Genomic DNA, 53,577 nt, shown 5'->3' with positions numbered 1-53,577 from the left:
GCAAGGCGGTCGCCCAGGACCTGAACGGCCGGGTGTTCGAGCACGAGTCCAAATACCTCAACGCCCGCGTCGGCATGAACTCGCGGCTGGATTCCATCCAGGCGGCGATCCTGATCGAGAAGCTGGCGATCTTCCCCGAAGAAATCACGATGCGGCAGGCCGTGGCCGACCGCTACGCGGACGGCCTGAAGGGCTCGGTCCTGTCGACGCCGGCCGTCATCGACGGCGGCCAGTCGGTCTGGGCGCAGTACGTCATCGAGCACGAGAACCGCGACGGCCTCGCCGCCCACCTCAAGACCCAGGGTGTTCCGACGGCGGTCTACTATCCCGTGCCGATGCACGTGCAGGAGCCCTACGCCCACTTCCCGCAAGGCGCCGGCGGCCTGGCGGTCACCGAGGCCCTGGCCGAAAAGGTCCTGGCCCTGCCGATGCACCCCTACATGGACGAGGCGGTGCAGCAGCAGATCATCGACGCCGTGAAGGGCTTCAACGGCTAGCCCAGCATCCGCTCCAGCGTCGCCAGTTCGTCCGCCTCGCGCGCTGGCTTGTCCCAGCGGATGCGGCTGATGCGCGGGAAACGCATGGCGACGCCGCTCTTGTGGCGGGTCGAGCGCTGCAGCCCCTCGAACGCGACTTCGAGCACCAGGCCGAAGTCGGCGTTGGCCGTTACCGACCGGACCGGCCCGAACCGGTCGATGGTGTTGTCCCGCACGAACTTGTCGAGTTGTTTCAGCTCCTCGTCGGTAAAGCCGAAATAGGCCTTGCCGACCGGGGTCAGCGCCCGGTCGCCGGCGGCATCCTCGCGCCAGACCCCGAAGGTGAAGTCGGAATAGAAGCTCGACCGCTTGCCGTGTCCGCGCTGGGCGTACATCAGCACCGCGTCGATCAGGTGCGGATCGCGCTTCCACTTGAACCACGGCCCCTTCGGGCGACCGGCTTCATAGGCGCTGTCCCGCCGCTTGAGCATCAGGCCCTCGGCGATGCGCGGATCCCCCGCCGGCGGATCGGCGCGCAGGGCGGCCAGCTCATCCCAGCTTTCGAACGGTTGCAGCGGCGACAGGTCGATCCGCGGGCTGTTGGCCGCTGAAATGAAGGATTCCAGCCGGATTCGCCTTTCCGCGAACGGAAGGCTGCGCAGGTCTTCCTCGCCGTCGAGCAGCAGGTCGTAGGCCCGGATGGCGGCCGGATGGGCGGCCAGCAGCTTCGCATCCACCGTCTTGCGGTTCAGCCGCTGCTGCAGATCGCCGAACGGCGCGACCTCGCCCTCGCGCATGACCAGCAGCTCGCCGTCGAGCGCCCCCTCGAACGTCAGAGCGGCCAGCACATCCGGGAAGGCATGGCTGATGTCGTCACCGGTGCGGGTGTAGAGCCGCGCCTCGCCGCGCTCGCGCACGGCCTGAATGCGGATGCCGTCCCACTTCCATTCGGCGACATAGTCGGCGGCGTTCAGTCGCGCGAAGTCGACGGCCTCGTCGATCGGCTGGGCCAGCATAACCGGCCGGAAGCGGCCGGGGGTGTCGGCGCTGGGCCGCTCCGATCGACCTTCCAGCCAGGCGAACAGGTCCGCGTAGGGCGGCGTCAGGCCGTGCCAGACCTCCTCGATGTCGGCGACCGTCACCCCGCCCAGATCGGCGCAGGCCTGCCGCGCCAGACGGGCCGATACCCCGACACGCAGGCCGCCCGTCAGAAGCTTGAGCAGCGCCCAGCGGCCGTCGGGCTCCAGCGCGTCCAGCCATCGCTCGATCAGCGGCTGGACCTCCGCCCGCGTCGCGGTGCGCAAGGCCTCGACCACCTCCGACAGTTCCGGCTCGCGGTTCGCGCCCGGCTCGGCCGGCCAGACGAGCGCGACGGTTTCGGCGAGGTCGCCGACATAGTCGTAGGACCAGCCGAACAGCACCGGATCCATCCGCGCCTCGACCGCCTTGCGGATCGCGCCCGGCTTGGCCGCCGAGAAGACCAGCGTCCCGGTCAGCGCCGCCAGCGCCCAGCCCCGATCCGGATCGGGCGTCTCCGCCAGGAAGTCGCGCACCAGCCGCAGCTTCGCATTGCGCGACGCGGTGAAGGCGAGACGGTCAAGAAGGCGGGCGAAGGCGCGCATAGGACGTCAACATAGACGGCCCGCTTCGGTTGCCGAGAGGCTCAGCGCTCCGCCAGCTCGCCGAGGATGGTGATCTTCTGCCAGATCTTGCGGCCGAGGTCGGTGCAGAGGGTTTCCACGTCGCTGGCGGCGGCGATCACAACGTGGTCGTGGCTCTCTCCGGCGTAGAGGGCCGACAGCTTGCCGGTCAGGGCCAGCATCTCGGCGCAGTATTCCAGATAACGGGTCAGCTCGAACCGCGTCATCCGCCGCTCTGGCGAGGAGGGCGTCGTGCCACCTCCGCCCAGCAGGATGGTCGGGTCCTTGGTCAGCTGGTGCATGTCGACGACGTGCGCGAACGACCGCAGCTCATGCAGGGCGGTCTGGGTCCGCGCGCGCTTCCAGCGCTCCTCCAGCGTCAGCAGGAACCACAGTCCCGCGGCGACCAGGAGGATCAGGTTGACCGTCGACTCCAGGGTCTCGGTCAGGGCCAGATCATTGGTCCGCCCCGCGATGCCCGCCCAGTCGACGTCCTTGAACAGCAGGACCAGCAGCGCCAGGCCGCCTGTCGTGAGCAGCAGCACCAGAGCGCGCAGGCCGACATAGGGCCGTGAGAGACCCCGTGCCCGGCGGGCGGTGTCCTTAGCGGTCGCCAGCAACTGGGTCGCCGCGCCGGTCAGGCCGGAGTCCGGAAACCGCTCCCGGACCCGGTCGACGAGCCGGTTGACCGTGACGACGATCTCATCGGCATTGAGGGTGCGATAGTCGTTTCGCGGTTTTCGGCTCATCCGCCATCTCCTCGCGGCCGACCCGATTGAGGACGCGAACCGTGGCGCTGTCCAGTCCCGGTGTTGCCGACGACGCGCCGCCGGGCTCAGGCCTCGTCTTCTTCCTCGTAGCCGACGAGGGCGAGGGCCCGCGCGGCCTGGCCACGCAACGCGCACCAGCGCAGGAGGGCTTCCTCCCGGCCGTGGGTGATCCAGACCTCGCCGGGTGAAAGCTCCTCGAGGGTCGTCGTCAGCTCGTCCCAGTCGGCATGGTCGGAAATCACCAGCGGCAGTTCGACGCCGCGCTGCCGCGCCCGGGCCCGCACCCGCATCCAGCCGGAACAGAAGGCGCTGACCGGGTCGGCGAAGCGCCGGCTCCAGCGGTCGGCGAGCGCGGAGGGCGGGCATACGATGATCTCGCCCGCCAGACCGCTGGTCGTGTCGGTGGCCGAGGCGAGCGGGCCAAGGTCCACGCCATGACGGGCGTAGAGAGCATTCAGTCCCTCCATCGCGCCGTGGACATGGATGGTGCGGTCGTGGCCGGCTTCACGCATCAGCGCGATGATCCTCTGCGCCTTGCCGAGCGCGTAGGCGCCGACCAGATGGGCCCGGTCCGGGAACTGCGCGAGCGACTTCAGCAGTCGCGCGACCTCGTCCGCGGCGTCCGGGTGGCGAAACACGGGCAGGCCGAACGTCGCCTCGGTGACGAACACGTCGCAGGGGACCGGCTCGAACGCGGGGCAGGTCGGGTCGCGCCGCCGTTTGTAGTCGCCCGACACGACGATGGTCATGCCCTTCCAGCGCACCACCACCTGTGCCGAGCCCAGCACATGGCCCGCCGGAACCAGGGTGATCTCCACGCCGTCGCGCGCGATGGTTTCGCCGTAGGCCAGCGGCCGCGAGGCGGCGGCGAACGCGTCGCCATAGCGCACGGACATGATGTCCAGCGTCTGCCGCGTGGCCGCCACGTGGTCGTGACCGGCCCGGGCATGGTCGGCGTGGCCATGGGTGATGACCGCCCGCGGCACGGGCCGGACAGGGTCGATGTAGAAGTCGCCCGGCGGGCAATAGAGGCCGGCGGGCGTGGGGTGCAGCAGGGCTTCGGGCTTCAGCATCTGGATATGGGAACGCGCGACGTCTAAACCCGACGCATGAGTGATCATCTCGACGTCATGCGCAACTTCGTCCAGGCCATGAACCAGGGCAGCCCGCACGCCATCGCCCTGAAGATGGAGACCATCTCGCTCGACGCCGACGGCGCGACCTTGCGGGTGCCCTATGACGAGAAGCTGATCGGCGACCCGGATACGGGCGTAATCGCCGGCGGCGTGGTCACGGCCCTGCTCGACCACGCCTGCGGCCAGGCGGTTCATACGGGGCTGACCGAGTTCAAGACCATCGCCACCCTCGACCTGCGCATCGACTACATGCGCCCGGCCGAGCCGGGGAAGGACATCTTCGCCAAGGCCCACTGCTTCAAGGTCACCCGCTCGGTCGCCTTCGTCCGGGCCGTGGCCTACGACGTCGACCCGTCCGATCCGGTGGCGGCGGCCCAGGCGGCCTTCATGCTGGACTCCAGCGGCGGCCGGGGCTTCGGGGCCAATCTCAAGGACGGGAAGTCGAAATGAGCGATCCCGCCGAAACCGTCGACGCCATGCTGGCGCGGATTCCCTACGCCCGGTTCCTGGGTCTGAGGATCGAACTGGCCGGCGACGAGATGACCGCCATCCTGCCCTTCGGCCAGCATCTGATCGGCAATCCGACCCTGCCGGCGATCCATGGCGGGGTGCTGGGCGCCTTCATGGAAATGACCGCCCTCGCCCAACTGCTGGTCAAGGAAGGCCAGGCGCGCCAGCCGCGGGTGATCGACGTGTCGATCGAATACCTGCGCTCGGGCCGGCCGCTGACGACCTATGCCCGCGCCGAGATCAAGAAGGTCGGCCGGCGCATCGCCAACGTCCACGTCGAGGCCTGGCAGGACCAGCGCGCCGCGCCGATCGCCGCCCTGCGCGGACACTTCCTCGTGACGCCGACCGAGAAGACCTAGGGCGTAGGGAATAGGGCGTAGGGAGTAGTCGAGCGGTGTCGCGGCGAAGGCAGCGCTTCACTAGCCCCTAGCCCCTAATCCATGGCCCCTCTTGCTACTCCCTACTCCCTACTCCCTGCCTGCTGCCCCGCTCCCGATATTACATCCAAGTAACCACCTTACAATCCGGTCATAAGCTTAAATCGAAGTCATGACCCATACTTAACGGGTGTTGCGACGAACACTTGCCTATACCCCTGATCACCGGACGCGGACTTCCCGCGGCCACAATGATCCAAGGGGATTTAAACATGTCGACCCAGTCCGTTCACAAGTTCAGCATGCTCGCCAGCCTGGCCCTCGCCGTTCTGCCGCTGATCATCATTCTCGCCGCCGCCACCTCGGGCGTCGTCAACGTCGCTAGCCTGTGATCCGCGCCGCGCAACCCCGCCGGGCCTGACGTCCTCCCCCGAGGTCGGCCCGGCGGAGTCCCGCGGACCCACACTGCGAAACCAGAGTTGAATGCCAAAGGCCTTCCGGATCGGGAGGCCCTTTTGCTATGCGTGGCCATGCATTCGCCCGCCGCCGTGATCTTCGACTGTGACGGAGTCCTGGTGGACTCCGAGATCCTCGCCATCGAGGTCGAGATCGTCCTGCTGGCGGACTGCGGCCTGATCTATCCGCCCGACGAGTATCGCCACCGGTTCCTCGGCCTGAACGACGCGGCCTTCCGCGAGGCGCTCGAGCAGGACTGCCTGGCGCGGACAGGCCGTCCGCTTCCCGAAGACTTCCTGCACCGCGCGCACGGCCAGCGCTGGGACGCCTGCCAGACACGACTTGTCGAGGTTACGGGCTGCGGCGTCGCCGTGGCGGCGCTGGGCCTGCCCAGGGCCGTGGCCAGCTCATCCGGCGCCGCCTTCCTGCGTGAGAAGCTGCGGCTGACCGGACTGCTCGACGCGTTCGACCCCCACGTCTATTCGGCGGACCTGGTGGCTCGCGCCAAGCCGCACCCTGATATCTTCTTGCATGCCGCCGCCGCGTTGGGCGTCGCGCCGGATCGCTGCCTGGCCATCGAGGACAGCGTCAACGGCGTCCGTTCCGCCCGAGCGGCCGGCATCTCTGTCTGGGGCTTCGCCGGTGGCGGCCACATGGATGCGACCGCGTCCGCGCGCCTGGTTGAAGCGGGGGCGGAGCGGGTGGTGGCGGACTGGGATGAAGCGGCGAGCCTGTTTTCAGCCTTCAGCGAATTTCGCTGAGCCCCCGAATCTGCCGGCCGTCGCCGTCGAAGTTCTCCGGCGCCAGCCACGCCTCGAACCTTGCGCCGATCGGCGGCCATTCGCTGTCGAGGATCGAATAGATCCGCGTGTCCCAGTTGTGGCCCTTCAGCCAGTAGGTCTGGCGCATCGTGCCTTCGTAGGTGAAGCCGTAGCGTTCCGCCGCGCGCATCGAGGCGGGATTGTCCGGTCCGCAGCGCCACTCCAGCCGGCGATAACCGCCCGTCTCCAGGACATACTGCGCCAGCCGGTAGACCGCCTCGGTGCCGCCGACCGTGCGGCTCAGGCCGGGACCGTAGACCAGCCCGATCTCGGCCGTGCCCATGTCCGGCTTGACCTGCAGCAGGAAGAACAGCCCCGCCGCGACCCGCCCGCCGCCCGCCTTGTCGATGATCGCATAGGCGCGCTGGTCGCCGCGACCGATCCGGTCCGACAGCCAGTTGAGGAAGTCATTCTGCGTCGCAAAAGGTCCTGACGGGATCCCGCCCCACAGCTCATCGCGCGCGCCGATGGCGTCCCACAGGTCCTGCCCGTGCGACAGCAGGTCGGCCAGTTCCAGATCGACCGTGCGACCGGTGATCGTCTCGTCGTCGAGGGGCGGGCGGGGCAGGTCAGGCGCAGTTTGCATGGCGACCAGCCTAGTGCGAGGCGAAGGCGGTTCGCAATCGCCGCGGTGCGCTCTTCCAAAGCCCGGGCGACCTTCTAGGATCGCGGTCGGCGCAACCGGAGAAGCCACATGTTCCGTTCCCTGGCCGCACGCGTGCTTGTGGCCCTGATTCTGGGTCTGGCGGCGGGCGCCGCCTGCAACGCCCTGGGCAACGCCTCCCTGACCGCCGCGGCGGGCGGGGTCGAGGCTATCGGCGGGCTATGGCTCAATCTGCTGCGGATGACCATCGTGCCGCTCGTGTTCTGCCTGCTGGTCACCGGCATCGCCTCGGTGGCCGATGCGGCCGCCACTGGCAAGCTCGCCGCCCGCGCCATCGGGATGTTCTCGATCCTGCTGGTGGTCGCCGCCGTCTACAGCACCCTGGCGACCCAGGGTTTGCTGGCGCTCTGGCCGGTCAATCCCGCCGGCGCCGCGGCCCTGCGCGCGGGCGCCGGCGGCGCGGACCTCGCCAGCGTTGTCGCGCCGGGTCTCGCCGACTGGCTGAAGTCAATCGCCCCGTCCAACCCGATCAAGGCCGCCGCCGAGGACGCCATCCTGCCGCTGGTTGTGTTCGGCGTGTTCTTCGGCTTCGCCGCCACGCGGCTCGAGGCGACCCGCAAGGCCTCGCTGCTGTCGGTCTTCGGCGCGGTGGCCGACACCATGATCATCATCGTCCGCTGGGTGCTGTGGGCGGCGCCTGTCGGCGTCTTCGCCCTGTCGCTGGGCGTGGGCCTGCGAGCCGGGCTGGGCGCGGCGGGCGCGCTTCTGCAGTACGTCGCGGTGGTCTCGCTGGTGACCGCCGGGATCGCCGTCGTCCCCTACATCCTGGTCGCCCTGCGCCGGACCGTGCCGCTGGCGGACTTCGCCCGGGCGGCCATGCCGGTCCAGGTGCTGGCCTTCAGCACCCAGTCATCGCTGGCCTGCCTGCCGGCGATGCTCGAGCGGGCGCAGGATGACCTGCGCATCCCGCCGCGGGTCAGCGGCCTGGTGCTGCCGCTCGCCGTGGCGGTGTTCCGCCTGACGAGCCCGGTGGCCAATCTGGCGGTCTGCTACTTCATCGCCCACATCTACGGCATCCAGCCCGGTCTGCCGCAGATGCTGGCCGCCGTCGCCGTGGCCTTCGCCATCAGCGTCGGGTCGGTGGGCCTGCCCGGCCAGATCTCGTTCTTCGCCAGTGTCGCGCCGATCTGCATCGCGCTCGGTCTGCCGATCGATCTGCTGCCGATCCTGCTGGCGGTCGAGGTCGTGCCGGACATCTTCCGCACCATCGGCAACGTCACCGGCGACCTTGGAGTCACCGCCGCGCTGCACCGTCCGGGAGACGAGGTCGAAATCGCCGATCCCGCCTCGGCGCCGGCCTAGGCGCGGCGACTAGACCAGCTGGCCGTAGAGCAGCACGCCGCCGGCCACGAGCAGCACGCCGAAGGTCAGCATGGCGCCCAGCGCCCGGCCGATCAGGACGTTGGTCCACAGGCCGAAGGCGTGCAGCAGCCGCGCGGCGGCCAGGGTCGCGGCCAGGCCGCAGACCATCGCCTGCGAACCGCCGTTCATCTCGACCAGGCCGATGGCGATGATCGCCAGCGGCACATACTCGATGTAGTTGGCCTGGGCGCGGATCTTCCGGTTGAAGGCCTCATCGCCGCCGTCGCCGGCGCTCAGTTTGGTGGCGCGCCGCCGCAGGGCGACCGGCAGGCTCAGCATGACCAGAAAGATGGCGGCGAAGCCGGCCAGCGCGGACGTAATCGGCAGATCCATGTCGTGGTCCCTCCCCAGGTTCTTGCGACATGGCGAGACTGAACCGTTGCCGAAGAAAATGCACGTTCCTTGACCGCGCGCCCATTGTCCCTACAAACCGGCCCCATGTTTGAAGGCCTTTCCCATACCGCCCGCGACGCCAAGGCTTGGCCGTTCGAGCAGGCGCGCAACCTGCTGGCGCGCGTGCTGCGCGTGCGGCTCGATGACGCCGAGCGCGACCTCGCCTCCGTCCTGATCAATTCCGGCAAGGCCGACGAGGCGTTCAAGACCTTCGAAGCCCTGCAGCGCCCGGTGGTGCTGGAGACCGGCTACGGCCCGTCCGGCCTGCCGCACATGGGCACCTTCGGCGAGGTGGCCCGCACAACCATGGTGCGGATGGCCTTCCGCGCCCTGACCGACGACGCCCTGCCGACGCGCCTGATCAGCTTCAGCGACGACATGGACGGCCTGCGCAAGATCCCGCCGAACGTGCCGAACGGCGAGGTCATGGTGCCGGACCTGGACAAGCCGCTGACCGTGGTCCGCGACCCGTACGGCGAGTACGAGAGCTTCGGCCACCACAACAACGCCCGCCTGCGCGCCTTCCTCGACGGCTTCGGCTTCGAGTACGAGTTCGTCTCCTCGACCGACTGCTATCGCGGCGGTCGGTTCGACGCGACGCTGTTGACGGCCCTGGCCCGGTTCGACGCGATCCAGAAGATCATGCTGCCGTCGCTCGGCGAGGAGCGCCGCGCGACCTATTCGCCGTTCCTGCCGATCAGCCCGAAGACCGGCAAGGTGCTGCAGGCGCCGACTCTGGAGCGCCACGTCGACCGCGGCACGATCGTGTTCCGCGACGAGGACGGCGAACTGACCGAGGTTCCGGTCACCGGCGGCGGCGTGAAGATGCAGTGGCGGCCCGACTGGGCCATGCGCTGGGTCGCGCTGGGCGTCGACTATGAGATGAGCGGCAAGGACCTCGTCGACAGCGTCCGGCTGTCCAATCAGGTCTGCAAGGTGCTCGGCGGCGTTCCGCCCGAGGGGTTCAACTACGAACTCTTCATGGACGAGCACAACCACAAGATCTCCAAGACCAAGGGCAACGGCCTGACCATGGAGGAGTGGCTGCGCTACGGCGCGCCCGAGAGCCTCGCCTACTACATGTTCCAGTCGCCCAAGTCGGCGAAGAAGCTCTATTTCGACGTCATCCCCAAGGCGACGGACGAGTACCTTCAGCAGCTGGACGCGTTCAACCGCAAGCGGGAGGAGGGCGCCAACGCGGTCGACCTCAACAACCCCGCCTGGCACGTGCACATGGGCAAGCCGCCCGAAAGCGGCTCGCCGGTCAGCTTCTCGCTGATGCTGAATCTCGTCTCGGCCGGCAACGCCTCCGACCGCGAGGTCCTGTGGGGCTTCCTGACCCGCTACATCCCGGGCGCGACGCCGGAAACGCAGCCGCTGCTCGACCGCCTCGTCGGCTATGCGATGAACTACTACGAGGACTTCGTCGCTCCGACGAAATCCTTCCGTGCGGCCACCGATCAGGAGCGGGCGGCGATGCAGGACCTGCTGGCCCGGTTCCGCGCCCTGCCGTCCGGCTGCCAGGACGCCGAGCAGATCCAGTTCGAGGTCTACGAGGCCGGCAAGGCGCACGGCTTCGATCCGCTGCGCCTGTGGTTCCAGGGGCTCTACGAGGTGCTGCTGGGCCAGACCCAGGGCCCTCGGTTCGGCTCGTTCGCGGCCATCTTCGGCCTCGACAAGACCATCCAACTGATCGAGGACGGCCTCGCCGGAAAGCTTCTGGCCGCCTGAACAGAACCTGACAGGCCCGCCCCGATCCCGTTCAGACGCGGCGGGGCAATCTCCTCCTCACAGACGGGCGACGCCCGCTGAGTTTCGAGGAGACCTGTTATGACCAAGACCCTGAACGCCAAGATCACCACGGCTGCCCTGGCCCTGTCCGTCGCCGCCGCCATGGGCGCCGCGCCGGTGGCCGCCCACGCCGCGTCGAACGGCGTGACTGACTGCGCCGCCAGCGGCCAGAAGCAGGAAAAAGGCGCCATCATCGGCGCGCTGGTCGGCGGCCTGATCGGTTCGAAAGTTTCCAGCAACGAGCGCGGGCTCGGCACGGCGGTCGGCGCGGTCGCCGGCGCGGCCGCCGGCTCCTACATCGGTTGCAGCGCCCAGACGAAGGAAGCCTACGCGGCTGGAACCTACCAGTCGGGCGGCCGCACCCTGGCCGGCTATGTCCAGCCCGCCCGCTTCGAGCGCGCCGGCGGCCAGTTCGCGGCGACCACGCGGGTGAACCTGCGCGCCGCCCCGACCACGGGCGCCCGTTCGGTCGGCATGCTGCAGCCGGGTGAACGCTTCCAGGCCATGGCCACGACCCACGGCGGTCGCTGGGTTCTGGTCGGCCGCAACGGGGTCGGCATCGGCTATGTCGCCCGCGCCTACGTCATGCCCACGGGCTACCAGCGCACGGCCTACGGCTACTAGAGCCCGCGGACGTCCGACAATCGGGGCCGGTTCCTTCGGGAGCCGGCCCTTCGGCGTTACTGGCTGGCCCAGAGGATGCGGGCGATCCAGGCGACGTCCTTCCGTTCGAGGGTCCGGCCGGGATAGTCCGGATTGAGCGATTTCAGCTCGATCGCGCGCGCCGAGATGCGGGCGACTTCCTTGGCCAGGACCTCGCCCGCGACCGTCTTGACCACCACCCGGTCGCCGCGCCGCGGCTCGGAGCCGGCGGGGTCGACGACGATGCGGTCGCCCTCGCGATAAACCGGCGCCATGGAGTCGCCGCTGATCTCCAGCGCATAGACCCCTTCGCGGGCGAGGCCGGGAAAGTCGATCTCGTCCCAGCCCTGGCCAACGGGGAAACCGGCGTCATCGAAAAAGCCGTCGTCGCCGGCCTGGGCGAAGCCGATCAGCGGCACGCCGCGCACGGTCGCGGGACTGCTTCCCTCGGCCAGGGCCGCGAACTCGGCGAAGGAGACGCCCGTCGCCTCGAGCACCTTCGACAGGCTCTCGGTCGACGGCCACCGCGGACGTGCTTCCGCGTCGCTGGACACCCGCTTGGACCGGTTGAAGCTGGTCGGGTCCAGCCCGGCCAGCTTCGCCAGCGCCGAGGCGGTCATGTCGAACCGCGAGGCCAGAAGGTCGATCGCATGCCAGATCTGGGAATGGGATGGGCGCATGGGTAAGGAAAATAATCCTTCGAATAGGAAAGTAAATCTATTTTCGCGGCCACTTCGGCGGAGCCCAGGCGCCGATGGCGAAGGCGCCGATCACGGCGAAGCGCAGGCTCGCCAGCAGGACCAGATGCTGGTCCGCATCCAGATCCGGGCGGACCCAGGGCGCGATATCTCCGGTCACGACCAGCAACTGCAGGCCGCTGGCATAGACCGGCCAGGGTCTGGGCGACCGCCAGACCAGCCCGATCAGCGCGAACAGCACGGTCGCATCGATCACCAGCATCCAGACGCCGGGCGCTGCTTCGCCCGAGATCCAGCCCGCCGCCAGCCAGACCAGCCAGGCCGAGCAAAAGAGGGCCGCGCCACGGCGCTCGACAGACCCTCCGCGCAGCGCCGCGCCGACGGTCGCGACGCCGAGCAGTGCGAGAAAGGCCCAGTGGCTCATGACCCGCGAACAATGCGAGAGTAGAGAGATAAATACAATCAATAGTAATCGTCACGCAAACGCGACTGTTGACGTTGACGTAAAGGGCATATACGCCTTGGCAAAACAAAAATGGTGGCACGGGAGGAAAACATGCCAACCGAACTGCGTCGTCCTGAGCGTACTTTCACCATCCGTCAGCTCTGCACCGAGTTCAAAGCCACGCCTCGCGCGCTGCGCTTCTACGAGGACAAGGGCCTGCTGACGCCCGCCCGCGACGGGATGAACCGGGTCTATTCCTACAAGGACCGCGCCCGGCTGATCCTGATCCTGCGCGGCAAGCGCGTGGGCCTGTCCCTGCAGGAAATCCGCGAGATCCTCGAGCTCTACGGCGAGCATGACGAGGCCATGCAGCAGAACGCCCACTCCCTGAAGAAATTCAAGGAGAAGATCGTCGACCTCGAGCAACAGCGGGAAGACATCGAAGGCGCGATCAACGAACTGCGGGCCGCCTGCGACCGGATCGAAAAGCACCTGGCGGAAAAGCGCCCGGACCTGCTGCCCAAGGCCGCGGACTACGACCAGATGCTGCGCGCCCGTCTCGACGGCCACGGCGAAATGCTCGGCGCCAAATAGCCTGACGGCCTGACCAGAACCCCGATCCAACGGAGCGCCCATGGCTTATCAGCCGCCGGCTCGCGAACACGTGTTCCTCCTGCGCGATGTGCTGGAGATCGACCGATACGCCGATCTTCCGGCCTTCGCCGACGCCTCCATGGATGTCGTCGAGCAGATCATCGAGGAGGCGGCCAGGTTCACTGGCGAAGTCCTGGCCCCGCTGAATTCGGTCGGGGACAAGCAGGGCTGCCAGTGGAGTCCCGACTTCACCGTCAGGACGCCCGCGGGGTTCAAGGAAGCCTACAAGCAGCTCTGCGCCGGCGGCTGGACGGGCCTGGGCTCTGATCCGGCCTATGGCGGCCAGGGCCTGCCGCATGTCGTGAACCTGTCGTTCAGCGAGATGTCGAGCTCGGCCAACATGGCCTTCTCGATGTATCCGGGCCTGGCGCACGGAGCCTATTCGGCCATCCACACCGGCGGCAGCGACGTCCAGAAGGAGACCTATCTGCCCAAGATGGTCTCCGGCGAATGGACCGGCACCATGAACCTGACCGAGCCGCACTGCGGCACGGATCTGGGCCTGCTGCGCACCAAGGCGGTTCCCCAGGCGGACGGCAGCTATCGCATCACGGGCCAGAAGATCTGGATCAGCGCCGGCGAGCACGACATGGCGGACAACATCGTCCACCTGGTGCTGGCGCGCATCGAGGGCGCTCCGGCCGGGGTGAAGGGCATCAGCCTGTTCATCGTGCCCAAGCACCTGCCCAATCCCGACGGGTCGGTCGGTCCGCGCAACGAGGGCGTCAAATGCGTCGGCCTCGAGGAGAAGATGGGCATCCACGGCAACGCCACCTGCGTGATGCAGTACGAGGACGCCGAGGGCTATCTGATCGGCGAAGAGAACAGCGGCCTGCGCATCATGTTCGTGATGATGAACGAGGCGCGCATCGGCGTCGGCCTGCAGGGTGTCGCCCAAGGCGAGGCGGCCTATCAGGCGGCGCGCGACTTCGCCAAGGACCGGCTGCAGGGTCGCTCCCTCACCGGGCCGAAGAACCCGGACGGTCCGGCCGATCCGATCATCGTCCATCCCGACGTCCGCCGCATGCTGCTCGACAGCCGCGCGGTCATCGAGGGCGGGCGCGCCTTCCTGTTCTGGACCGCCCTGCACGGGGATCTGGCTCATGCCCACGCCGACGAGGCGGTGCGCCAGAAGGCCAACGACTACATGGGTCTGCTGACCCCGGTGCTGAAAGGCTACCTGACCGACAAGGGCTTCAAGGCCTGTGTCGACGGCATGCAGGTGCACGGCGGCAGCGGTTTCACCGAGCATTTCCCGGCCAGCCAGTACCTGCGCGATTGCCGCATCGCCCTGATCTATGAGGGCACCAACGGCGTCCAGGCCCTGGACCTCGTCGGCCGCAAGCTGGCCGCCAACGGCGGCCGGGCGGTGATGAGCTTCTTCGCCGAGATCGACGCCTTCGTTGAAGAGAACGCTGCCGATCCGAAGCTGAAGCCGTTCCTCGATGGCCTGGCCTCGTCCAAGGCGCAGCTGCAGGACGGCACCATGTGGCTGATGCAGAACGGCCTGCAGAACCCCGACAACGCCGGCGCAGCCTCGACCGACTACATGCACCTCTTCGGCATTACGGGCCTCGCCTACATGTGGGCGCTGATGGCCAAGGTCTCGCTGGCGAAGATCGCCGCGGGGAGCACTGATCCCTTCTACGCCAGCAAGGTATCCGTCGGTCAGTACTTCCTCGAACGCATCCTGCCGGACGCGGGCGCGCACCTGACCAAACTCAAGGCCGGCTCGGCCAACATGATGTCCATTCCCGCGGAGGCCTTCTGATGGGCGTTCTCAATCTCGACCGCACGCCCTCGCTCGCCGAGGAAGAACTCGTCATCTTCAACGACTCGGTCGCCCGGTTCTTCGACGAGAAGGCTCCGGAGTCGCGCGTGGCCCAATGGCGCGAGGCCGGCGTGGTCGAACGCGCCTTCTGGACCGAGTCCGCCGAGGCGGGCCTCTCCTGCCTGTCGATTCCGGAGGAATACGGCGGCATGGGCGGCGACTACCGCCATGAAGTGATCCTCATGGAACAGCTGGGCGCCAAGGGCGTCGACGGCTTCGGCCTGTCGCTGCACAACGCCATCGTCGCCCACTACTTCCTCAACTACGGCACCGAGGCGCAGAAGCAGCGCTGGCTGCCGAAGATGGCGACCTGCGAACTGATCAGCGCCATCGCCATGACCGAGCCCGGCGCCGGATCCGACCTCCAGGGCATCAAGACGACGGCGAAGCTGGACGGCGACTCGTACGTCATCAACGGCTCGAAGACCTTCATCACCAACGGGCAGACGGCCAACCTGATCATCGTGGTCTGCAAGACCGACCCGACCCAGGGCGCCCGCGGCACCTCGCTGCTGGTGGTCGAGACCGACAATGCGCCGGGCTTCGAGCGGGGTCGCAACCTCGACAAGCTGGGCATGGAGGCGGCCGATACGTCGGAGCTGTTCTTCAACGACGTGCGGGTGCCGGTCGCCAATCTGCTGGGCGAGGGTGAAGGCCACGGCTTCTTCCAGCTGATGGGCCAGCTGCCGCAGGAGCGGCTGAACATCGCCATCCAGGGCATCGCCACGATCGAGCGGGCGCTGGAGCTGACCATCGACTACGTCAAGCAGCGCGGCGCCTTCGGCAAGAAGGTCATCGACTTCCAGAACACCCAGTTCGTGCTGGCGGAGTGCAAGACCGAGGCGACCATCGCCCGGGTCTTCGTCGACCACTGCATCGAGCAGCACCTGAAGGGCAAGCTGGACGCCTCGACGGCCTCGATGGCGAAGTACTGGGTCACCGATCTCGAGAACAAGATCATCGACCGCTGTCTGCAGCTCTACGGCGGCTTCGGCTATATGTCGGAGTACCCGATCGCGCGGATGTACCGCGACAGCCGCGTGCAGCGGATCTACGGCGGCACCAACGAGATCATGAAGGTGCTGATCGCCCGGACGCTCTGAGGGCCTTCATTCTCGACCCGGACGGCGCCAAGCTGGAAGCCGCCTGTTTTCCGAGACCCGAATAATGGCCGGCTATACCGCAACGATCGACTGGACGCTTAAGCCCGGCGAGGACTTCGTCGCCGGGCGCTACTCGCGCGGCCACACCGTCGCCTTCGACGGCGGGATCACCATCCCGGCCTCCTCCTCGCCCAGCGTCGTGCCGTTGCCCTGGTCGGTGGCCGAGGCGGTTGATCCGGAGGAGCTGCTGGTGGCGGCCCTCAGCAACTGCCACATGCTGACCTTTCTGCACAAAGCGCGCGAGGCCGGCTGGGTGGTGACCGCCTACCGTGACGAGGCCCATGGCGTCATGCGCAAGACCGCCGAGGGCAAGATCGCCCTGACGAAGGTCACCTTGCGTCCGGATATCCGTTTCGAGGGCGCCGCGCCGACGGCGGAACAGCTCGACACCCTGCATCACGCGGCGCACGAGGACTGTTTCATCGCCAGTTCGGTGAAGACCGAGGTGGTGGTTGAGGCGCCCAAATCGGGCAGCCCCGCCCGTTAACCACCTCGAAGAGCGGCGTTCTTTCACTGAGTCTTAGGGAGAGCGGGCCCATGCTCCCCTGAAGTCGGGGGAAACAACGGCGTGACGACAACCATGGACGTAATGGACAAGTACGGCATTCTGGCCTCTTCGAGGGCCCGGCGCCGCCATGTCGCCATGCGCCTTGCAACGGCGGTCATCGTCGGCGGCGTGCTGCACTTCGCCCTCGGTTGGTGGATGACCTGGTTCTGGTCGGCCGCCTATGTCGGCACGCAGTTGCTCGAAGCCTGGGCTGCGCCCCGTCTCCTCCGCAAACCGGTTCTGACGCCTGCCGAGGCCGCCAATATCGCGGTGGCCCTGTTCTTCCCCGGATCGCTGGTGTTCGGCGGCCTCGCCGTCGCCCTCTGGATCAGCGTGCCCGGATATGGGCCGGCGCTCGGCGTCGCGGTGATCGCCAGCGCCATGATCAACCTGATCGCCCTCAGCCGCGGTTCGCGCCTGTCGTTCGCCGCGTCGGCGACCCCCTACGGTCTCTACCTGCTCGTCATGCCGATGCTCGACTACGGTCGCGTCGCCGGTCCGCTGCTGACCACCATGCTGATCGCGATCGGCCTGATAATGCTCAACATCCTGGGGGCCTGGATCAGCACCGAGGAGGCCCGCCGCGCCCAGATGCGCGCCAACGACGAGGCCGACCGGCGCCGCGTCGAGGCCGAGGCGGCCGTCGAGGCCAAGTCCGCCTATCTGGCGATGATCAGCCACGAATTGCGCACGCCGATCAGCGCCATCCTGGCCGGCGCCACTGAACTGGAACGCACCTCGCCCGGACAGGGCCGCGCCCAGGCCCGCCTGATCAAGGGCGCCGGCCAGATGATGCGCGGCCTGCTCGATGACCTGCTCGACCTGTCGAAGATCGAGGTCGGCCGGATGGAAGTCGAGAGCGTGCCCTTCCCCCTGCGGGCGGTCGTCAGCGACGCCGTGCGCATGTGGCGGCCGGAGGCGCGCGGCAAGGGCCTGCGCCTGCGCGTTGAGGGCGCCCGCAGCCTGCCGGAATGGGTCGAGGGCGACCCGACCCGCATCCGCCAGGTGCTCAACAACCTGATCTCCAACGCCCTGAAGTTCACCGCCGAGGGGTCGATCACCCTGCGTCTGTCGGCCCGACGCGCTGCCGACGGCGGCTGGGCGCTGCAGGTCGCCGTGGCCGACACCGGTCCGGGCATGACGCCCGACCAGGTTGGCCGCCTGTTCACCCCGTTTGACCAGCTCGACGCCGGTACGGCCCGCAAGCATGGCGGTTCGGGTCTTGGCCTCGCCATCAGCCGCGAGCTCGCCCGCCTGATGGGCGGCGACCTGACCGCCGCCAGCGCGCCGGGCGAAGGCGCGGTGTTCACCCTTTGCATGACCCTGGCCGCGGCAGAGGCCCCCGCAAAGGCCCAGGCGCCGGACGCGGTCGAGGCGCGGGTGCTGGTGGTCGACGACCATGCCGTGAACCGTCAGGCGATCGCGCTGGTGCTGGCTCCGCTGGGCATCGTCCCGGAAACCGCGGCTTCGGCCGAAGAAGGCCTGGAGCGGCTCGCGCACGAAGTCTTCGATATCGTCCTGATGGACGTCTACATGCCGGACATGGACGGGCGGGAGGCGACGCGCCGTCTGCGCGCGGAGGCCGGTCCCAACCAGTCCGTTCCGGTGATCGCGATCACCGCCTCGGCCACCGAACGCGACTGGGAAGCCTGTCGCGCGGCCGGCATGACCGGTCATGTCGCCAAGCCGATCGACCCGGCCCAGCTCTACGCGGCCCTCGACGCGGCGCTGTCAGGCGCCGAGGCGGCGCGACGGGCGGCCTGAGTCCTCGGGGACATGTACCAAAGGTACGTGTCCCCCAATCCAGATGCAGCGATGGCTCATTAGGGGACACGTACCTGCGGTACATGTCCCCATCAGACAAGCATCGCGGCCAACCGCTCCCGAAGTCCCGCCTCGTCCTTCATGTCGCACTCCCAGATCGTCTCGACGCGCCAGCCGGCGGCCTCGAGAGACACGCGGCTGGCCTCGTCGCGCGCCCGGTTGCGGCCGACCTTGGCCAGCCAGTAGTCGCGGTTGGCCTTCGGAACCCGCGCGCCGCGGGCGCAGTCATGGCCGTGCCAGAAGCAGCCGTGGACGAAGATCGCCACCCGCCGTCCGGCCATGACGATGTCCGGCTTGCCGGGCAGGTCCTTTCGGTGAAGGCGGTAGCGGGCGCCGAGGCCCGTGAGCAGACGGCGGACCGTCTTCTCCGGTCCGGTGTCGCGCCCCTTGACCGCCCGCATGACCGCAGAGCGCTTCGCCGGATCGAAGACGTCGGTCACGGCCGGGTGGCGTCGGGCCAGCGGCCAAGTCGGGCGGTCCCGGTCAGGATCGCCGCGCCCAGCTGACGGATGCCCGGCGCCCGCGAGAGGGGCGTGAACAGCCAGCGCCGCACGCCGGCCCAGAAGCCGCCGTGCGACTGGAACAGCGGCGTCATGGCCCAGGAGACGAACTGGTAGATCATCACATGCCGCCGCCGGTCGGCCTCATAGGCCGCCGCCGTGACCGCCACCGAGGTCGTTGTCCCGCCGAAGCGCTCGCCCAGTTCGACCGCGTCGACCAGCGCCAGGTTGGCGCCCTGGCCGAGCTGGGGGCTGGTTCCGTGCGCGGCGTCGCCGATCAGCAGCGTAGCCTCGGCATTCCAGCGGCCGACCCAGACGTCACGATAGACGGCGCGCGCCATCCCCTGCGCGTCGGGCAGGGTTTCCAGCAGCGGCGCGATCGCCGGCCAGACGGTCCGGGCCCGCGTTTTCCAGGCGTCGAAGTCGCCGCCGTAGAAGGCGTCCATGTCGGCGACCGGCAGGGACCAGAACAGGCTGACCAGACGCTCGCCGCTATCGGGTCTGCGGCCGACGGGCAGGACCCCCACCATCACTTCCGCCCGGTCGTAGATCTGGCTGAGCGCGCCGTTCCACACCCCGTCCGGATCCGGGGCGTTGGCCCAGACCGCGCCCCAGGGATAGGGCCGTGCGCGCGACCCTGGCTTCAGCGCCTGGCGCAGGCCTGACGCCGAGCCGTCGGCCACGACCGCCAGGTCGAAGGGGCCATGCGCCCGGCCCGTGTCGTCGTGAAGGACGGGGCGGCGGGTGTCCTCGACCCGGGTGATCCGGGCGCCGGTGATGACCGTGACGCCCGCCGGCGCCAGCGCCGCGTGCAGGGCGTCGAACAGGGTGGCGCGGTGGATGCCGATCCCGTGGCCGCCCCTGCGCCAGTCCGAGTAGTTGACGTCCAGCACCTTGCGGCCGGTCAGGTCCCGACCGTCGAGCCGCATGATCGGGGCGCCGGCGGCGCGGATCGCCTCGCCCAGCCCCAGCGTCGTCAGGGCCTTCAGGCCGGTGGGCTGCAGCAGCAGACCCGAGCCGAGCGGGCGTGGCGCCGTGAAGGCCTCCAGCAAGGTGACCTCATGGCCGCGCCGGGCCAGGGCCAGGGCCGCGCCCATGCCACCGACCCCGCACCCGACGACCCCGACCTTCACGGTCGGCTACAGCCCTTCGAACAGGGCGGTCGACAGATAGCGTTCGGCGAAGCTGGGGATGATGGTGACGATCACCTTGCCCGCGTACTCCGGCCGCGACGCCAGATCGAAGGCGGCGGTCAGGGCGGCGCCGGACGAGATGCCGACCGGAATGCCTTCCACCGCCGCGCACTTGCGGGCCATGGCGATGGCGTCGTCGTTGCTGACCTTGACGATGTCGTCGATCACGCCGCGATCGAGGATGCCGGGCACGAAGCCGGCGCCGATGCCCTGGATCTTGTGGGCGCCCGGCGCGCCGCCGGACAGGACAGGCGAGGCTTCCGGCTCGACCGCGACCATCTTCAGCGACGGCTTGCGCGCCTTCAGCACCTGGCCGACGCCGGTGATCGTCCCGCCGGTGCCGACGCCGGACACGACCGCGTCGACCGATCCGGCCGTGTCGTTCCAGATTTCCTCGGCGGTCGAGACGCGATGGATCAGCGGGTTGGCCTCATTCTCGAACTGCTGCGGCATGACCGCGCCGGGATGCTCGTCGATGATCTCCTGGGCCCGGGCGACCGCGCCGCGCATGCCTTTCTCGGCCGGCGTGAGTTCCAGGCGCGCGCCGAGGATCAGCAGCATCTTGCGCCGCTCCATTGACATGCTCTCGGGCATCACCAGCGTGATCTTGTAGCCCTTGGCGGCGGCCACGAAGGCGAGGGCGATACCGGTGTTGCCGCTGGTCGGCTCGACGATCATGCCGCCGGGCTTCAGGTGGCCCTGCGCCTCCAGCCACTCGATCATCGCCACGCCGATGCGGTCCTTGACCGAGTTCATCGGGTTGAAGAACTCGAGCTTGCCCAGCACCGTCGCCTTCGGCTGCAGTTCGGCCGTCAGGTTGGGCAGGCGGACCAGCGGCGTGTCGCCGACAGTGTCCAGGATGGAGTCGAAAATCCTGCCGCGGCCGGCGCGCTTGTAGCGGGCGGCGTCATAGGTGCTCATGGGGAAATCTCCGGAGGTCAGGCGCCCTTATGCGGAGAAAACTATAGCCCCGCGGTAGGGTTGTCAGCGTTCATTCTGCGGCGAGGACGCCGGCGCGCTCGCCGGTCATGAGCGGTTCCAGCAGATGGGCCGCAAGCCAGCGCACAACCGGAACGGCCACGCCGTCGCCGAGCACGTGAAACGCCGCCGTGCCGCCCGCCGGCAAGCAGTAGGTCTCGGGCAGCCCCATCAGCCGCGCGCCTTCCCGCGGGGTCACCAGGCGGGAGCGTGTTTCGCCGTTCCCGGCGACGACGATGGACTGCCGCGACGAGCCGCCGCGCGCGGTGCGCAGGCAGCCGGCCAGACCGTCCGTCCGCACCTCGGCCTGGGGCACGCCCCCGCGGGTCCGGCGATAGACCGCGCCCACCGTGCGCCCCGCGTCGGTCTGAAGCCGGGCGCGGTTGAGGGGCGTCATCTGGTCGAGCAGGCGGGCGGTCTGAGCCTCCGACCGCCAGGCGACCTCGTTGTCTGCGTCGAGCAGCGCGGCGAGGTCGGTGTTGCGTGCGGGCGGCTCGGGCAGATCCCACCAGAGCCACTGCGTCCGGAGCTCGGCGGGCAGGCGGGCGCGGGCCTGTTCGATGCCTCTGGTATGGAACCCGCAACGACCAACGCGCGCGCGGTCGGCGTCGCGGGTCGCGATCACGAACACGCGCGGGCGGCTTTGGGGCGTGAATCGCGCGGCGTCGATCTCGAGCGCGCCGAAGCGGTAACCCTGGTCCGCCAGGGCGCGGCAGAGGGCGGTGAAGTCCGCGCCGTCGTGCGATGTGAGCAGGCCGACGACGTTTTCGATGACGATCGTGCGCGGCGCGCGGCCCTCGGCGTTCAGCGCCAGCATCAGCCGCCAGAAGCCGAAGAAAGCCGATGACCGTCCGCCTTCGAGCCCCTTGCGACTGCCTGCGAGGCTGAAGTCCTGGCAGGGGCTGGAAGCCCAGGCGAGATCGGCGCGACCGGGCAGGTCCGACGGCTTCACCTGCCAGACGTCGCCCTCGCGGAAGTGCTCGTCAGCGTCGGCGAAGTTGGCGCGGTAGGTCGTGGCCTTCACCGGGTCGAAGTCGTTGGCGTAGAGGCACGACCAGCCCTCGCCCAGCCCCAGTCGGGCCATCCCGCCGCCGGCGAAGAATTCGTAGAATCCGAGAGGGGCGTTCCGACTCATGCAAAGCGAGCGTAACCTGTTCCGGCCCCGTGGAGGAGAAGCCGTCGTGCGCCGCATCGTCACCCTGTCCGCCGTCGCCCTGTTGCTCGCCGCCTGCGCGCCGGAAGCGCCCGGCGGCGGGGAGAGCGCGCCGCCCGCCGATGCGCCCGTCGAGGCGCCGCCCCCGGCTGCGGACGCCGGCGCTGCCTTCCGGGTCGACTTCAGCGCCCGGGGAACCGAGCCGTTCTGGGGCGTGGACATCAAGGGGACGGACATTGTCCTGACCCGCCCGGACGCGGGGCCGGCGACCGCCGCCAATGCCGGCCTGGCCGCCACGGAAAATCAGGCGATCTGGACCGCCCAGGCGGGCGCGACGCCGGTCACGGTCACCGTGACGAAGGGCGACTGTTCAGACGGGATGAGCGACCTGAAGTACGGCTACACGGCCGAGGTCGTCTGGGGCGCGGAAACGCTGAAGGGCTGTGGTTTCCCGACGGCGGAGCAGCCCCGCGAAGGGCAGTAGAACCTAGCCCCGGCCCACTTCCATTGTCGGGATCGACGAGGTCCGGGCTTCCGAACGGTTGTCCGGGAGCGGGATCAGCATCGCGATGGCGACGGCCAGGGCGGCTGCGGCGGCGAAGGCGGCCTTGACGGCCATGGGTCGGTCCTCCTGTAGGCGCGACAGGGACACATTTACGCCTTCAGCCTTAACCGCCGATGAACCGAAAGGTTTCCGGCCAATGCAGAACGGCCCCCGGGAGGTCCCGGGGGCCGCTGCGCCAAGCAGAGCAAGGCATAGATCAGACAATCCCGACCAACGTGGCCGGGACCGCCAAAGTCAGGATCAGCTGTAGATTTCGAACAGGCCTGCGCCGCCCTGACCGCCGCCGATGCACATGGTCACAACGCCCCACTTGGCCTTGCGACGACGACCTTCCTGCAGCAGGTGGCCGGTGCAGCGCGCGCCGGTCATGCCGAAGGGGTGGCCGATCGCGATCGAGCCGCCGTTGACGTTGTACTTGGCCGGGTCGATGCCGAGCTTGTCGCGGCTGTAGAGGCACTGCGAGGCGAAGGCTTCGTTCAGTTCCCAGATGTCGATGTCGTCGACCTTCAGGCCCTGACGGGCGAGCAGCTTGGGCACGGCGTAGACCGGGCCGATGCCCATTTCGTCGGGTTCGCAACCGGCGGCGGCCCACGACACGAATCGGCCCAGGGGCTCCAGGCCGCGGCGCTCGGCTTCCTTGGCTTCCATCATCACCACGGCGGCGGCGCCGTCGCTGAGCTGGCTGGCGTTGCCGGCGGTGATGAAGTTGCCCGGACCCTTGACCGGCTGCAGGGAGGCGAGGCCCTCGAGGGTGGTTTCCGGACGATTGCACTCGTCCTTGTCCACCACGTAGTCGACCATGGTCTCTTCCTTGGTCTCCTTGTTGACCAGCTTCATCTTGGTCTTCATCGGCACGATTTCGTCGGCGAACAGGTTCGCTGCCTGGGCCGCGGCCATGCGCTGCTGGGACTGCAGGCTGTACTCGTCCTGGTATTCACGGCTGAGGCCGTAGCGCTTGGCCACGATGTCGGCGGTGTCGATCATGGCCATGAAGATCGCCGGGGCGATGTTCATCAGCTCGGGATCAACCGTACCGGCGCCGCCCATGCCGCCGCCCGGGATGGAGATGCTCTCCACGCCGCCGGCCACGACGCAGTCGCCGCCGCTCGCGCGGATGTAGTCGGCGCCCATGGCGATGGCCTGCAGGCCCGAGGAGCAGAAGCGGTTGATGGTCACGCCGCCGGTGTTGACCGGCATGCCGGCCAGCAGGGCCGCAAGACGGCCGATGTTGGCGGCGCCGTGGGCGTTGTTGCCCAGGTAGCAGTCCTCGACGAAATCAAGCTCGACGCCTGACTTGGCCACGGCGTGCTTGATGGCGTGAGCGGCCATCGACATCGGCGGGGTGGCGTTGAACCCACCCCGACCCGCCTTCGCGAGGCCGGTGCGGGCATAGGACACGATTACGGCTTCACGCATGGCGTTTTCCCTTTGCTCTCAAACAACAGTTTGAATTGTCGGCGGCGACCCTAGGCGAACCTGACGCAAAGGAAAAGTTCACGCGCGCGTAAACCGGCCGGCGGGGCTTGGCCGACGCCCGGCTCTGTGGTCCCCTTCGCCGGGGAGGACGTCATGCGAACCATCTGTGCAGTGCTGATTCTGGCCGCGGGCCTGACCGGTCCGGCGCTGGCCGCCGAGACGCCGGCGGGCGGGGCGTGGCTGGATTGTTCGGTGGCGACGATCGGGGCCTATCGCGACCGGCTGACGGTGTCCTGCGCCGCATCGAGCCTGCAGGGCGGTGATGCGCCGCGGGAGTTCGCCATCGAGGCCATGGGCCCGCTGACCGATCCGGTGCTGCGGCTGGCGATGGCGGCCAAGAGCGGCGGCCGGCCGCTGGCCATCCTCTATGTCAAGGATCCTTCCGCCAATCCGCCGGGCTGCGTCGCCGACCGCTGCCGCCGGATCGCCGCGGTGGAGCTGAAATAGACCATCATCGCTTGACGCGCGCGTCACCCGGTCCGACCATCCTGATCAACGATAAGGGATGGAAATCATGGCCGAGCGGGCATTCGACCTCGTTATCCGGGGCGGCAGCGTCATCGATGGATCGGGCACGGCGGCCTTCACGGCGGACGTCGGGGTCAGGAACGGCCTGATCGCCGCGATCGGCCCGGATCTGCCGGCCGGCGCCGAGGAGATCGACGCCGCGGGTCGTATCGTGACGCCCGGTTTCGTCGACATTCACACCCACTATGACGGCCAGGCGACTTGGGACGAGCGGCTGCAGCCCTCCTCGTGGCACGGCGTGACCACGGCCGTGATGGGCAATTGCGGCGTCGGTTTCGCGCCCTGCAGGCCGGAGGACCACGACCGGCTGATCCGGCTGATGGAGGGGGTCGAGGACATTCCCTTCCCGGTCCTGACCGAGGGCCTGCCGTGGAACTGGGAGAGCTTCCCGCAATATCTCGACGCCATCGGCCAGCGCCGGTTCGACATCGATATCGCCGCCCAGTTGCCGCACGCCGCCCTGCGCGTCTATGTGATGGGCGAGCGCGGCGCCAACCGCGAGCCGGCCACGCAGGCGGACATCCAGGCCATGGCGGCGATCGCCGGGGCGGCCATGGAGGCGGGCGCCCTGGGTTTTTCCACCTCCCGCACGCTCAACCACCGCACCAGCGACGGCCAGCCGACCCCGACCCTGACCGCCGGAGAAGACGAGCTGACCGGCATCGCGCTGGCCATGAAGGCCGCCGGCAAGGGCGTGCTGCAGCTGGTCTCCGACTTTCAGAACCCGGCTGAGGAATTCGCGATTTTCCGTCGGCTGGTAGAGGCGTCGGGCCGGCCGCTGAGCTTCACCCTGGCCCAGAGCGCGCGGGGCAAGGATGGCTGGAAGCTGCTGCTGGGCGCGCTGGAAACGGCCGTCGACGCCGGCCTGCCGATGAAGGCCCAGGTCGCCGGCCGTCCGGTCGGGGTGTTGTTCGGGCTGGAGCTGACGCTCAATCCGTTCAGCCAGCACGCCACCTACAAGGAGATCGCCCACCTGCCGCTGGCCGAGCGGGTGGCGAAGCTGTCCGATCCCGCCTTCCGCGCGCGGCTGCTGAGCGAGGAGATCGATCCCAAGGGGCCGTTCGCGGGCAGCGCTCTGCGCGCCTGGGACAACATGTTCCTGATGACCGAGCAGCCGGACTACGAGCCGACCGAGGACGACACGGTCAGGGCTCTGGCCGCCGGCCGCGGACTCTGGCCCGACGAAGTGGCGCTGGATCACATGCTGAGCAACGGCGGGCGGGGCATGCTCTACCACCCGTTCCTCAACTACGCTGACGGCTCGCTGGACCCCAGTTTCGCCATGCTCAGCCACCGTGACACGGTGCCGGGCCTGTCCGACGGCGGCGCCCATGTGGGCATGATCTGCGACGGCAGCTTCCCGACCTCGAACCTGACCCACTGGACCCGCGACCGCACGCGTGGCCCGAAGCTGGGTCTGGAACAGGTCATCCGCATGCAGACACGCGACACCGCCGAGGCCGTCGGCCTGCGCGACCGCGGCCAGATCGCCGTGGGCCTGCGCGCGGACCTTAACGTCATCGACTACGACGGCCTGACCCTGCACGCCCCGGGCGTGGCCTACGACCTGCCGGCCGGCGGGCGGCGGCTGGTGCAGCGCGCGGACGGCTATGTCGCCACCATCGTGGCCGGCGAGATCACCTACCGCGACGGAGAGCCGACCGGCGCCCTTCCGGGCCGGCTGGTGCGCGGCGCCCGTGGCGCGCCGATGGCGATGGCGGCGGAGTAACCGGGGACATGTACCGCGAGGTACGTGTCCCCTAACCAGGACTCACGGGTCGCTCGTGTCCCCTTCTACTCTCCGAACCCTTCGCCGAGCTCGGCGATCGGGGCCATGCGGATCAGGCGGCTGTCCTCGACGCCGGCCTGGCGGTGCTTGACCACCTCGCGGTACTCGGGGTCGGTGACCATGGCCAGGAACGCGCCGCCGCCGGGATATTCGGCGATGAAGGCGATGTCCCACCGCTCGTCGGTCGGGCCGGTGACCACCACGTCCGGCCGGCCGGCCCAGACCTGCCGGCCACCCACCCGCTTGAAGATGTGCGCGCTCTCGCGGCCGTAGGCGCGGTAGGCTTCCAGGCCCGTCATCCCCTTGCCGTGGTTGGGATGGCCTTCCGGATACTCGGCCAGGGCGCGAACCCGCACGAGGTTGAGCATATGGATCGGTTCGTCGCGGGGCAGGCCCTTGAAGGCGTCGAACTGCGGGCGTGTAGGGTCGATGGAGCCGGTCATGGGGAGGAGTGTGACTCAGGCCGGCCGGGATTGGCTAGCCGAGCTTTCCTTCAGGTCGTATCCGCGTCCGCCATCGGCTGAACGTCAGGTCTTCTTCGCCATCCAGATGGTGTGCCGCGCGCCGCGGCCGCGATGGGCGCGGACGCCGATTTCCTCGACCGCGTAGCCGGCCCGCTTCAGGCGGTTGGTGAAGCCGTGGTCGGACGACGAGGACCAGACGCCGAGCACGCCGCCGGGCTTCAGCGCAGCCTTCGTCGCGCCGAGACCGCCGAAGCTGTAGAGCCCGTCGTTGCCGGCGCGGCTCAGACCCTGGGGGCCGTTGTCGACGTCCAGCAGGATCGCGTCCCAGCCGCCTTCGGCAATCAGGGCCGCGACGTCTGCCTCGCGAATCCGGCCGCGAGGGTCAGCCAGGCTGTCGCCATAGAGCCCCGCCAGGGGCCCGCTGGCCCAGGCGATGACCGCCGGGACAAGCTCGGCCACCACGATCTGCGCCTTCGGTCCGAAGGCGGCCAGGGCCGCGCGCAGGGTGAAGCCCATGCCCAGCCCGCCGATCAGGACGCGCGGCGCGGCGACCTTCGCCAGCCGCTCATACGCCAGCGTCGCCAGCGCCTCCTCCGAGCCGCTCAACCGGCTGTTCATCAGCTCGATCGACCCGGCCATGATCGAGTACTCGGTTCCGCGCCGCATCAGCCGCAGCTCGCCGCCGTCGCCCGGGACGACGGCCGACGCCAGATGCTCCCAGGGGATCACGCCTTGCCGGGGGCGGGCAGCTCGACCAGGCGGTCGGGCAACTCGTTCGGATTGTCGGCGCCTAGCGGGACGTGGGCGGCGAGAATGCGACCGGACAGTTCGACCGCGGCGACGAAGCCGTCGGCCGTCTTGCGCCTTTTCAGGCCCTTGATCAGCAGGTCGACGACCTCGTCCCAGACGGCCGGGTCGGTGACCTTGTAGATACCTTCGTCCGCAACGACTTCAGCCCGCCGCTCGGCGAGTGAGGCGAACAGCAGCACGCCCGTGCGGTCGCGGGTCGCGTGCAGGCCGTGGCTGAGGAACTGCTCCATCGCCGCACGGTGCACCCGTTCGGCCTTGAGGCTGGCGGGGGTCAGGGCCCGGCGCACGGGCGGGATCGCCACGACCAGCGCAGCCACGACGAACACCGTCGCCTGCAGGGCGACATAGGTGGTCAGGGCCGCCAGGATGGTCGCGTCGGTCGCCGCCGTATGGCCGACGGTCCAGCCGCCGAACCAGCGGGTCAGGCTCTGCGGCTCGAAGCCGAGCAGCAGGGCCCCTGCCGGCAGGATCAGCGCCGCCGCCGTCGCCCAGGCGAGCGGCGTTTCGCGGTAGTCGGACACCGCCGGCGAGAGGACGCAGTAGATCTCTCCCGCCGTCTTCGACTCGGCTGCGGCCACCGCTGCGACGATGCGGTCGTGATCGGATTCGGTCATCGCCATGTCACCAGCCCCCAGAGGAGCCGCCGCCCCCGAATGATCCGCCGCCGCCGGAGAAGCCGCCGCCACCGCCGCCGCCACTCCAGCCGCCCCCGCCGCCGCGGCCGTCGCCGAGGCTGCCGAGGATGATCCAGGGCAGGGCCGACGCCAGGCCGCCACGCCGTCTGCCGCGAAGGGAGATGACGATGATCCAGAACACGACGATCAGGATGATGAAGGGAATGGGCGGTCCGCCGTGGCTCTGCTGCGCCTGTGAGGTCGCGGCCGCCACGTTGGCCTTTGCCTGGTCGTCCGGCAGGCTGAGCTGCTGCACGAGCGCGTCGGTCCCGGCGACCACCCCGCCCTCCATGTCGCCGGCCTTGAACTTCGGCAGGATGGCGCTCTGGATGATCACGCTGGAAAGGGCGTCGGTCATGACGCCTTCGAGGCCGTAGCCGACCTCGATGCGGACCTTGCGTTCCGTCGGCGCAACGATCAGCAGGGCGCCGTCATCGCGGGTCTTGTCGCCGATCTGCCAGGCGCGGCCCAGCTGGTAGCCGTAGTCCTCGATCTCGAGGCCCTGGAGCGTGGGCAGGGTGACCACGACCAGCTGGTGTCCGGAGGCGGTCTCCAGGCCGGCCAGCTTTTCCGTCAGCGAGGCTTCGGCGGCCGGAGACAGGATGTTCGCGTTGTCGACCACCCGGCCCGCGAGCGGCGGGAAGGTCGGCGCCGCCATCGCCGGCAGGGCGATCAGCAGGATGGTGAGCGCCATCAGGGACGCCCACATCCTTCCCCAGGCGGCCGTTGGCCGTCGGGGAAGGACCTGTGAGGACGTATTCAAGTTACTTCGGCGCCGGGACGGTCGTCGGGGCCGGCGCAGCGGCCGGAGCCGGGGCGTCGAAGCTGACGGTCGGCGCGGTCTGGGCTGTGACGGCGGCTTCGAACGGCAGGGCCGGCTTTTGACCGCTGTAGAAGGTCTTGGCCCAGATCACCGTCGGGAAGGTCCGCAGGGAGGTGTTATAGAGCCGGACCTGCTCGTTGTAGTCCTTGCGGGCCACGGCGATGCGGTTCTCGGTCCCTTCCAGCTGCGACTGCAGCGCCAGGAAGTTGGTGTTGGACTTCAGCTCCGGATAGTTCTCCTGGATCATCATCAGGCGGCCGAGCACGCCGCTCAGCTTGTCCTGGGCCGCCGCGTACTGCTGGAACTGCGCGGGGTTGGTGATGGTCGAGGCGTCGACACGCACCTGGGTCGCGCTGGCGCGCGCTTCGGTGACGGCGGTCAGGACGTCCTTCTCCTGGGCGGCGTAGCCCTTCACCGTGCTGACGAGGTTGGGGATCAGGTCGGCGCGGCGCTGGTACTGGTTCTGCACGTCACCCCACGAGGCCTTCACGGCCTCATCGCGGGTGGGAATGGTGTTGATGCCGCAGCCCGACAGGATCGCCGCGACGGCGAGCACCGGGACAAGGCGGACAAGGCGCGAAATCATGGTCATGGATGGCCCCTTCAATCGGCCGCCCGAGCGGCCGTGAAGGAACATATAGGAGAGAACGCGGGCGAGCGGGAGGACTCCCGCTAACCCGGATTTTTCGGGAAGGCCGGAACGCCTGCCGGAATCGTCGTGCAGGCCATCGCGCTCTCGGTCCAGATGTGGATTTGGGGCGCGACCCAGCTCGCGTCGTCCAGCGTCCCGGCCTTGATGAACACCAGGGCAGGATTGGCCGGCGCGTCGGACAGGATCGGCGACCCGCAGTCCGGACAGAAGTGCCGGTCCACCGTCCCGCCGCTGTCGCCCTTGTCATGATAGGTCTTCAGTGTCCCGGTCACCGTCAGCGCCCCGCGGGGGACGCCGACGATCACCGAAAAGGCCGTGCCGGCCTGCTTCTGGCAGTTCTTGCAGTGGCAGACCGCCTGGAAGACCGGTTCAGCGTCGCCGCTGAACCGCACCTGGCCGCAGAGGCAGCCGCCTTCGATGTGCGCCATGGTCCCTACATCCCCAGCTGACGGTCGTTCTTGCCGGCGGCGCGGCCCGCCGCCCACTCTTCCTCCAGCGCCTTGAACTCCTGACGTTTGGGGCCGAGGTAGCCGAACAGGAAGGCCGCGACCTTGCGCTGCTGGATCTCCTCCGAGCCCTCGGTGATGCGGTAGCGGCGGTGGTGGCGATAGATGTGCTCGAACGCCTTGTGGCGGCTGTAGCCCATGCCGCCGTGCACCTGCATGGCCCGGTCGGCGGCCTCGCAGCAGAGGCGGTTGCCCCAGTAGTTGCAGATCGAGACCTTGTCGGAGATCTCCCGCTCGATGGTCTTGTGGTCCATCGTGTCCATCTGCCAGGCCGTCTGGCGGATCAGCAGGCGCAGCATTTCGCACTGGGCGTGCAGCTCGACGAGCGGGAACTGGATCGCCTGGTTGTCGCTCAGCGCCTTGCCGAACGGCTTGCGCATGCGGGCGTACTTGACGCTTTCGTTGATGCAGTAGACCGCCGCGCCCAGCGACGAGGCCGCCTGGCGGATGCGGTTCTGGTGCACGAACGACTGACCCAGACCCAGGCCGCGATCGATCACGCCCCAGTAGCTGTCTTCAGGGATCCAGGTGTCAAACGAGATGCGCGGGTGGTCGGTGGGCATGTTGAAGGTCCACATCCACTCCTCGATCTTGATCTGATCGCGCGGGACGAGGAAGCAGGTGATGCCCAGGGCGTCGCCGTCCTTGCCGCTGGTGCGGGCGAAGACCATGACGTGGCTGACCACGTGCATGCCCGTGGTCCACATCTTCTCGCCCTTGATCCGCCAGCCGGGCTTGCCGTCCTTCTCCTCGCGGACCCCCGTGGTTTCCATGAAGGTGGCGTCACTGCCGTGGTTGGGCTCGGTCAGGCCGAAGGCGGCGCGAATCTCACCCTTCAGCAGCGCGTCGCCGTCGCGGGCGACCTGCTCGGGCGTGGCGAACTCCTTGAACATCAGGACGAAGGGGTTGTTGCCGACGATCGAGTGCTCGTTCTGCAGATCGTTGAACAGCCCCAGGCCCTTGGCGGCCAGGTGCTCGCGGATCACCGCCATCCACAGCTGGCTGCCGTCCTTGCCGCCCATCTCCTTGGGCCAGGCGAAACGGTAGTGGCCGGCGTCATCGGCCAGCTTGCGCGCCTTGGCCAGCAGCTCTTCCCACTCGTGGCGGGGCAGGCCGTTGTTGTCCCAGTCCGTGCGGGCGTGTTCGCGGCGGTGATCGAAGAACCGCTCGTTGTCGTCCTGCGCCTGCAGCGGCTTGATCGTGGTTTCGATGAACTCGTCGAGTTCGGCGAGATAGGCGACCAGCTTGGGGTCGAGGGCAAAATCCATGGAACGCTCCCGTCATTCTTTATGGGGTTTTCGCCAGTATGCGCCGCCTTACGTGCGCGGCAACCGTGACCCGACGGAAGGTTTCCGTGGCGACACCAGCGTGGTGAGGAGAAAATTCACCAACACGCGCCATGGTGCAGCGCATGATCCTGATCGTAGCCGCCGCGATCCTTGGCGCAGCCGTGGGCCTGTTCGTTCAGCCCCGGCTGTTTGCGATCGCCGTGGCGCTGTCGCTGTCGGGGGCGTCGCACCTGGTCCTGAGCTTCTTCGGCAAGCTGGCGGCCAAGTCACCGAACCGGCAGGCGTTGGCCGAGCAGCTCAGCCTGATCACGAGCGCAGATGTTCACGGCATCTGGCCGGTGATGGCGGCGGGCGGGGCGGGGGCGATCCTCGCGGCGATCCTGTGGTCTCTCACCCAGAGACAGTCGACCGATGTGTTCTGGTTCATGCCCGACGAGGGGGACCGGCGGAACGGCGTCCGGTCCATGGCGCTGGTTGAGAACCGCGACGGCGTCCACGAAGAGGCCAAGCGTCGCCTGGACTCGCTGCTCGACCGCTGAGAGCCGTTCGCAAAAAAATCTAAGCACTGTGTAGATTCCGCTTGCGCCGGATTTGTTATCATTGATATCTAAGCAATGCTTAGTTCGTTTCGCGGCTTCGGTGGGGATACCGGAGTCAGACTGGCGGAGCGGACGAGGCCAGTACCTGTCCAAGCCTGATCTCCCGATCACCACCCCGACTACGCCGGAGGGCGAACCCATGAAAATCCGTATGCTGACGGCTGCCGCCGTTCTTTCCCTGTCCTTTGCCGGCGTCGCGTTCGCCGATGCCAAGGTGACCGCCTCGCTGGCCACGCCCGTGGCCGCCAAGACCAAGGTCGTCGCCGCCGGCGCGCTGTTCACCTGCGAAGGCTCCACCTGCGTCGCCAATTCGGCCATCGCGCGCACCGTCACGGTCGCCGGCTGCAAGGAACTGGTGAAGGTGGTCGGCCCCGTCACCACCCTGACCAACGGCAAGCGCAGCATCGAAGGCCAGGACCTGGCCACCTGCAACGCCGCCGCCAACTAATCATCTACCCGGGCGCTTTCGGTCCGGTTTGTTTCCTCGAGCAACTCGCCAGTGGCGCAGGGCGGCGGTTTCGACCGCCGCCCTTTTTCTTCGTCGCGACCGGGCGTAAGGCAGCCGCCGACATGACACACACTCCTTCTCTCGCCGGCGTGCTTGAGCGCGCCCTTGCCGACACCGCGGCCGATGGCCGCGAGGTCGCGGCCGTATCCCTGACTCTGGACTATGGCGTCGTCGGCGACCCGGCGACCGTTGCTGTGTCCACGCGTGTGGAGCGGGCGACGCGCAGCCTCGTCTTCGTCCACGGCGAGGCGCTGTTGCCGGATGGACGGCGCGCCGCGACCGCGTCCGGCGTATTTCGGGTGGTCTCGGCCTGACTGAACCGCCTCCCGCGCCGTTGCGATGCAGCAGAACGCATGCTATCAGGCGCGCGGCTTCGGGCCGGAGGACTTTCACGGCCCGCTGGCTCTCGTGCTTTTCCAAGCACTTTCAAGACTTTAGCGCCGCGCCTGGGGGCATACCCGGGACGCGGTGCGCGACGCACCGGACGGTTGAACAAGTGGCGGACGACACCAAGGCGACGGAAGTGGGTCAGCGCTATGCGCGCGCCCTGTTTGAACTGGCCGAAGAGGCCGGTGCGACGGCTGCGGTCGAGGCGGATCTGGTGAGCCTCAAGAAGGCCTGGACCGAGAGCGCGGACCTGCGCCGGCTGCTCGCCTCGCCGACCTATTCCGCCGAAGACAAGGGCGCGGGCCTCGCGGCCATCGCGACCAAGGCGAAGCTTCACGCCGTGACCCGCAAGTTCATCGGTCTGCTGTCGGCCAACCGCCGGACCGGCGCGCTGGTCCAGGTCATCGACGGCTTCCGCAAGCTGTCGGCTGAAAAGCGCGGCGTCGTCGCCGCCGAGGTGGTCACGGCCCTGCCGATGTCCGCCGCCCAGAGCAAGGGCGTCGCCGCCGCCCTGCGTCAGGCCCTGGGCAAGGATCCTGAAATCTCGACCCGCGTCGATCCCGCCATCCTCGGCGGTATCAAGGTGCGCGTCGGTTCCCGCCTGTTCGATGCTTCGCTGAAGTCGAAGCTCGATTCCCTCAAATTCGCCCTCAAGAGAGCGTAAGACCTATGGATATCCGCGCCGCCGAAATTTCGGCCATCCTCAAGTCGCAAATCGCCAGCTTCGGCGAGGAAGCCGATGTGTCCGACGTTGGCTCCGTGCTGAGCGTCGGCGACGGCATCGCCCGCGTCTACGGTCTGGACAAGGTCCAGGCCGGCGAAATGGTCGAGTTCCCGAAAGCCGGTGTGAAGGGCATGGCCCTGAACCTCGAGCGCGACAACGTCGGGATCGTGATCTTCGGTCAGGACCAGCAGATCAGCGAAGGCGACGAAGTCCGCCGCCTCGGCGAGATCGTGGACGTGCCGGTCGGCCGCGGCCTGCTCGGCCGCGTCGTCAACCCGCTGGGTGAGCCGATCGACGGCAAGGGTCCGATCACCAACGCCGCCGAGCGTCGCCGCGTGGACGTGAAGGCCCCGGGCATCATCCCGCGCAAGTCGGTGCATGAGCCCGTGCAGACCGGCCTGAAGGCCATCGACACCCTGATCCCGATCGGCCGCGGCCAGCGCGAGCTGATCATTGGCGACCGTCAGACGGGCAAGACCGCCGTCGCGATCGACACCATCCTGAACCAGAAGGCGATCAACGCCGGCACGGACGAGAGCGCCAAGCTCTACTGCATCTACGTGGCCATCGGTCAGAAGCGCTCGACCGTCGCCCAGATCGTCAAGACCCTCGAGGAGCACGGCGCCCTCGACTACACCATCGTCGTCGCCGCCACGGCGTCGGAGCCGGCGCCGCTGCAGTTCCTGGCCCCGTTCTCGGGTTGCGCCATGGGCGAGTGGTTCCGCGACAACGGCATGCACGCCGTCATCATCTATGACGACCTTTCCAAGCAGGCCGTCGCCTATCGCCAGATGTCCCTGCTGCTGCGCCGCCCGCCGGGCCGCGAAGCCTATCCGGGCGACGTGTTCTACCTGCACAGCCGTCTGCTCGAGCGTGCGGCCAAGCTGAACGAGGACAACGGCTCCGGCTCGCTGACCGCCCTGCCGGTCATCGAAACCCAGGCCAACGACGTCTCGGCCTACATCCCGACCAACGTGATCTCGATCACCGACGGCCAGATCTTCCTCGAGACCGACCTGTTCTTCCAGGGCATCCGCCCCGCCGTGAACGTCGGTATCTCGGTGTCGCGCGTGGGTTCCTCGGCCCAGATCAAGGCCATGAAGACCGTCGCCGGCCCGATCAAGGGCGAGCTCGCCCAGTACCGGGAAATGGCCGCCTTCGCGAAGTTCGGTTCGGACCTCGACGCCGCCACCCAGCGCCAGCTGGCGCGGGGCGAACGCCTCACCGAGCTGCTGAAGCAGCCGCAGTACAGCCCGCAGTCGGTCGAAGAGCAGGTCTGCGTGATCTACGCTGGCACGCGCGGCTATCTCGACGCGATCCCGACCGCCCAGGTCGGCCGGTTCGAGCGCGAGTTCCTGGCCCGCCTGCACAGCAAGCACCAAGACCTGCTGGACGCGATCCGCACGACCAAGGCGCTCGGCTCCGATCTTGAGGACACCCTCAAGAAGGCGCTCGAGAGCTTCACCGCGACGTTCGCCTAAGACCGGCCGAGAGCGGAGAGAGTAGCCCTCGATGGCCAGCCTCAAGGACATGCGTGTTCGGATCTCGAGCGTGAAAGCCACGCAGAAGATCACGAAGGCCATGCAGATGGTCGCCGCCGCCAAGCTGCGCCGCAGCCAGGACGCCGCGCAAAACGCGCGTCCCTATGCGAGCCGGATGGCCGCCGTGATCGCCAATCTCGCCGCCGGCGTCAGCGGCGACGGCGCCCCCCGCCTCCTGGCCGGGACCGGTAGCGACCGGCGTCACCTGATCGTCGTCGCCGCCGCCGATCGCGGTCTGGCCGGCGGCTTCTCCTCGTCCATCGTCCGGGCCGCCCGCGATCGCATCGCGGCGCTGCTGGCCGAAGGCAAGGACGTCAAGATCATCACGGTCGGCAAGAAGGCGCTTCCGCCCCTGCGCCGCCTGTATGGCGACCGGATCATCCAGTCGTTCGATCTGTCGGCCGAGCGCTCCCTGACCCTGTCGGTGGCCCAGCCGATCGCCGACCACATCATCTCGCTCTACGAGGCGGGCGATGTGGACGTGGTCACGCTGTTCTTCAGCCGCTTCAAGTCGGTGGTCAGCCAGACCCCGGTGGGCCAGCAGCTGATCCCGGCCCAGGTCGAAGGGGCCCCTGTCACTGATCTTCAGGGCGCCACCTACGAGTATGAGCCCTCGGAAGAGGCGATCCTCGAGACCCTTCTGCCGCGCAACATCACCGTTCAGGTCCTGTCGGCCCTGCTCGAGAACATGGCCGGCTTCTACGCCAGCCAGATGACGGCCATGGACAACGCTACGCGCAACGCGGGCGACATGATCAAGGGCCTCACCGTCCAGTACAACCGAACCCGCCAGGCGCAGATCACCAAGGAGCTGATCGAGATCATCTCCGGCGCCGAAGCTCTCTGACCGCATAAAGACCGCACGGAAGACCAGACCAATGGCCACCGCCCCGAAGAAGCCCGCCGCCGCCAAGGCCCCCAAGGCCGCCGCCGCGCCCAAGGCCCCCGCCGCCACCAAGGCCGCCGCGCCCAAGGCGGCCGCGAAAGCGCCCGCCGCCAAGGCTGACGCGCCCAAGGCCGTCAAGCCGACCGCGATCATCGCGACCGGCAAGATCGTCCAGGTCATCGGCGCCGTCGTCGACGTCGAGTTCGTGGGTCACCTGCCCGCGATCATGAACGCCCTGGAGACCACCAACCTCGACCAGCGGACCGGCGAGCCGTTCCGCCTGGTTCTGGAAGTGGCCCAGCACCTGGGTGAAAACACCGTCCGCACGATCGCCATGGACACCACCGAGGGTCTGACCCGCGGCCAGGACGTCGCCGACACCGGCAAGGGCATCACCGTTCCGGTCGGTCCCGCCACGCTCGGCCGCATCATGAACGTCATCGGCGAGCCGATCGACGAGGCCGGCCCGATCGTCACCCCGCACTACAACGTCATCCACCGCGAGGCCCCGAGCTTCGCGGAGCAGTCGACCTCGGCCGAAGTCCTGGTCACGGGCATCAAGGTCATCGACCTGATGTGCCCCTACACCAAGGGCGGCAAGATCGGCCTGTTCGGCGGCGCCGGCGTGGGCAAGACCGTGACCATGCAGGAGCTGATCAACAACATCGCCAAGGCTTACGGCGGTTACTCGGTTCTGGCCGGCGTGGGTGAGCGCACCCGCGAGGGCAACGACCTCTATCACGAGATGATCGAGTCCAACGTGAACGTGGACCCGAAGAAGAACGGCGGCTCGACCGAAGGCTCCAAGTGCGCCCTCGTCTACGGCCAGATGAACGAGCCTCCGGGCGCCCGCGCCCGCGTCGCGCTGACCGGCCTGACCCAGGCCGAGTACTTCCGCGACGTCGAAGGCAAGGACGTGCTGCTGTTCATCGACAACATCTTCCGCTTCACCCAGGCCGGCTCGGAAGTGTCGGCGCTGCTGGGCCGCATCCCCTCGGCCGTGGGCTATCAGCCCACCCTGGCCACGGAGATGGGCAACCTGCAGGAGCGGATCACCTCGACCAACAAGGGTTCGATCACCTCGGTCCAGGCCATCTACGTTCCCGCCGACGACCTGACCGACCCCGCGCCCGCCGCCTCGTTCGCCCACCTGGACGCGACGACCGTGCTCAGCCGCGACATCGCCGCCCAGGCCATCTTCCCGGCCGTGGACCCGCTGGACTCGACCAGCCGGATCATGGACCCGCTGGTCATCGGTGAAGAGCACTACGGCGTCGCCCGCCGCGTTCAGGAAATCCTGCAGCAGTACAAGCAGCTGAAGGACATCATCGCCATCCTGGGCATGGACGAGCTGTCGGAAGAGGACAAGCTGACCGTGGCCCGCGCGCGCAAGATCAGCCGCTTCCTCAGCCAGCCGTTCTTCGTGGCCGAGCAGTTCACCGGCCAGGACGGCAAGTTCGTCGAGCTGGCCGACACGATCCGCTCGTTCAAGGCCATCTGCGAAGGCGAGTACGACCACCTGCCGGAAGGCGCCTTCTACATGGTCGGCGCCATCGAGGAAGCCGTGGCCAAGGCCGAGAAGATGGCCATGGAAGCCGCCTGATGGCCGACAAGCTCCACTTCTCCCTGGTCGCGCCCGAGCGTGAGGTGTTCTCCGGCGACGTCGACCGCGTCGACGCGCCGGGCGCCGAGGGCGACATCGGCGTCCTGGCCGGTCATGCGCCGTTCATGACCGCCCTGCGAGAAGGCGTGGTGGTGGTCCATGATGGATCCGCCAGCCGCACTTTCGAGATTCATGGCGGATTTGCAGACGTAAACGCCCAAGGGTTGACCATCCTCGCCGAGCACGCGGTCGAGCGTTAGGATCAAGCCTAACCTCCGCCGCAAAGCCGCACGAAGATGGCTTGCGAGGGAACGCACGGCGGTCTTCTATGGCCGCTGACCAGAGAAAAGGACCTGTCGACATGCGCCGTCTTGCGCTCCTCAGCCTGACCGCCGCCGGCGTTATCGCCGGCTCCGCCATCGCCCAGGAACAACCGGTCGCTCCGGAAGCGCCCGCCGCTCCCGCGCCCATGGAAGCCGCCCCGGCGCCCGAAGCCGCGCCCGCGCCGGAAGCCCCGCCGGCTCCGCCGCCCGCGCCGACCGACATCACCTCGCTGGCCGTGATCAACACCATCGAGCGCGTCTGCAGCCCGATGGTTCGCGGCACGCCGATCGCCCAGGTCGCCCCCTCGCTCGGCTTCAAGAAGAAGCGCGATGTCTGGATCTGGGCCTACGCCAAGGGCTACCAGGTTTCGATCCAGCCCTCCTCGACCAACCCGACGGTCTGCACGATCGATGTGAACCATCCGGTCGAGGCGGTGGCCCCTGCGGCGACGCTGGCCACGGACCTGCACTACTGGGCGGTCCGTCAGGGCGGCGGCTGGTTCCTCGCCCGCTTCGACAAGTACGTCACGGACATGGAACGCACGACGCGCTCCTGGGAGCGGGAAGGCGACGCCGAGGGTGAAGCCCTGGTGCTGATGACCGAGCGCAAGACCGACGGCGCGCCGGTCAACGCCAAGTACGACCACACCCAGGTCCTGTTCCGCATCCGTCCGAACTGATCGGCCAGATGGCCTGGACCGACGCTGTCGGGGTGATCGGGGTCGCGATGATCCTGGTCGCCTACGCCGCTGCGGCGCTGGGCAAGCTTGACGTCAAGGGCGCGCTGTCGCTGTCGGCCAACTTCGTCGGCGCGTCCCTGATCCTGCTGTCGCTGGCGGTCGACTTCAACCTGTCGGCGTTGTTGATGGAGGGCAGCTGGGCGCTGGTCTCCCTGGCCGGCTTGGTCCGGCTGCTGGTGATCAGGCTGCGGCGCGCCGCCCCTCACTGATCCATCCGAGACAGAGCGTCGCGACGTCGTCCCAGCCTGGTTCGCCCGGCAGCCAGTGGCTCATGTCCCGCAGCACCTCGAAACGCGCCGCCAGACGATCGGCGGTCTGCTTGACCGTGGCCGGCGGGTGGATCACGTCGCGCCCCCCGGCGATGACCAGGGCGGGCGCGTCCACCCGACCCGACGGGATCGAGGTGGTCATGAACGGATCGAGCCACCAGTTCAGCGTCTGCCACAGGGCCAGGCCGCTTTCGGGAACCATGCGCGAGAACACCGCCTTGCGGTCGGCCTTCTCCATCCGGTCGAGGCTGTAGAGCTTGGCCAGGGCATAGTCGGGATCGATGGCCTGCATCCAGAATGGACCCAGCGCATAGAGGCTGACCGCCGAAATCGCCTCCTCCATGCTGGCGCCGGGCACGCCCCAGGGCGGCGACGGGGCCAGCAGGATCAGGCCCGCTACGTTCGCGCGCGCCGCCGCCAGATGCGCCACCAGTCCGCCCATCGAGTGGCCGATCAGGATCGGCGCCTCGTCGCTGGCCTTGCACAGCTTTGCGACATGGTCGGCATAGTCGCTCATCGACCGGTTCGCGGGCGAACCGCCAGCGGAGTGACCCGGCAGGTCAGGCGTCAGAACCTGATGTCCGGCGGCCTCGAACGGCTCGCGAAAGCGCTCGAAGACCCAGCCGCCACAGAAAGCGCCGTGCACCATGATCACGGGTGCGGGCATAAGTTCCCCTTTTCACTCCCGGCGGCGCGCCTGCTTCGGGCCTGCCTGTCGGGACCGTGAGACCTTACGTTGATTTCGGTTTGCGAACAGGTGTTTTGGGCTTCGACGTCGCTTTGGCCGCAGGTTTCGTCTTTGCGGCCGCGGGTTTGACGGCCGCTGCCTTGGCGGGGGCGGGCCTGGCCGCCGCCTTTGCTTTCGCCGGCGTCGCCCTGGCCTTCGCCGTGGACTTTACGACCTTTCCGATCTTCGCCGGGGCGGCCTTGGCCGCGGGCTTTGGCCTGGGCGGCGCCTTGGGTTTCGCCACTGCCGGCGTGACGCCCCTGGACGTCAGCCAGGTGTCGATATCGGAGATGACCTGGTCCGTGCCCGGCTCGTCGAGGATCCAGTGGGCGTTATCGGGATACTCCAGATAGTCGCCGCCGACGCGCGAGTACTTCTCCGCCGTCAGCCGAACGTCGCCGATGGGCACCGCCCGGTCCTTGACCGCGCCCAGCGTCAACACCGGCGCGCTGATTTTCGTCTCGTCGACAAAGGCGATCCGTTCGGGGTCCCGGTCCGGATAGGCGATGTCGTTGTAGACGCCGCCGCTGTCGTAGACCGTGCCGGCGAAGATGCCCGCGTGCTTGGCCCTGGGCACCCGGTTCAGGACGCCCCAGGAAAAGCCCCAACGCCAGATCTTGTGGCTCTTGCCCGCCACATCGCCGCTGAACAGGATGTTGGCGAACGTCACCGCCTGGGCGAGGTCACGGGCGCCGCGGCAGTCCCCCGGGGAGGCCGGGGTGATCAGCACGCCGGCCCGGCCGGCGCCCCGCTCAAGCACCTTCTGCACGATCAGGCCGCCCATCGAATGGCCGAACAGCACGGGCGCTACGCCGGTCTCCGCCTCGAGCGCGCGCGCCAGCGCCTCGATGTCGGCGACGTAGTCGCGGAACCGCAGCTTCGGCAGGTCGGCAGGCGGGTTTTCCGCCACGCGCTTGTCCGGCCGCAGGGTCGGGGTCTCGACGCGCCAGCCCTTGTCGCGGAACGCCGGGGCCAGCCGTGAAAACGCGTCGGCGGTGCCGCCCACGCCATGCACCATCAGGATAACGCCGCTCATGTCTCGTCCTTCGCAGGCTGTCAGCGCGCGAAGCGCTGGAACGCGGCCGCCACGGTTTCATAGGTCGAACGCTTGAAGGGTACGATCAGACCCGGGGCCTCGTCGAGCCGCGCCCAGCGCCAGGCGTCGAACTCGATCTGGTGATGGGCGTCCAGCTTGACCTCGGCGTCGTCGCCCTCGAAGCGGAAGGCGAACCAGATCTGCTTCTGACCCACCCACTTGCCGCCGCGCGCGCGAACCTCAGGCGGGAAATCGTAGACGATCCAGTCTCCGGTGCGGTCCAGCAGGGACACCGTGGTGACGCCGGTCTCTTCATCGAGTTCGCGCAGGGCGGCTTCGTGCAGGTCCTCGCCGGGGTCGACGCCGCCCTGGGGAAACTGCCAGTTCCACGGCTCGGGCGTATGGGTGCGGCGGCCGAGCCAGACCAGACCTTCGGCGTTGAACAGCACGACGCCGACGTTCGGCCGATGCCGGGGATAGGCGTCCGTCTTCACCGGCGGGCCAGGGCCGAGGCCGGCGCCAGCTGGAAGCCGCGCGCCGTCAGTCCCCGGGCCCAGATGGCGGCCTGGTCGACGGTCACGGGATAGGCGAAGCCCGAGCCCAGCGCCTGACCGCGGGTGCGGGCGGCGGCCTCGAGCGCGGCGAGTTGCTGGCTGATGGCGTCCGCCGACAGGTCGTCGTCGATCACCCGGTTGGCCGAGGCGCGCAGCGGTCCCGCACCCTTTCCGGCGGCGGCCCCGTCGTCGATGAAGGCCAGGCCCCGCGCCTTCAACGCGCCGGAGAAGGCCGTCATGGCGCCCGGCGTGGCGACGAAGCGAGAGCCGAGATAGTTGGTCAGGCCGAAATAGCCGGTGGCCCGCGACAGCAGCCACTCGAGCTTGCGCACGGTCTCCGGCGGGGCGCTGGCCGCGAGCAGGGTCATCGGGCCGGGATCGTTAGACGGATAGTCGGTCGGCTCCATCGGCGCCTCAAGCAGCACCTCGTGGCCGTTGGCGCGCGCCAGGTCGATCCAGCCCTGAAGGCCCTCCGCGTAGGGGGCGAACGACAGGGTGATCTCGGGCGGCAGGGTTTCGATGGCCCTGCGCGTCAGGGCGGTGTTGAGGCCCAGCCCGCCGACCACCAGCGCCACGCGCGGCTTGCCGTTGGGCGTGAACGGACGGGCATAGGCTTCGGCCGGCGTGCGGCCGCCGGCGCCGATGATCGGCAGCGGCGCGCCGCCGGGTCCCGGCTCGGTCAGACCGGCGAGCGGCGCGGCGGGCAGGGCGGCGCCCGGCGCGTCGGTGCTGTCGCCGCCCTCCGGCAGGGTGATGAAGGCCGAGCCGGCGATCGGACTGGCCTCGGCGATCTGGATCGGTCCCTCCGACAGGTCGTAGACCCCGGTGGTCAGCGGCGCTTCGTGGGATTCAGGCGCGAGCGCCTCGCGCCAGCCCGGCACCGCTGCGCCGCTGGCGGCGGCCTGGGCCAGGGAGATGCGCACGCTGGGCGCGCCGGCTTTCGGGTCGCTGGTGATCGCCACCAGCGTCGCCAGCGTCAGCACGAACAGGAAGCCCGCGCCGCCCGCGCTGATCCAGGGGTTCTGGATCGCCGTCAGGGCGGCGGCGCGCGCGGAGGCGAACCGCCCGGACCCGGCGGCGTTGCTCACGGCATAGGCGGGGGCTGGCTTCTTCGAGAACATGATCGGGTGACGGAAACTGAGCCCCGCCACCCTCGCCGGTTATGGTTAATGAAGCCCTATTTCGGCTTGCCGTCAGAGGCCGCCGGCGGGATCACGCGGCCACCCACGACCGAGGCCACGCGGGGCGCCGGCTTGGGCAGCTTGGGGGTTGCGGCCACCGAGCCGTAGCGCAGCACATCGAGCGCCCGCTGCAGCTGGAAGTCACACCGCAGTTCGAGCGTGTTCGACGGCGGACGCTTCTTGCAGCCCTCTTCGTCGAAGGTCATCGGCGGCGCCTCGGCCGGAGCGTGAGCCCCGCGCCGGACCGCGCCGGTTTCGGAGTCCAGGGCGCCGCGCAGGGAGGCTTCGCTGAACTGGAACGAGCGGGTGGCGATCAGCTCGGCCTGTTCACGGCTCGAGGCGACCTCGAGGTTCGGTTCGATGCCGGTGCGCTGGATCGAGCGGCCCGACGGCGTGAAGTAGCGGGCCGTCGTCAGCTTCAGGGCGCCGTCGGCGCCGCCGCGCAGCGGGATCACGGTCTGGACCGAGCCCTTGCCGAAGCTGGTCAGGCCGACGACCTCGGCGCGCTTGCGATCCTGCAGGGCGCCGGCGACGATCTCCGCGGCCGAGGCCGAACCGGAGTTCACCAGCACCACCACCGGCAGGCCGTTCAGCATGTCGCCCGGGCGGGCGTTGTAGCGTTCGATATCGCGCGGATCGCGGCCGCGCTGGCTGACCACTTCGCCGCCGTCGAGGAACACGTCCGAGACGCCGACCGCCTGGTCGAGCAGACCGCCAGGATTGTTGCGCAGGTCGAAGACCAGGCCCTTCATCTTCGGGTTCTGGGCCTGCAGCAGGCGGATCGCCGCGACGACTTCGTCGGTGGCCTTTTCATTGAAGCCCGACAGGCGGACGTAGCCATAGTCGCCTTCCATGCGGGCGGTGACCGACTTGGGCTTGATGACTTCGCGGATCAGGGTGACGTCGAAGCCGTCGGACTTTTCGCGGGCGATGGTCAGCGTGACCTTCTCGCCGGCCGGGCCGCGCATCAGCTTGACCGCTTCGTTGGTCGGCAGACCCACGACGCTCTCGCCGTTGACCGCGGTGATGTAGTCGCCCGGCTGCAGACCGGCGCGCGACGCGGGCGTGCCGTCCATCGGCGAGATGATCTTGACCACCCCGTCTTCGCTGGTGATCTCGATGCCCAGACCGCCGTATTCGCCGCGGGTCGAGTCCTGCATGTCCTCAAAGCCGGCCGGAGCGAGGTAGCCGGAGTGCGGGTCCAGCGAGGAGACCATGCCCTCGAGGGCGGCCTCGATCAGCTTCCGGTCATCGACCTCGACGACATACTGCTTCTGGACGATGTCGAGAACGTCGCCGAAGAGCTCCAGCATCTTGTAGGTCTGGGCCCGCGGCTGGGCCGTGGCTTCCGCCTTCTGGCCGACATAGGCCATCGACCCGGCGCCGAGAACAAAGGCGCAAGCGCCGATCAGGAGGTTCTTCTTCAACATAGCCTGGCTGGAGGCTCCCTGTGCGGCCGTGCGCGCCGCGTGATGACTAAAGCCCCGCGAGAGGCCGAAATTGTGTCCTAACCCGGCGTTGCCGATGCAACTCCGGCGCCGTTCGACCTGAGCCAGGGCGCCGGATCGACCGGCGTTCCCGAGCGTCGGAGCTCGAGATAGAGCTCGGACTCCCCATTCCCCGTTCCGCCGCCCCTCGCCATGCGTCCGATCGGCGCGCCGGCGGCGATTGTCTGACCGGGCGCCACCGTAACCTCACCCAGCCCGGCAAGCACCAGATGATAGGCGCCGGTCGTCCGGATAATGAGGATGACCCCCCAGCCGGTCACCGGCCCAGCGAATTCAACCACGCCTTGAGCCGGACTGGCCACGGCGGCGCCCGTCTTGAGCCGGAACGAGACACCCTCGGCGGTTCCGCCGAAGTCGCGAATCTGTGTCGCCCCGGCCGGACGCAGCAGGCGGCCCGGTCCGCTGTCGGGACCGGTCAGGCGGGGGAAGCTGTCGGCCAGCTGTCCCGGACTGCCCGCCGCGCGGCCGGCGGCGACGGCTTCGTCGCTGAACTGTCGCTCGATCTCGGCCTGGCGGGTCAGCAGCTTCTCGACATCGCCCCGGCGGTCGGCGGCGAGGCTCTCCGTGGTGAACAGGGTCTCGTTGGCGGCGGCGGCCTGTCGGCGCAGGCCGGCGATTTCGCGCGCCTCGGCGCCGTAGGCGCGGGCGCGGCGTTCCAGTGCGGGCGTCATGGCGCGGATCAGGATGGCGGCCCGCACCGCGTCGCGGGCGTCCTCCGGCCGAACCAGAAGGGCCGGCGGCGGCTCGCGGCGGAACAGCTGCAGGGCGCCCAGAAGCCGCGCCAGCCGGTTGCGGTCACGCCCCAGCTCGGCGGTCAGCGAGGTCTCGCGCACGTTCAGCATCTGCAGCCGCGCGCGGGCGTTGGCGACGTCGCGGCCGCTCTGGGCCTGACGGGAGGCCAGCCGGCGAAGCTCCTCGCGAAGGCTCTCGATCTGGCGGCGGGCCTCGGCGCTTCCGGAAGCGCCGGCGGCGCCGGGCTGCACCGCATAGACTTCCATCAGCCGTGGCGACGGGGCGTCAGCCGGCTCCTGCGCCGCGCTGCTGGCGGCGACGGCGCAGAGGGTGATGACGGCAAGGGTGGCCAGGCGGCGACGCATGGACGGGTGATAGCAGACCCGGCCGCGTCAGTCGCGGTGGTAGGGCCCGCCCGCGAGGATGGTGACGGCGCGATAGACCTGTTCCGCCAGCATGGCGCGGGCCAGGGCGTGCGGCCAGGTTTGCGGTCCGAACGCCAGCTTCCCGTCGGCGGCGGCGAGGATCGACGGATCCAGGCCGTCGGCCCCGCCGATCAGGAACACCAGCCGCCGGACCCCGTCGTCCCGCAACCGGCCGATCTGGCCGGCGAACGCTCGCGACGGCCGTACCGCGCCGTGCTCGTCGCAGGCGATGACATGGGCGTCCTTGAGATGCGGCAGAAGGACCTCGGCCTCGGCCGCCTTGCCCGGCTTGCGCGCCTCGACCTCGAGGATCTCCACCGGGCCGAGACCGAGCGAACGGCCGCTGGCGGTCGCGCGTTCGACATAGTCCTTCGCCAGCAGCGCCTCCGGAGCGCGGCCGAGCCTGCCGACGGTGAGGATGGTGATTTTCATGCTTCAGCCCGATCACCCCCGCGAAGGCGGGGGCCCAAGCCCAGATTTGTCGCGCGAACAGAGCGCCTGGATCCCCGCTTGCGCGGGGACACTCGGAGGAAGGCTAGTTCGCCGGCGTGATGTGCGGCGAGTCGACCGCCCAGATCTTCTCGATGTTGTAGAAGCTGCGCACCTCGGGGCGGAACAGGTGGACGACGACATCGCCCGCGTCGATCAGAACCCAGTCGCAGTGCGGCAGGCCCTCGACCCGCGCCTTGCCGTGCCCGGCTTCCTTGAGCGCGCGCATGACATGGTCGGCCAGCGCGCCGACATGGCGGTGCGACCGGCCGGACGCCACGATCATGGAGTCAGCCATGGGGCTCTTGCCCCGCAGATCGATGTGAACGATCTCTTCCGCCTTGTCGTCATCAAGACGGCTCAAAATCAGGTCTTCGAGCGAACCGAAACTGGGTCGGGGTTCGTCGGATGAAGTCCCCGAAAGGACCTCGTGCGCCTCGGGCGCCAACTCGCGATTCAGCGGAATGCTCCTCTATTCGCCTCGCCAAGCGGCACCCCATAGCACGTCCTGGCCCGAACGTCAGCGAATCAGTGTCCCGCTATGTCCCGGGAGTATGGGTATCGGGAGTCCCGCGTTGGCGGTCACGTATGGCCGTGGAACTGGCGAAGTTGAACGGGCCGCGCAGATAGACCCAGGCCGGGGCCGTCATCGTCGCCAGAAGCGGGCCTTCGCGCGCCGGACGACGGGCGTGGGCGAACCGCTTCGCCGCCGGCGAGGTGCGCGCCTTGAGCGCCGCCCAGGGCCTCGACACGATGGCCACCGGCAGTTCGCGCATGATCTGGGTCCAGCCGCGCCAGCGGTGGAAGCCGGCCAGGCTGTCGGCGCCCATGATCCAGACGAAATGCACGCCGGGAAAGCGCGCCTTGAGCACCCGCACCGTATCGATCGTGAACTGCGACCCGATCCGGGTCTCGGCATCGGAGACGATCATCGCCGGGCCGCCGGCGCGGGCGCGCACACCGGCCATGCGCTCGGCCAGCGGCGCGGTGTCCTGTCGTGATTTCAATGGGTTCTGCGGCGAGACCAGCCAGACGACGCGGTCCAGACGCAGGTTCTTCAGCGCTGTCTCGGCGACGTGGACATGGCCGTCATGCACGGGATTGAACGAGCCGCCATAGAGTCCCACCCGCATGCCCGGCTTCAGGTCGAAGCCAAGGCGCAGGGTGCGGGGCCTCCCGGCCTCAGGGACGAGTCTGGCCGGTCCCGCGAACCACATACTTGTACGTTGTCAGTTGCTCGGCCCCGACCGGACCGCGGGCGTGAAGTTTGTCAGTGGCGATGCCGATCTCGGCGCCGAAGCCGAACTCGCCGCCGTCGGCGAACTGGGTCGAGGCGTTGACCAGCACGATGGCGGAATCGACCAGGGCGATGAACCGCTCGGCGGCCTCGGGATCCTCGGTGACGATGGCGTCGGTATGGCCCGAGCCGTAGGCGGCGATATGGGCGGCGGCGCCCTCGACGCCATCGACCACGGCCACGTTGAGGATCGCCGCCAGGTGTTCGGTGGTCCAGTCGTCGCTGGAGGCCTGTTTCATCGTCGGCTCGATGGCCCGGGCGGCGGCGTCGCCGCGCATCTCGCAGCGTTCGCGGATCAGGGCGTCGGCGATCGGGGGCAGCAGCCGGTCGGCCGCCGCGCGGTCGATCAGCAGGGTTTCGGCCGAGCCGCAGACCGAGACGCGGCGCAGCTTGGCGTTGACGACGATGTCGCGCGCCTTGGCGATGTCCGCGCCCGCGTGGACGAAGACGTGGCAGAGCCCTTCGAGATGGCCGAGCACCGGCGCCCGCGCTTCGGCCTGCACCCGGGCGACCAGGCTCTTGCCGCCGCGCGGGATGATCAGGTCGATGTGCCGGTCGAGGCCCGACAGGATCGCGCCGACGGCTGCGCGGTCGGTGGTGCGGACCTGCTGGATGCAACTGGCGGGCAGGCCGGCCTTCAAGAGGCCCTTCACCATCGCCGCATGCAGGGCGAGGTTGCTGCGCAGGCATTCGGAGCCGCCGCGCAGGATCGCCGCGTTGCCCGAGCGGATGCACAGGGCCGCGGCGTCGGCGGTCACGTTCGGACGGCTCTCATAGATGATCGCGATCACGCCGATCGGCGTGCGGACGCGGGCGATGTCCAGGCCGTTGGGCCGGGTCCAGCGGGCGATCTCCGCCCCGAGCGGATCGGGGATGGCGGCGATCTGCCCGACGGCGTCGGCGACAGCCGCGAGGCGGGCCTCGTCCAGCATCATCCGGTCGAGCATCGGCGCCGACAGGCCGGCGGCCTTCGCCGCGGCGAAGTCAGCGGCATTGGCGGCGAGGATGGTCGCGGCGCTGTCGCGGATCGCGTCGGCGGCGGCGAGAATGGCCGTGGAGCGTTGCTGCGGCGTCGACAGGCGCAGGGCGCGCGCGCCCTCACGGGCGGCCCGTCCGGTCGCCAGCATCGTCGCCTGCAGTGATGCCCCCGCGTCGTCCACGGATCAAAGCCCTGTTTTGCTCAGACTGAGCCTTAGCGGCTTTCCGGCGACCCGACCAGCGCCAGGTCATCGGCGTGGATCAGCGGGCCGGCCGTGAAGCCCAGCGCCGCCTCGATGGCGTCCGAGCGCAATCCGGCGATTTTCCGCGCGTCCGCGGCGTCGTAACGGGCGAGGCCGCGGCCGATCTCGCCGTCCGGCCCGCGCACGAGCACGGCGTCGCCTTTGCCGAACCGGCCCTCGACGGTCGTGACACCGGCCGCCAGCAGGCTCTTGCCGCCGCGCAGGGCGGTCGCGGCGCCGGCGTCGACCGTCAGGGTCCCGGCCGGGGCCAGGGATCCGGCGATCCAGCTCTTGTAGGCCGCGGCGGAACTGACCCCGGCCTCGAAGATCGTCGCCGCCGCGCCATCCTCGACCGCCTGCAGCGGGTCAGGACGGCTGCCCAGGGTGATGATGGTCGCGCAACCGGCGGCGCGGGCGATACGGGCGGCGGCCAGCTTCGTCGCCATGCCGCCCGTTCCGACGCCCGAACCCGCATTGGCGCCGCCCGCCATGGCCTCGATTTCGGGCGTGATCTCGTTGACCCGCTCCAGCCGCGTCGCGGACGGATTGCTGCGCGGGTCGGCGGTGTAGAGGCCGTCTATGTCGGACAGCAGAACCAGCACATCGGCGCCGATCATCTGCGCCACGCGCGCCGCCAGCCGGTCGTTGTCGCCGTAGCGGATCTCCTCGGTGACCACGGTGTCGTTCTCGTTGACCACCGGCACGACGTTGAGGTCCAGCAGGGTGTCGACCGTCGCGCGGGCGTTGAGCCAGCGGCGGCGAACCTCGGTGTCGTCGCGGGTCAGCAGCACCTGGGCGACGGCCTGGCCGTGCGGTTCGAACGCTTCCTCCCAGGCCCGCATCAGCAGGGACTGCCCCGCTGCGGCGGCGGCCTGCTTTTCCGGCAGGGTCAGGGCCTTGCGTTTGAGCCCGAGCCGGCGACGGCCCAGCGCCACGGCGCCGGAAGAGACCACGAGCAGTTGCTGGCCCCGCGCGCGCAGTCGGGCCGCGTCGGCGGCGAAGGCCGCCAGCCAGGCGCGCGCGGGAAGGCCGGTGTCGGCTTCGACGACCAGGGCCGATCCGACCTTGATCACGACCCGGCGAGCTGTCGTCAGTTCCGACGACGAACCCGTCATCAGGGCGCCTTCAGAAGGTCGATGAAGCCACGGCAGATCTCCGGCGCTCCGGTCACGGCCCAGGCCTTGACGATGCCGGCGGTGTCGAACGCCATGGCGATGCGGCACTGCAGGGGCTCCGCGCGCAGGCAGCGCATCGCGCCACTGGCCGGATCCACGCCGCAACTCATCTCCTGCTGGACGCTGATCAGCCAGAACACGACCTCGCCATCGCTGGCCTTTCGCGTCCCGGCCGAGAGGCCGAGTTTGCCGCGCAGCCGGTCGCCCGACTTGCCGCGGTAGGGCTCGATCAGGGCGTTGATCTCGGCGGTGACCGGATTGACCGGGGCGGCCGCCGGCGGGGTGGTCGCAGCGGGCGCCGTCGCGGCGGGCGGCGGGGCCGCAGGCGCTGCCGCGACAGGGGTTTCCGCGAACATCAGCATCAGGACGGCGATCAATGGACTGAGCATGCGGGTGTTCCTAGACCGGCGACCAGCCGGAGCTCGCGGCCGGCGCATCGACCAACGCGGCGGCGGCCTCGGCTTCGCCCGCCCGGTGATGCTTCACGGCCCGGAAAACGGTCCGCAGCACATCCTGCACGCCCTCGCCGGACACGCCGGAGATCAGATGCGGCGCAACGCCGGCGGCCTTCCTGAGCGCCTTGGCCTTGGCCTTGCGCTCATCCGCGTCGAGCGCGTCGACCTTGTTCAACGCCAGGATCTCGGGCCGGTCGGCCAGGCCTTCGCCATAGGCCTCCAGTTCGCCGCGAACCGTGCGCCAGGCCTCGACCACGTCGTCCTGGGTCGCGTCGACCAGATGGATCAGCGCGCCGGCCCGCTCAACGTGGCCGAGGAACCGCACGCCCAGGCCCGCGCCTTCCGACGCGCCCTCGATCAGGCCGGGGATGTCGGCGATGACGAACCGTTCTTCGGACGACAGGTCGACGATTCCAAGGTTCGGCACGAGGGTGGTGAAGGGGTAGTCGGCGATCTTCGGCTTGGCGGCGCTGACCGCGGCCAGGAAGGTCGACTTGCCGGCGTTGGGCAGGCCCACCAGTCCCGCGTCGGCGATCAGCTTGAGCCGCATCCACAGCCAGCGTTCCTCGCCGGGCAGGCCCGGGTTGGCGTGTTTGGGCGCCTGGTTCACCGGGCCCTTGAAACGGTCGTTGCCCCAGCCGCCGTTGCCGCCCTTGGCCAGCAGGACGCGCTTGCCGGGGAGGTCGAGGTCGGCGACCAGGGTTTCCTTGTCGTCCTCGAGCACCTGGGTCCCGACCGGAACCTTGAGCACGATGTCCTCGCCGGCCGCGCCGTGCCGGTTGCGGCCCATGCCGTGGATGCCGGTGCCGGCCTTGAAGTGCTGCTGGTAGCGAAAGTCGATCAGGGTGTTCAGCCCTTCGACGGCCTCGATCCACACGTCGCCGCCGCGTCCGCCGTCGCCGCCGTCCGGTCCGCCGTATTCGATATACTTCTCGCGCCGGAACGACACGGCTCCGCCGCCGCCGTCGCCGGAACGGATGTAGATCTTGCACTGGTCGAGAAACTTCATCGCGCCCTTATGGGCCAAGGCGGGCCTTGCGAAAAGGGCGCGGCGCCGCCCGGACGGTCGCAATGATGCCAGGATCGCTGCATACCAGCCCAATTGAGACCCTGGGGAAGGACCGGATGCGCACCGTGCTTCGACTGATTGTCGGGCTGACAGCCCTTTTGCTGCTGCCGGCGGCCTCGATGGCGGCGCGGCCCGTTGTACGCGCCGACGACATGACGCTGGGCAATGCGAAGGCGAAGATCGTGGTGGTGGAATACGCCTCGCTCAGCTGCCCGCACTGCGCGCAGTTCCACAACACCGTCTTCCCGGCGTTCCGGAAGAAATACATCGACACCGGCAAGGTGCAGTTCGTCTATCGCGAGTTCATCACCGCACCGGCCGAGATTGCCGTGCCCGCGACCATGCTGGCCCGCTGCGCCGGCAAGGACCGCTATTTCGATGTGATCAGCCGGGTCTTCGCCACCCAGGCCGAGATGTACCGGGGTGGCACGGTCCGCGGGGTTCACGACATCCTGCGGCGCGAGGCGGCGACGCTGGGCATCGACGCGGCGGCCTATGAGGCCTGCGTCAGCGACGAGGCGGCGTTCGAGGCGCTGAAGGCCCGCGTCACGCGCGCCGACGAGGTCGACAAGGTTGCCGGAACCCCGACGTTCGACGTCAACGGCGTGCGGGTCGAGCCGCCGCTGGGCAAGGAGATCGACCTGGCCACCCTCGAAGCCGCCATCGCCGCGGCGAAGAAGCGGAAGTAGGACCCGGCGGTCAGGCCAGCCAGATCATCCGGCGGGACGGCGAGGGGGCCGGGCGGCCCAGTGAGGTCTGCATGACCACATCGCCCGTGTAGAGGAACCCCGCGCGGCAGAGGACCACGCCCGAGGCCGGGTTGTCCGAGAAGTGGCCCGCCGCGATCACCCGCCGCCGCCAGTCCCGCCCGGCCCAGGCCATGGCGCCGACCAGCGCCTCGCTGGCGATGCCGCGACCGCGGAACGGCGCGCCGATCCAGTAGCCGACCTCGACGGGACCTTTCCCCTTGGAATGGAAGCCCAGGCCGCCGACCACGCCGACATCGTCCAGATCGATGAGGAACGGCGCGTGCTCGCGCGGGTTCGCGGCCAGGCACCGCGCGATGAAGGCCTCGGCGTCCTCGCGCCGATAGGGCGAGGGCATGGTCGCGGTCATCCGCGCGATGTCAGGGTCGTTGCAGAGCTCGGCCAGACGCGCGGCGTCCTGCGGGCCGGGCGACCGCAAGGTCAGCCGTCTGGTCTCGATCCGGGGCGTGGTCTCGATCACGCACATGGGGTGGTCCTCCCGGCCCTTCTGCGAGGGCCTGAACATGCAAAAGCGGGGAGCCCGGCGTCCGGACTCCCCGCTTGAGGAATTGCATGTCCGGATCGCCTGTATCGGGCGATCCGGAGAAGGTCGGGTCGCCTATTCGGCGGCCTGGGCGACCTCGGCCGGAACGACCGTCGCGTAGGTGCGATTGTTGCGCTTGGTCACAAACTTCACCGCGCCGTGTACGAGCGCGAAGAGGGTGTGGTCCTTGCCGATGCCCACGTTCGTGCCCGGCCAGAACTTGGTGCCGCGCTGACGAATGATGATGTTGCCGGCGAGGACCTTCTCGCCGCCGTACTTCTTCACGCCGAGACGGCGGCCGGCGGAGTCGCGGCCGTTGCTCGAGGAGCCGCCTGATTTCTTGTGAGCCATTGTGCTCTCCTGTCTCTCTGGAGGCGCCGCCGCTTAGGCGTCGCCGTCCTTCTTGGCGGCCGGCTTCTTGGCAGCGGCCTTCTTGGCGGGGGCGGCGTCGCCGTCGGCCTTGGCGGCCTTCGGAGCAGCGGCTTTCTTCGGCGCGGCGGCCTTGGCTTCGACCGGGGCGGCGTCAGCCGCCTTGGGGGCCGGAGCAGCCTTCTTCGCCGGGGCGGCCTTGGCGGCCGGAGCCGCCTTTTCCGCCTTGGGGGTCGCGCCGCCGAGCGGCTGGAAGGCCAGGCCGCGGGCGCGGGCGTCAAGCTCGCGCTTGGTGGTCAGGCTGACTTCGCCGTCCCACTTGTCGGTCTTGCCGGCGGCGGCGACGGACGTCACGCGCAGCACGGTCTCGTGCTGGCGGTGGCCCTTCGTGCGGCGATAGCCCTGACGGCGGATCTTCTTGAAGATCTTCACCTTGTCGCCCTTGCGGGTCTCGATCAGGGTCGCGTTGACGGTCGCGCCGTCGACCAGCGGGGCGCCGATCGTGACCGCGTCGCCATCGCCGACCAGCAGCACATCGCCAAAGGCGACGTCCGCGCCGGGTTCACCGGCCAGCTTTTCGACCACGAGCAGATCGCCTGCCTGGACCCGGTATTGCTTGCCGCCGGTTTTGATCACCGCGTACATGGTGTTCGCCTTGAAAATCTTGAGTTCGCAAAATAGATCGCGCCCGCGAGGTGTCCCGCGGGCGAGGGAGCGGTCTTATACAGCCGGCGACTTCTGAGTCAACGCCGCGAGGCCTCGCAAAGCGTGATCGCAGGCCCGTTCATGACGATTGACGGCCGCCGGCCGCCCGGACCGGGCAAACGCTCTGGCGTGTTACTTTGTAACAGGCTATAGGCACGATGGTGA

63 protein-coding genes (2 of these 63 only partly in view) are annotated in these 53,577 nt (G+C 68.9%); 27 read left to right on the top strand and 36 right to left on the bottom strand.

Annotated features, from left to right (window positions below; genetic code table 11):
* Positions 1-497, top strand: the final stretch of a protein-coding gene (locus tag AC3WJT_RS00815; protein WP_492341163.1) for a DegT/DnrJ/EryC1/StrS family aminotransferase. 664 nt of this gene lie to the left of the window's left edge; 497 of the gene's 1,161 nt are visible here — the last part of the coding sequence; its start codon lies off the left edge, out of view; the stop codon is at positions 495-497.
* On the opposite strand, the gene AC3WJT_RS00810 is transcribed toward AC3WJT_RS00815, so the two are convergent.
* The 3 genes from AC3WJT_RS00810 to AC3WJT_RS00800 form a co-directional block, all read right to left on the bottom strand.
* On the bottom strand, positions 494-2,098 hold the full coding sequence (locus tag AC3WJT_RS00810) for a cisplatin damage response ATP-dependent DNA ligase (protein ID WP_492341162.1): 1,605 nt from the start codon (positions 2,096-2,098) through the stop codon (positions 494-496). The two genes, AC3WJT_RS00815 and AC3WJT_RS00810, sit on opposite strands and share 4 nt — an antisense overlap.
* A 41-nt stretch (positions 2,099-2,139) precedes the next feature.
* Complete coding sequence (locus AC3WJT_RS00805) at positions 2,140-2,865, bottom strand: hypothetical protein (protein ID WP_492341161.1); 726 nt, start codon at positions 2,863-2,865, stop codon at positions 2,140-2,142.
* 86 nt (positions 2,866-2,951) lie between these two features.
* Positions 2,952-3,959, bottom strand: coding sequence for a ligase-associated DNA damage response exonuclease (locus AC3WJT_RS00800; RefSeq protein ID WP_492341160.1), 1,008 nt, complete (start codon positions 3,957-3,959; stop codon positions 2,952-2,954).
* A 36-nt stretch (positions 3,960-3,995) separates the two neighbouring features.
* On the opposite strand from AC3WJT_RS00800, the gene AC3WJT_RS00795 reads away from it, so the two are divergent.
* From AC3WJT_RS00795 to AC3WJT_RS00785, 3 genes are all read left to right on the top strand, one after another.
* Complete coding sequence (locus AC3WJT_RS00795; protein ID WP_492341159.1) at positions 3,996-4,472, top strand: PaaI family thioesterase; 477 nt, start codon at positions 3,996-3,998, stop codon at positions 4,470-4,472.
* Positions 4,469-4,891: a PaaI family thioesterase gene (locus AC3WJT_RS00790; protein ID WP_492341158.1), complete on the top strand. Its 423-nt coding sequence runs from the start codon at positions 4,469-4,471 to the stop codon at positions 4,889-4,891. The genes AC3WJT_RS00795 and AC3WJT_RS00790 overlap by 4 nt, the downstream gene beginning before the upstream one ends.
* 548 nt (positions 4,892-5,439) lie before the next feature.
* Entirely contained in the window at positions 5,440-6,126 is a 687-nt protein-coding gene (locus tag AC3WJT_RS00785) for an HAD family hydrolase (protein WP_492341157.1), read from the top strand.
* On the opposite strand, the gene AC3WJT_RS00780 is transcribed toward AC3WJT_RS00785, so the two are convergent.
* On the bottom strand, positions 6,110-6,772 hold the full coding sequence (locus AC3WJT_RS00780) for a GNAT family N-acetyltransferase (protein ID WP_492341156.1): 663 nt from the start codon (positions 6,770-6,772) through the stop codon (positions 6,110-6,112). The two genes, AC3WJT_RS00785 and AC3WJT_RS00780, sit on opposite strands and share 17 nt — an antisense overlap.
* 108 nt (positions 6,773-6,880) lie before the next feature.
* Between AC3WJT_RS00780 and AC3WJT_RS00775 the strand changes: the two genes are divergently transcribed.
* Positions 6,881-8,152: a dicarboxylate/amino acid:cation symporter gene (locus AC3WJT_RS00775; RefSeq protein WP_492341155.1), complete on the top strand. Its 1,272-nt coding sequence runs from the start codon at positions 6,881-6,883 to the stop codon at positions 8,150-8,152.
* Between the two features lie 9 nt (positions 8,153-8,161).
* Here AC3WJT_RS00775 and AC3WJT_RS00770 read toward each other — a convergent pair whose 3' ends face one another.
* Positions 8,162-8,545 (bottom strand): MAPEG family protein, encoded by a 384-nt coding sequence (locus AC3WJT_RS00770; RefSeq protein ID WP_492341154.1) that lies wholly within the window; start codon positions 8,543-8,545, stop codon positions 8,162-8,164.
* A 105-nt stretch (positions 8,546-8,650) separates the two neighbouring features.
* Here AC3WJT_RS00770 and AC3WJT_RS00765 point away from each other — a divergent pair, with 105 nt between their 5' ends.
* Positions 8,651-10,336, top strand: coding sequence for a lysine--tRNA ligase (locus AC3WJT_RS00765; protein WP_492341153.1), 1,686 nt, complete (start codon positions 8,651-8,653; stop codon positions 10,334-10,336).
* A 99-nt stretch (positions 10,337-10,435) separates the two neighbouring features.
* A complete protein-coding gene (locus AC3WJT_RS00760; protein WP_492341152.1) occupies positions 10,436-11,020 on the top strand; it encodes an SH3 domain-containing protein in 585 nt (194 codons plus the stop codon).
* Between the two features lie 56 nt (positions 11,021-11,076).
* Here AC3WJT_RS00760 and AC3WJT_RS00755 read toward each other — a convergent pair whose 3' ends face one another.
* Together AC3WJT_RS00755 and AC3WJT_RS00750 are read right to left on the bottom strand one after the other, a co-directional pair.
* Complete coding sequence (locus tag AC3WJT_RS00755) at positions 11,077-11,718, bottom strand: S24 family peptidase (protein WP_492341151.1); 642 nt, start codon at positions 11,716-11,718, stop codon at positions 11,077-11,079.
* Between the two features lie 37 nt (positions 11,719-11,755).
* Complete coding sequence (locus AC3WJT_RS00750; RefSeq protein ID WP_492341150.1) at positions 11,756-12,160, bottom strand: hypothetical protein; 405 nt, start codon at positions 12,158-12,160, stop codon at positions 11,756-11,758.
* A gap of 132 nt (positions 12,161-12,292) precedes the next feature.
* Between AC3WJT_RS00750 and AC3WJT_RS00745 the strand changes: the two genes are divergently transcribed.
* The 5 genes from AC3WJT_RS00745 to AC3WJT_RS00725 all read left to right on the top strand — a co-directional run bounded on the left by AC3WJT_RS00745 (position 12,293) and on the right by AC3WJT_RS00725 (position 18,140).
* Positions 12,293-12,775, top strand: coding sequence for a MerR family transcriptional regulator (locus tag AC3WJT_RS00745; RefSeq protein WP_492341149.1), 483 nt, complete (start codon positions 12,293-12,295; stop codon positions 12,773-12,775).
* A gap of 40 nt (positions 12,776-12,815) precedes the next feature.
* Positions 12,816-14,606, top strand: a complete 1,791-nt coding sequence (locus tag AC3WJT_RS00740) for an acyl-CoA dehydrogenase C-terminal domain-containing protein (RefSeq protein ID WP_492341148.1) — start codon at positions 12,816-12,818, stop codon at positions 14,604-14,606.
* Positions 14,606-15,769 carry an acyl-CoA dehydrogenase family protein gene (locus tag AC3WJT_RS00735; RefSeq protein ID WP_492341147.1) on the top strand — a complete coding sequence of 388 codons (1,164 nt, stop codon included), beginning with the start codon at positions 14,606-14,608 and terminating at the stop codon, positions 15,767-15,769. Before AC3WJT_RS00740 ends, AC3WJT_RS00735 begins: the two co-directional genes overlap by 1 nt.
* A 64-nt stretch (positions 15,770-15,833) precedes the next feature.
* On the top strand, positions 15,834-16,316 hold the full coding sequence (locus AC3WJT_RS00730) for an OsmC family protein (protein WP_492341146.1): 483 nt from the start codon (positions 15,834-15,836) through the stop codon (positions 16,314-16,316).
* An 81-nt stretch (positions 16,317-16,397) separates the two neighbouring features.
* Positions 16,398-18,140, top strand: coding sequence for an ATP-binding protein (locus tag AC3WJT_RS00725; RefSeq protein WP_492341145.1), 1,743 nt, complete (start codon positions 16,398-16,400; stop codon positions 18,138-18,140).
* Between the two features lie 92 nt (positions 18,141-18,232).
* On the opposite strand, the gene AC3WJT_RS00720 is transcribed toward AC3WJT_RS00725, so the two are convergent.
* From AC3WJT_RS00720 to AC3WJT_RS00705, 4 genes are all read right to left on the bottom strand, one after another.
* Positions 18,233-18,640, bottom strand: coding sequence for a very short patch repair endonuclease (locus AC3WJT_RS00720; protein WP_492341144.1), 408 nt, complete (start codon positions 18,638-18,640; stop codon positions 18,233-18,235).
* Complete coding sequence (locus AC3WJT_RS00715) at positions 18,637-19,833, bottom strand: FAD-dependent oxidoreductase (protein ID WP_492341143.1); 1,197 nt, start codon at positions 19,831-19,833, stop codon at positions 18,637-18,639. Before AC3WJT_RS00715 ends, AC3WJT_RS00720 begins: the two co-directional genes overlap by 4 nt.
* A gap of 6 nt (positions 19,834-19,839) precedes the next feature.
* Positions 19,840-20,814 carry a cysteine synthase A gene (gene cysK, locus AC3WJT_RS00710; protein ID WP_492341142.1) on the bottom strand — a complete coding sequence of 325 codons (975 nt, stop codon included), beginning with the start codon at positions 20,812-20,814 and terminating at the stop codon, positions 19,840-19,842.
* A 70-nt stretch (positions 20,815-20,884) separates the two neighbouring features.
* Entirely contained in the window at positions 20,885-22,006 is a 1,122-nt protein-coding gene (locus AC3WJT_RS00705; protein ID WP_492341141.1) for a DNA cytosine methyltransferase, read from the bottom strand.
* Positions 22,007-22,052: 46 nt separating this feature from the next.
* Here AC3WJT_RS00705 and AC3WJT_RS00700 point away from each other — a divergent pair, with 46 nt between their 5' ends.
* Positions 22,053-22,508 carry a COG3650 family protein gene (locus AC3WJT_RS00700; protein ID WP_492341140.1) on the top strand — a complete coding sequence of 152 codons (456 nt, stop codon included), beginning with the start codon at positions 22,053-22,055 and terminating at the stop codon, positions 22,506-22,508.
* Between the two features lie 3 nt (positions 22,509-22,511).
* Here the strand turns inward: AC3WJT_RS00700 and AC3WJT_RS00695 are convergent, their stop codons facing one another.
* Together AC3WJT_RS00695 and AC3WJT_RS00690 are read right to left on the bottom strand one after the other, a co-directional pair.
* Positions 22,512-22,643 carry a hypothetical protein gene (locus tag AC3WJT_RS00695; RefSeq protein WP_492341139.1) on the bottom strand — a complete coding sequence of 44 codons (132 nt, stop codon included), beginning with the start codon at positions 22,641-22,643 and terminating at the stop codon, positions 22,512-22,514.
* Positions 22,644-22,829: 186 nt separating this feature from the next.
* Positions 22,830-24,005, bottom strand: coding sequence for an acetyl-CoA C-acyltransferase (locus AC3WJT_RS00690; protein WP_492341138.1), 1,176 nt, complete (start codon positions 24,003-24,005; stop codon positions 22,830-22,832).
* A 153-nt stretch (positions 24,006-24,158) separates the two neighbouring features.
* Between AC3WJT_RS00690 and AC3WJT_RS00685 the strand changes: the two genes are divergently transcribed.
* Together AC3WJT_RS00685 and AC3WJT_RS00680 are read left to right on the top strand one after the other, a co-directional pair.
* On the top strand, positions 24,159-24,512 hold the full coding sequence (locus AC3WJT_RS00685; RefSeq protein ID WP_492341137.1) for a hypothetical protein: 354 nt from the start codon (positions 24,159-24,161) through the stop codon (positions 24,510-24,512).
* Positions 24,513-24,579: 67 nt separating this feature from the next.
* A complete protein-coding gene (locus tag AC3WJT_RS00680) occupies positions 24,580-26,322 on the top strand; it encodes an N-acyl-D-amino-acid deacylase family protein (RefSeq protein ID WP_492341136.1) in 1,743 nt (580 codons plus the stop codon).
* A gap of 65 nt (positions 26,323-26,387) precedes the next feature.
* Here AC3WJT_RS00680 and AC3WJT_RS00675 read toward each other — a convergent pair whose 3' ends face one another.
* The 7 genes from AC3WJT_RS00675 to AC3WJT_RS00645 all read right to left on the bottom strand — a co-directional run bounded on the left by AC3WJT_RS00675 (position 26,388) and on the right by AC3WJT_RS00645 (position 31,579).
* Positions 26,388-26,825, bottom strand: a complete 438-nt coding sequence (locus AC3WJT_RS00675) for a DUF1330 domain-containing protein (RefSeq protein ID WP_492341135.1) — start codon at positions 26,823-26,825, stop codon at positions 26,388-26,390.
* Positions 26,826-26,909: 84 nt separating this feature from the next.
* Entirely contained in the window at positions 26,910-27,575 is a 666-nt protein-coding gene (locus AC3WJT_RS00670; protein WP_492341134.1) for a polyamine aminopropyltransferase, read from the bottom strand.
* Positions 27,572-28,270: a TPM domain-containing protein gene (locus AC3WJT_RS00665; protein ID WP_492341133.1), complete on the bottom strand. Its 699-nt coding sequence runs from the start codon at positions 28,268-28,270 to the stop codon at positions 27,572-27,574. The genes AC3WJT_RS00670 and AC3WJT_RS00665 overlap by 4 nt, the downstream gene beginning before the upstream one ends.
* Before the next feature lie 7 nt (positions 28,271-28,277).
* Positions 28,278-29,024, bottom strand: a complete 747-nt coding sequence (locus AC3WJT_RS00660) for a TPM domain-containing protein (protein WP_492341132.1) — start codon at positions 29,022-29,024, stop codon at positions 28,278-28,280.
* A 70-nt stretch (positions 29,025-29,094) separates the two neighbouring features.
* Positions 29,095-29,745: a LemA family protein gene (locus AC3WJT_RS00655; protein ID WP_492341131.1), complete on the bottom strand. Its 651-nt coding sequence runs from the start codon at positions 29,743-29,745 to the stop codon at positions 29,095-29,097.
* Positions 29,746-29,825: 80 nt separating this feature from the next.
* The gene (locus AC3WJT_RS00650; protein WP_492341130.1) at positions 29,826-30,233 is read right to left on the bottom strand and encodes a GFA family protein; all 408 of its coding nucleotides are present in this window, start codon (positions 30,231-30,233) and stop codon (positions 29,826-29,828) included.
* A gap of 5 nt (positions 30,234-30,238) precedes the next feature.
* Positions 30,239-31,579 (bottom strand): acyl-CoA dehydrogenase family protein, encoded by a 1,341-nt coding sequence (locus tag AC3WJT_RS00645; protein WP_492341129.1) that lies wholly within the window; start codon positions 31,577-31,579, stop codon positions 30,239-30,241.
* Between the two features lie 143 nt (positions 31,580-31,722).
* On the opposite strand from AC3WJT_RS00645, the gene AC3WJT_RS00640 reads away from it, so the two are divergent.
* The 10 genes from AC3WJT_RS00640 (at position 31,723) to AC3WJT_RS00595 (ending at position 39,120) form a co-directional block, all read left to right on the top strand.
* Positions 31,723-32,139, top strand: a complete 417-nt coding sequence (locus AC3WJT_RS00640; RefSeq protein WP_492341128.1) for a hypothetical protein — start codon at positions 31,723-31,725, stop codon at positions 32,137-32,139.
* Between the two features lie 199 nt (positions 32,140-32,338).
* Complete coding sequence (locus tag AC3WJT_RS00635) at positions 32,339-32,647, top strand: DUF8200 family protein (RefSeq protein ID WP_492341127.1); 309 nt, start codon at positions 32,339-32,341, stop codon at positions 32,645-32,647.
* Between the two features lie 122 nt (positions 32,648-32,769).
* Positions 32,770-33,021, top strand: a complete 252-nt coding sequence (locus AC3WJT_RS00630; RefSeq protein ID WP_492341126.1) for a hypothetical protein — start codon at positions 32,770-32,772, stop codon at positions 33,019-33,021.
* 182 nt (positions 33,022-33,203) lie between these two features.
* Positions 33,204-33,758, top strand: a complete 555-nt coding sequence (locus AC3WJT_RS00625; protein ID WP_492341125.1) for a F0F1 ATP synthase subunit delta — start codon at positions 33,204-33,206, stop codon at positions 33,756-33,758.
* Positions 33,759-33,763: 5 nt separating this feature from the next.
* Positions 33,764-35,299, top strand: coding sequence for a F0F1 ATP synthase subunit alpha (gene atpA / locus AC3WJT_RS00620; RefSeq protein ID WP_492341124.1), 1,536 nt, complete (start codon positions 33,764-33,766; stop codon positions 35,297-35,299).
* A gap of 31 nt (positions 35,300-35,330) precedes the next feature.
* Entirely contained in the window at positions 35,331-36,206 is an 876-nt protein-coding gene (locus AC3WJT_RS00615) for a F0F1 ATP synthase subunit gamma (protein ID WP_492341123.1), read from the top strand.
* A 31-nt stretch (positions 36,207-36,237) separates the two neighbouring features.
* Entirely contained in the window at positions 36,238-37,848 is a 1,611-nt protein-coding gene (gene atpD / locus AC3WJT_RS00610) for a F0F1 ATP synthase subunit beta (RefSeq protein WP_492341122.1), read from the top strand.
* On the top strand, positions 37,848-38,108 hold the full coding sequence (locus AC3WJT_RS00605) for an ATP synthase F1 subunit epsilon (protein WP_492341121.1): 261 nt from the start codon (positions 37,848-37,850) through the stop codon (positions 38,106-38,108). The genes atpD and AC3WJT_RS00605 overlap by 1 nt, the downstream gene beginning before the upstream one ends.
* Positions 38,109-38,209: 101 nt before the next feature.
* Positions 38,210-38,851 (top strand): hypothetical protein, encoded by a 642-nt coding sequence (locus AC3WJT_RS00600; RefSeq protein WP_492341120.1) that lies wholly within the window; start codon positions 38,210-38,212, stop codon positions 38,849-38,851.
* Positions 38,852-38,859: 8 nt separating this feature from the next.
* On the top strand, positions 38,860-39,120 hold the full coding sequence (locus AC3WJT_RS00595; RefSeq protein ID WP_492341119.1) for a CBU_0592 family membrane protein: 261 nt from the start codon (positions 38,860-38,862) through the stop codon (positions 39,118-39,120).
* Here AC3WJT_RS00595 and AC3WJT_RS00590 read toward each other — a convergent pair.
* The 13 genes from AC3WJT_RS00590 to obgE form a co-directional block, all read right to left on the bottom strand.
* On the bottom strand, positions 39,092-39,847 hold the full coding sequence (locus AC3WJT_RS00590; protein WP_492341118.1) for an alpha/beta fold hydrolase: 756 nt from the start codon (positions 39,845-39,847) through the stop codon (positions 39,092-39,094). The genes AC3WJT_RS00595 and AC3WJT_RS00590 overlap by 29 nt on opposite strands.
* A gap of 64 nt (positions 39,848-39,911) precedes the next feature.
* Entirely contained in the window at positions 39,912-40,943 is a 1,032-nt protein-coding gene (locus AC3WJT_RS00585; RefSeq protein ID WP_492341117.1) for an alpha/beta hydrolase, read from the bottom strand.
* A gap of 20 nt (positions 40,944-40,963) precedes the next feature.
* On the bottom strand, positions 40,964-41,437 hold the full coding sequence (locus AC3WJT_RS00580) for an RNA pyrophosphohydrolase (protein ID WP_492341116.1): 474 nt from the start codon (positions 41,435-41,437) through the stop codon (positions 40,964-40,966).
* Entirely contained in the window at positions 41,434-42,618 is a 1,185-nt protein-coding gene (locus tag AC3WJT_RS00575) for a divergent polysaccharide deacetylase family protein (protein ID WP_492341115.1), read from the bottom strand. The genes AC3WJT_RS00580 and AC3WJT_RS00575 overlap by 4 nt, the downstream gene beginning before the upstream one ends.
* A gap of 56 nt (positions 42,619-42,674) precedes the next feature.
* Positions 42,675-44,105, bottom strand: coding sequence for a S41 family peptidase (locus tag AC3WJT_RS00570; protein WP_492342347.1), 1,431 nt, complete (start codon positions 44,103-44,105; stop codon positions 42,675-42,677).
* Positions 44,106-44,185: 80 nt separating this feature from the next.
* On the bottom strand, positions 44,186-45,283 hold the full coding sequence (locus AC3WJT_RS00565; RefSeq protein ID WP_492341114.1) for a murein hydrolase activator EnvC family protein: 1,098 nt from the start codon (positions 45,281-45,283) through the stop codon (positions 44,186-44,188).
* A gap of 27 nt (positions 45,284-45,310) precedes the next feature.
* Positions 45,311-45,775, bottom strand: coding sequence for a 23S rRNA (pseudouridine(1915)-N(3))-methyltransferase RlmH (rlmH, locus tag AC3WJT_RS00560; protein WP_492341113.1), 465 nt, complete (start codon positions 45,773-45,775; stop codon positions 45,311-45,313).
* A 103-nt stretch (positions 45,776-45,878) separates the two neighbouring features.
* Positions 45,879-46,292 carry a ribosome silencing factor gene (rsfS, locus tag AC3WJT_RS00555; RefSeq protein ID WP_492342346.1) on the bottom strand — a complete coding sequence of 138 codons (414 nt, stop codon included), beginning with the start codon at positions 46,290-46,292 and terminating at the stop codon, positions 45,879-45,881.
* 79 nt (positions 46,293-46,371) lie between these two features.
* A complete protein-coding gene (locus AC3WJT_RS00550; RefSeq protein WP_492341112.1) occupies positions 46,372-47,049 on the bottom strand; it encodes a nicotinate-nucleotide adenylyltransferase in 678 nt (225 codons plus the stop codon).
* Positions 47,015-48,289 carry a glutamate-5-semialdehyde dehydrogenase gene (locus tag AC3WJT_RS00545; protein ID WP_492341111.1) on the bottom strand — a complete coding sequence of 425 codons (1,275 nt, stop codon included), beginning with the start codon at positions 48,287-48,289 and terminating at the stop codon, positions 47,015-47,017. The genes AC3WJT_RS00550 and AC3WJT_RS00545 overlap by 35 nt, the downstream gene beginning before the upstream one ends.
* 32 nt (positions 48,290-48,321) lie before the next feature.
* Positions 48,322-49,464 carry a glutamate 5-kinase gene (proB, locus tag AC3WJT_RS00540; RefSeq protein ID WP_492341110.1) on the bottom strand — a complete coding sequence of 381 codons (1,143 nt, stop codon included), beginning with the start codon at positions 49,462-49,464 and terminating at the stop codon, positions 48,322-48,324.
* Positions 49,464-49,913: a hypothetical protein gene (locus AC3WJT_RS00535; protein WP_492341109.1), complete on the bottom strand. Its 450-nt coding sequence runs from the start codon at positions 49,911-49,913 to the stop codon at positions 49,464-49,466. Before AC3WJT_RS00535 ends, proB begins: the two co-directional genes overlap by 1 nt.
* Before the next feature lie 10 nt (positions 49,914-49,923).
* Positions 49,924-50,988: a GTPase ObgE gene (gene obgE, locus AC3WJT_RS00530; protein WP_492341108.1), complete on the bottom strand. Its 1,065-nt coding sequence runs from the start codon at positions 50,986-50,988 to the stop codon at positions 49,924-49,926.
* Between the two features lie 116 nt (positions 50,989-51,104).
* On the opposite strand from obgE, the gene AC3WJT_RS00525 reads away from it, so the two are divergent.
* Complete coding sequence (locus AC3WJT_RS00525; protein WP_492341107.1) at positions 51,105-51,737, top strand: DsbA family protein; 633 nt, start codon at positions 51,105-51,107, stop codon at positions 51,735-51,737.
* Positions 51,738-51,747: 10 nt separating this feature from the next.
* Here AC3WJT_RS00525 and AC3WJT_RS00520 read toward each other — a convergent pair whose 3' ends face one another.
* From AC3WJT_RS00520 to rplU, 3 genes are all read right to left on the bottom strand, one after another.
* Positions 51,748-52,281, bottom strand: a complete 534-nt coding sequence (locus tag AC3WJT_RS00520; RefSeq protein WP_492341106.1) for a GNAT family N-acetyltransferase — start codon at positions 52,279-52,281, stop codon at positions 51,748-51,750.
* 132 nt (positions 52,282-52,413) lie between these two features.
* Positions 52,414-52,689, bottom strand: coding sequence for a 50S ribosomal protein L27 (gene rpmA, locus AC3WJT_RS00515; RefSeq protein WP_492341105.1), 276 nt, complete (start codon positions 52,687-52,689; stop codon positions 52,414-52,416).
* 33 nt (positions 52,690-52,722) lie between these two features.
* Positions 52,723-53,352, bottom strand: a complete 630-nt coding sequence (gene rplU, locus AC3WJT_RS00510) for a 50S ribosomal protein L21 (RefSeq protein ID WP_492341104.1) — start codon at positions 53,350-53,352, stop codon at positions 52,723-52,725.
* A gap of 218 nt (positions 53,353-53,570) precedes the next feature.
* Between rplU and AC3WJT_RS00505 the strand changes: the two genes are divergently transcribed.
* On the top strand, positions 53,571-53,577 hold the 5' portion of the coding sequence (locus AC3WJT_RS00505; RefSeq protein ID WP_492341103.1) for a hypothetical protein. It continues 644 nt past the right edge of the window; the window shows 7 of its 651 coding nt (coding positions 1-7); it begins with the start codon at positions 53,571-53,573; its stop codon lies beyond the right edge, outside the window.

Source organism: Caulobacter sp. FW305-C-30-S16, assembly GCF_058783025.1.
This window is presented reverse-complemented; position numbering and strand designations above follow the sequence as displayed.

Coding starts and splice junctions, on each gene's coding strand:
- AC3WJT_RS00810 (WP_492341162.1), bottom strand. CDS start 2,098: ATGCGCGCCTTCGCCCGCCTTCTTGACCGTCTCGCCTTCACCGCGTCG.
- AC3WJT_RS00805 (WP_492341161.1), bottom strand. CDS start 2,865: ATGAGCCGAAAACCGCGAAACGACTATCGCACCCTCAATGCCGATGAG.
- AC3WJT_RS00800 (WP_492341160.1), bottom strand. CDS start 3,959: ATGCTGAAGCCCGAAGCCCTGCTGCACCCCACGCCCGCCGGCCTCTAT.
- AC3WJT_RS00795 (WP_492341159.1), top strand. CDS start 3,996: ATGAGTGATCATCTCGACGTCATGCGCAACTTCGTCCAGGCCATGAAC.
- AC3WJT_RS00790 (WP_492341158.1), top strand. CDS start 4,469: ATGAGCGATCCCGCCGAAACCGTCGACGCCATGCTGGCGCGGATTCCC.
- AC3WJT_RS00785 (WP_492341157.1), top strand. CDS start 5,440: ATGCATTCGCCCGCCGCCGTGATCTTCGACTGTGACGGAGTCCTGGTG.
- AC3WJT_RS00780 (WP_492341156.1), bottom strand. CDS start 6,772: ATGCAAACTGCGCCTGACCTGCCCCGCCCGCCCCTCGACGACGAGACG.
- AC3WJT_RS00775 (WP_492341155.1), top strand. CDS start 6,881: ATGTTCCGTTCCCTGGCCGCACGCGTGCTTGTGGCCCTGATTCTGGGT.
- AC3WJT_RS00770 (WP_492341154.1), bottom strand. CDS start 8,545: ATGGATCTGCCGATTACGTCCGCGCTGGCCGGCTTCGCCGCCATCTTT.
- AC3WJT_RS00765 (WP_492341153.1), top strand. CDS start 8,651: ATGTTTGAAGGCCTTTCCCATACCGCCCGCGACGCCAAGGCTTGGCCG.
- AC3WJT_RS00760 (WP_492341152.1), top strand. CDS start 10,436: ATGACCAAGACCCTGAACGCCAAGATCACCACGGCTGCCCTGGCCCTG.
- AC3WJT_RS00755 (WP_492341151.1), bottom strand. CDS start 11,718: ATGCGCCCATCCCATTCCCAGATCTGGCATGCGATCGACCTTCTGGCC.
- AC3WJT_RS00750 (WP_492341150.1), bottom strand. CDS start 12,160: ATGAGCCACTGGGCCTTTCTCGCACTGCTCGGCGTCGCGACCGTCGGC.
- AC3WJT_RS00745 (WP_492341149.1), top strand. CDS start 12,293: ATGCCAACCGAACTGCGTCGTCCTGAGCGTACTTTCACCATCCGTCAG.
- AC3WJT_RS00740 (WP_492341148.1), top strand. CDS start 12,816: ATGGCTTATCAGCCGCCGGCTCGCGAACACGTGTTCCTCCTGCGCGAT.
- AC3WJT_RS00735 (WP_492341147.1), top strand. CDS start 14,606: ATGGGCGTTCTCAATCTCGACCGCACGCCCTCGCTCGCCGAGGAAGAA.
- AC3WJT_RS00730 (WP_492341146.1), top strand. CDS start 15,834: ATGGCCGGCTATACCGCAACGATCGACTGGACGCTTAAGCCCGGCGAG.
- cysK (WP_492341142.1), bottom strand. CDS start 20,814: ATGAGCACCTATGACGCCGCCCGCTACAAGCGCGCCGGCCGCGGCAGG.
- AC3WJT_RS00705 (WP_492341141.1), bottom strand. CDS start 22,006: ATGAGTCGGAACGCCCCTCTCGGATTCTACGAATTCTTCGCCGGCGGC.
- AC3WJT_RS00695 (WP_492341139.1), bottom strand. CDS start 22,643: ATGGCCGTCAAGGCCGCCTTCGCCGCCGCAGCCGCCCTGGCCGTCGCC.
- AC3WJT_RS00690 (WP_492341138.1), bottom strand. CDS start 24,005: ATGCGTGAAGCCGTAATCGTGTCCTATGCCCGCACCGGCCTCGCGAAG.
- AC3WJT_RS00685 (WP_492341137.1), top strand. CDS start 24,159: ATGCGAACCATCTGTGCAGTGCTGATTCTGGCCGCGGGCCTGACCGGT.
- AC3WJT_RS00680 (WP_492341136.1), top strand. CDS start 24,580: ATGGCCGAGCGGGCATTCGACCTCGTTATCCGGGGCGGCAGCGTCATC.
- AC3WJT_RS00675 (WP_492341135.1), bottom strand. CDS start 26,825: ATGACCGGCTCCATCGACCCTACACGCCCGCAGTTCGACGCCTTCAAG.
- AC3WJT_RS00665 (WP_492341133.1), bottom strand. CDS start 28,270: ATGACCGAATCCGATCACGACCGCATCGTCGCAGCGGTGGCCGCAGCC.
- AC3WJT_RS00660 (WP_492341132.1), bottom strand. CDS start 29,024: ATGGCGCTCACCATCCTGCTGATCGCCCTGCCGGCGATGGCGGCGCCG.
- AC3WJT_RS00655 (WP_492341131.1), bottom strand. CDS start 29,745: ATGACCATGATTTCGCGCCTTGTCCGCCTTGTCCCGGTGCTCGCCGTC.
- AC3WJT_RS00650 (WP_492341130.1), bottom strand. CDS start 30,233: ATGGCGCACATCGAAGGCGGCTGCCTCTGCGGCCAGGTGCGGTTCAGC.
- AC3WJT_RS00645 (WP_492341129.1), bottom strand. CDS start 31,579: ATGGATTTTGCCCTCGACCCCAAGCTGGTCGCCTATCTCGCCGAACTC.
- AC3WJT_RS00640 (WP_492341128.1), top strand. CDS start 31,723: ATGATCCTGATCGTAGCCGCCGCGATCCTTGGCGCAGCCGTGGGCCTG.
- AC3WJT_RS00635 (WP_492341127.1), top strand. CDS start 32,339: ATGAAAATCCGTATGCTGACGGCTGCCGCCGTTCTTTCCCTGTCCTTT.
- AC3WJT_RS00630 (WP_492341126.1), top strand. CDS start 32,770: ATGACACACACTCCTTCTCTCGCCGGCGTGCTTGAGCGCGCCCTTGCC.
- atpA (WP_492341124.1), top strand. CDS start 33,764: ATGGATATCCGCGCCGCCGAAATTTCGGCCATCCTCAAGTCGCAAATC.
- AC3WJT_RS00615 (WP_492341123.1), top strand. CDS start 35,331: ATGGCCAGCCTCAAGGACATGCGTGTTCGGATCTCGAGCGTGAAAGCC.
- atpD (WP_492341122.1), top strand. CDS start 36,238: ATGGCCACCGCCCCGAAGAAGCCCGCCGCCGCCAAGGCCCCCAAGGCC.
- AC3WJT_RS00605 (WP_492341121.1), top strand. CDS start 37,848: ATGGCCGACAAGCTCCACTTCTCCCTGGTCGCGCCCGAGCGTGAGGTG.
- AC3WJT_RS00600 (WP_492341120.1), top strand. CDS start 38,210: ATGCGCCGTCTTGCGCTCCTCAGCCTGACCGCCGCCGGCGTTATCGCC.
- AC3WJT_RS00595 (WP_492341119.1), top strand. CDS start 38,860: ATGGCCTGGACCGACGCTGTCGGGGTGATCGGGGTCGCGATGATCCTG.
- AC3WJT_RS00590 (WP_492341118.1), bottom strand. CDS start 39,847: ATGCCCGCACCCGTGATCATGGTGCACGGCGCTTTCTGTGGCGGCTGG.
- AC3WJT_RS00585 (WP_492341117.1), bottom strand. CDS start 40,943: ATGAGCGGCGTTATCCTGATGGTGCATGGCGTGGGCGGCACCGCCGAC.
- AC3WJT_RS00575 (WP_492341115.1), bottom strand. CDS start 42,618: ATGTTCTCGAAGAAGCCAGCCCCCGCCTATGCCGTGAGCAACGCCGCC.
- AC3WJT_RS00565 (WP_492341114.1), bottom strand. CDS start 45,283: ATGCGTCGCCGCCTGGCCACCCTTGCCGTCATCACCCTCTGCGCCGTC.
- rlmH (WP_492341113.1), bottom strand. CDS start 45,775: ATGAAAATCACCATCCTCACCGTCGGCAGGCTCGGCCGCGCTCCGGAG.
- AC3WJT_RS00550 (WP_492341112.1), bottom strand. CDS start 47,049: ATGTGGTTCGCGGGACCGGCCAGACTCGTCCCTGAGGCCGGGAGGCCC.
- proB (WP_492341110.1), bottom strand. CDS start 49,464: ATGACGGGTTCGTCGTCGGAACTGACGACAGCTCGCCGGGTCGTGATC.
- AC3WJT_RS00535 (WP_492341109.1), bottom strand. CDS start 49,913: ATGCTCAGTCCATTGATCGCCGTCCTGATGCTGATGTTCGCGGAAACC.
- obgE (WP_492341108.1), bottom strand. CDS start 50,988: ATGAAGTTTCTCGACCAGTGCAAGATCTACATCCGTTCCGGCGACGGC.
- AC3WJT_RS00525 (WP_492341107.1), top strand. CDS start 51,105: ATGCGCACCGTGCTTCGACTGATTGTCGGGCTGACAGCCCTTTTGCTG.
- AC3WJT_RS00520 (WP_492341106.1), bottom strand. CDS start 52,281: ATGTGCGTGATCGAGACCACGCCCCGGATCGAGACCAGACGGCTGACC.
- rpmA (WP_492341105.1), bottom strand. CDS start 52,689: ATGGCTCACAAGAAATCAGGCGGCTCCTCGAGCAACGGCCGCGACTCC.
- rplU (WP_492341104.1), bottom strand. CDS start 53,352: ATGTACGCGGTGATCAAAACCGGCGGCAAGCAATACCGGGTCCAGGCA.